54 protein-coding genes and 3 pseudogenes (1 of these 57 only partly in view) are annotated in these 54,659 nt (G+C 59.1%); 25 read left to right on the top strand and 32 right to left on the bottom strand.

The annotated features are described in order from the left end of the window. Positions 1-7: 7 nt before the first annotated feature. Both ACIQUG_RS32535 and ACIQUG_RS32530 read right to left on the bottom strand, forming a co-directional pair. Positions 8-727: an ArdC family protein gene (locus tag ACIQUG_RS32535; protein ID WP_402326434.1), complete on the bottom strand. Its 720-nt coding sequence runs from the start codon at positions 725-727 to the stop codon at positions 8-10. 382 nt (positions 728-1,109) lie between these two features. Beyond that, positions 1,110-1,343, bottom strand: coding sequence for a helix-turn-helix transcriptional regulator (locus ACIQUG_RS32530; protein WP_090301184.1), 234 nt, complete (start codon positions 1,341-1,343; stop codon positions 1,110-1,112). A gap of 145 nt (positions 1,344-1,488) precedes the next feature. Here ACIQUG_RS32530 and ACIQUG_RS32525 point away from each other — a divergent pair, with 145 nt between their 5' ends. Continuing rightward, positions 1,489-2,220, top strand: coding sequence for a hypothetical protein (locus tag ACIQUG_RS32525; protein WP_402326433.1), 732 nt, complete (start codon positions 1,489-1,491; stop codon positions 2,218-2,220). A gap of 17 nt (positions 2,221-2,237) precedes the next feature. Next, positions 2,238-2,651 carry a hypothetical protein gene (locus ACIQUG_RS32520; protein ID WP_402326431.1) on the top strand — a complete coding sequence of 138 codons (414 nt, stop codon included), beginning with the start codon at positions 2,238-2,240 and terminating at the stop codon, positions 2,649-2,651. A gap of 395 nt (positions 2,652-3,046) precedes the next feature. On the opposite strand, the gene ACIQUG_RS32515 is transcribed toward ACIQUG_RS32520, so the two are convergent. The 4 genes from ACIQUG_RS32515 to ACIQUG_RS32500 form a co-directional block, all read right to left on the bottom strand. Continuing rightward, on the bottom strand, positions 3,047-3,364 hold the full coding sequence (locus ACIQUG_RS32515; RefSeq protein WP_402326429.1) for a helix-turn-helix domain-containing protein: 318 nt from the start codon (positions 3,362-3,364) through the stop codon (positions 3,047-3,049). A 104-nt stretch (positions 3,365-3,468) separates the two neighbouring features. After that, on the bottom strand, positions 3,469-3,987 hold the full coding sequence (locus tag ACIQUG_RS32510; protein ID WP_402326428.1) for a hypothetical protein: 519 nt from the start codon (positions 3,985-3,987) through the stop codon (positions 3,469-3,471). 41 nt (positions 3,988-4,028) lie between these two features. Then, positions 4,029-4,547 (bottom strand): hypothetical protein, encoded by a 519-nt coding sequence (locus tag ACIQUG_RS32505; protein WP_402326427.1) that lies wholly within the window; start codon positions 4,545-4,547, stop codon positions 4,029-4,031. 90 nt (positions 4,548-4,637) lie between these two features. Continuing rightward, positions 4,638-5,057, bottom strand: a complete 420-nt coding sequence (locus ACIQUG_RS32500) for a SyrB-like regulator (protein WP_402326425.1) — start codon at positions 5,055-5,057, stop codon at positions 4,638-4,640. A gap of 505 nt (positions 5,058-5,562) precedes the next feature. On the opposite strand from ACIQUG_RS32500, the gene acpP reads away from it, so the two are divergent. Both acpP and ACIQUG_RS32490 read left to right on the top strand, forming a co-directional pair. Then, positions 5,563-6,000: an acyl carrier protein gene (acpP, locus tag ACIQUG_RS32495; RefSeq protein ID WP_402326424.1), complete on the top strand. Its 438-nt coding sequence runs from the start codon at positions 5,563-5,565 to the stop codon at positions 5,998-6,000. Positions 6,001-6,006: 6 nt separating this feature from the next. Continuing rightward, the gene (locus ACIQUG_RS32490) at positions 6,007-6,957 is read left to right on the top strand and encodes a serine protease (protein ID WP_402326423.1); all 951 of its coding nucleotides are present in this window, start codon (positions 6,007-6,009) and stop codon (positions 6,955-6,957) included. 48 nt (positions 6,958-7,005) lie between these two features. On the opposite strand, the gene ACIQUG_RS32485 is transcribed toward ACIQUG_RS32490, so the two are convergent. Continuing rightward, positions 7,006-7,488 (bottom strand): hypothetical protein, encoded by a 483-nt coding sequence (locus ACIQUG_RS32485; RefSeq protein WP_402326422.1) that lies wholly within the window; start codon positions 7,486-7,488, stop codon positions 7,006-7,008. A 616-nt stretch (positions 7,489-8,104) separates the two neighbouring features. Between ACIQUG_RS32485 and ACIQUG_RS32480 the strand changes: the two genes are divergently transcribed. The 4 genes from ACIQUG_RS32480 to ACIQUG_RS32465 all read left to right on the top strand — a co-directional run bounded on the left by ACIQUG_RS32480 (position 8,105) and on the right by ACIQUG_RS32465 (position 14,019). Next, positions 8,105-9,433, top strand: a complete 1,329-nt coding sequence (locus tag ACIQUG_RS32480) for a hypothetical protein (protein ID WP_402326420.1) — start codon at positions 8,105-8,107, stop codon at positions 9,431-9,433. A gap of 81 nt (positions 9,434-9,514) precedes the next feature. After that, positions 9,515-11,176, top strand: a complete 1,662-nt coding sequence (locus ACIQUG_RS32475; protein ID WP_402326419.1) for a peptidoglycan-binding protein — start codon at positions 9,515-9,517, stop codon at positions 11,174-11,176. 51 nt (positions 11,177-11,227) lie between these two features. Further along, on the top strand, positions 11,228-13,108 hold the full coding sequence (locus tag ACIQUG_RS32470; protein ID WP_402326418.1) for a trypsin-like serine protease: 1,881 nt from the start codon (positions 11,228-11,230) through the stop codon (positions 13,106-13,108). 11 nt (positions 13,109-13,119) lie between these two features. After that, entirely contained in the window at positions 13,120-14,019 is a 900-nt protein-coding gene (locus tag ACIQUG_RS32465) for a serine protease (RefSeq protein ID WP_402326417.1), read from the top strand. Positions 14,020-14,314: 295 nt separating this feature from the next. Here ACIQUG_RS32465 and ACIQUG_RS32460 read toward each other — a convergent pair whose 3' ends face one another. Both ACIQUG_RS32460 and ACIQUG_RS32455 read right to left on the bottom strand, forming a co-directional pair. Further along, complete coding sequence (locus ACIQUG_RS32460) at positions 14,315-14,548, bottom strand: hypothetical protein (RefSeq protein ID WP_402326415.1); 234 nt, start codon at positions 14,546-14,548, stop codon at positions 14,315-14,317. Positions 14,549-14,764: 216 nt separating this feature from the next. Further along, entirely contained in the window at positions 14,765-15,364 is a 600-nt protein-coding gene (locus ACIQUG_RS32455; RefSeq protein ID WP_402326413.1) for a TetR/AcrR family transcriptional regulator, read from the bottom strand. Between the two features lie 138 nt (positions 15,365-15,502). On the opposite strand from ACIQUG_RS32455, the gene ACIQUG_RS32450 reads away from it, so the two are divergent. Further along, positions 15,503-15,865 (top strand): DoxX family protein, encoded by a 363-nt coding sequence (locus ACIQUG_RS32450; protein ID WP_402326411.1) that lies wholly within the window; start codon positions 15,503-15,505, stop codon positions 15,863-15,865. 27 nt (positions 15,866-15,892) lie between these two features. Next, positions 15,893-17,314, top strand: coding sequence for an MFS transporter (locus ACIQUG_RS32445; RefSeq protein WP_402326409.1), 1,422 nt, complete (start codon positions 15,893-15,895; stop codon positions 17,312-17,314). A gap of 239 nt (positions 17,315-17,553) precedes the next feature. On the opposite strand, the gene ACIQUG_RS32440 is transcribed toward ACIQUG_RS32445, so the two are convergent. Further along, positions 17,554-17,748, bottom strand: a complete 195-nt coding sequence (locus tag ACIQUG_RS32440; RefSeq protein ID WP_402326408.1) for a hypothetical protein — start codon at positions 17,746-17,748, stop codon at positions 17,554-17,556. A gap of 175 nt (positions 17,749-17,923) precedes the next feature. Between ACIQUG_RS32440 and ACIQUG_RS32435 the strand changes: the two genes are divergently transcribed. Beyond that, a complete protein-coding gene (locus ACIQUG_RS32435; protein WP_402326406.1) occupies positions 17,924-18,400 on the top strand; it encodes a hypothetical protein in 477 nt (158 codons plus the stop codon). Here ACIQUG_RS32435 and ACIQUG_RS32430 read toward each other — a convergent pair. Further along, complete coding sequence (locus ACIQUG_RS32430) at positions 18,395-18,646, bottom strand: hypothetical protein (protein ID WP_402326405.1); 252 nt, start codon at positions 18,644-18,646, stop codon at positions 18,395-18,397. The two genes, ACIQUG_RS32435 and ACIQUG_RS32430, sit on opposite strands and share 6 nt — an antisense overlap. 677 nt (positions 18,647-19,323) lie before the next feature. Between ACIQUG_RS32430 and ACIQUG_RS32425 the strand changes: the two genes are divergently transcribed. After that, positions 19,324-19,830: a ferritin-like domain-containing protein gene (locus tag ACIQUG_RS32425; RefSeq protein WP_402326403.1), complete on the top strand. Its 507-nt coding sequence runs from the start codon at positions 19,324-19,326 to the stop codon at positions 19,828-19,830. Between the two features lie 305 nt (positions 19,831-20,135). On the opposite strand, the gene ACIQUG_RS32420 is transcribed toward ACIQUG_RS32425, so the two are convergent. After that, entirely contained in the window at positions 20,136-20,339 is a 204-nt protein-coding gene (locus ACIQUG_RS32420) for a hypothetical protein (RefSeq protein ID WP_402326402.1), read from the bottom strand. Between the two features lie 277 nt (positions 20,340-20,616). Here ACIQUG_RS32420 and ACIQUG_RS32415 point away from each other — a divergent pair, with 277 nt between their 5' ends. Further along, positions 20,617-20,808, top strand: a complete 192-nt coding sequence (locus tag ACIQUG_RS32415; protein WP_402326401.1) for a hypothetical protein — start codon at positions 20,617-20,619, stop codon at positions 20,806-20,808. Between the two features lie 822 nt (positions 20,809-21,630). Here the strand turns inward: ACIQUG_RS32415 and ACIQUG_RS32410 are convergent. From ACIQUG_RS32410 to ACIQUG_RS32375, 8 genes and pseudogenes are all read right to left on the bottom strand, one after another. Further along, positions 21,631-21,817, bottom strand: a pseudogene (locus ACIQUG_RS32410) (multidrug ABC transporter ATP-binding protein); the annotation flags it as partial. A gap of 27 nt (positions 21,818-21,844) precedes the next feature. After that, the gene (locus ACIQUG_RS32405) at positions 21,845-22,453 is read right to left on the bottom strand and encodes a TetR/AcrR family transcriptional regulator (RefSeq protein ID WP_402326399.1); all 609 of its coding nucleotides are present in this window, start codon (positions 22,451-22,453) and stop codon (positions 21,845-21,847) included. 150 nt (positions 22,454-22,603) lie between these two features. After that, positions 22,604-23,740, bottom strand: coding sequence for an ABC transporter substrate-binding protein (locus ACIQUG_RS32400; protein WP_402326398.1), 1,137 nt, complete (start codon positions 23,738-23,740; stop codon positions 22,604-22,606). Beyond that, positions 23,737-24,558, bottom strand: coding sequence for an ABC transporter ATP-binding protein (locus ACIQUG_RS32395; protein ID WP_402326397.1), 822 nt, complete (start codon positions 24,556-24,558; stop codon positions 23,737-23,739). Before ACIQUG_RS32395 ends, ACIQUG_RS32400 begins: the two co-directional genes overlap by 4 nt. Further along, entirely contained in the window at positions 24,555-25,550 is a 996-nt protein-coding gene (locus ACIQUG_RS32390) for a FecCD family ABC transporter permease (RefSeq protein WP_402326395.1), read from the bottom strand. Before ACIQUG_RS32390 ends, ACIQUG_RS32395 begins: the two co-directional genes overlap by 4 nt. Before the next feature lie 155 nt (positions 25,551-25,705). Continuing rightward, entirely contained in the window at positions 25,706-27,922 is a 2,217-nt protein-coding gene (locus ACIQUG_RS32385; protein WP_402326393.1) for a TonB-dependent receptor, read from the bottom strand. A gap of 54 nt (positions 27,923-27,976) precedes the next feature. After that, the gene (locus ACIQUG_RS32380; protein WP_402326392.1) at positions 27,977-29,731 is read right to left on the bottom strand and encodes an ABC transporter ATP-binding protein; all 1,755 of its coding nucleotides are present in this window, start codon (positions 29,729-29,731) and stop codon (positions 27,977-27,979) included. Next, positions 29,728-31,545, bottom strand: coding sequence for an ABC transporter ATP-binding protein (locus ACIQUG_RS32375; RefSeq protein ID WP_402326391.1), 1,818 nt, complete (start codon positions 31,543-31,545; stop codon positions 29,728-29,730). The genes ACIQUG_RS32380 and ACIQUG_RS32375 overlap by 4 nt, the downstream gene beginning before the upstream one ends. A 200-nt stretch (positions 31,546-31,745) precedes the next feature. On the opposite strand from ACIQUG_RS32375, the pseudogene ACIQUG_RS32370 reads away from it, so the two are divergent. After that, positions 31,746-32,085: pseudogene (locus ACIQUG_RS32370) on the top strand (transposase); the annotation flags it as partial. A gap of 221 nt (positions 32,086-32,306) precedes the next feature. After that, on the top strand, positions 32,307-33,620 hold the full coding sequence (locus ACIQUG_RS32365; RefSeq protein ID WP_402326390.1) for an ABC transporter ATP-binding protein: 1,314 nt from the start codon (positions 32,307-32,309) through the stop codon (positions 33,618-33,620). A 454-nt stretch (positions 33,621-34,074) separates the two neighbouring features. Here the strand turns inward: ACIQUG_RS32365 and ACIQUG_RS32360 are convergent, their stop codons facing one another. Continuing rightward, entirely contained in the window at positions 34,075-35,112 is a 1,038-nt protein-coding gene (locus ACIQUG_RS32360) for an IS110 family transposase (protein WP_402326388.1), read from the bottom strand. A gap of 423 nt (positions 35,113-35,535) precedes the next feature. Between ACIQUG_RS32360 and ACIQUG_RS32355 the strand changes: the two genes are divergently transcribed. Further along, the gene (locus tag ACIQUG_RS32355) at positions 35,536-36,243 is read left to right on the top strand and encodes a glyoxalase superfamily protein (RefSeq protein ID WP_402326387.1); all 708 of its coding nucleotides are present in this window, start codon (positions 35,536-35,538) and stop codon (positions 36,241-36,243) included. A gap of 436 nt (positions 36,244-36,679) precedes the next feature. Here ACIQUG_RS32355 and ACIQUG_RS32350 read toward each other — a convergent pair whose 3' ends face one another. Beyond that, a complete protein-coding gene (locus tag ACIQUG_RS32350) occupies positions 36,680-37,102 on the bottom strand; it encodes a hypothetical protein (RefSeq protein WP_402326386.1) in 423 nt (140 codons plus the stop codon). A 284-nt stretch (positions 37,103-37,386) separates the two neighbouring features. Here ACIQUG_RS32350 and ACIQUG_RS32345 point away from each other — a divergent pair, with 284 nt between their 5' ends. The 3 genes from ACIQUG_RS32345 to ACIQUG_RS32335 all read left to right on the top strand — a co-directional run bounded on the left by ACIQUG_RS32345 (position 37,387) and on the right by ACIQUG_RS32335 (position 44,376). Then, positions 37,387-40,335 carry a hypothetical protein gene (locus ACIQUG_RS32345; RefSeq protein WP_402326385.1) on the top strand — a complete coding sequence of 983 codons (2,949 nt, stop codon included), beginning with the start codon at positions 37,387-37,389 and terminating at the stop codon, positions 40,333-40,335. Between the two features lie 1,018 nt (positions 40,336-41,353). Next, positions 41,354-44,008, top strand: a complete 2,655-nt coding sequence (gene ligD / locus ACIQUG_RS32340) for a DNA ligase D (protein WP_402326444.1) — start codon at positions 41,354-41,356, stop codon at positions 44,006-44,008. Beyond that, a complete protein-coding gene (locus ACIQUG_RS32335; protein ID WP_402326384.1) occupies positions 44,005-44,376 on the top strand; it encodes a DUF4112 domain-containing protein in 372 nt (123 codons plus the stop codon). Before ligD (ACIQUG_RS32340) ends, ACIQUG_RS32335 begins: the two co-directional genes overlap by 4 nt. Positions 44,377-44,451: 75 nt before the next feature. Here ACIQUG_RS32335 and ACIQUG_RS32330 read toward each other — a convergent pair whose 3' ends face one another. From ACIQUG_RS32330 to ACIQUG_RS32305, 6 genes are all read right to left on the bottom strand, one after another. Beyond that, a complete protein-coding gene (locus ACIQUG_RS32330) occupies positions 44,452-44,727 on the bottom strand; it encodes a hypothetical protein (RefSeq protein ID WP_402326383.1) in 276 nt (91 codons plus the stop codon). Positions 44,728-44,737: 10 nt separating this feature from the next. Then, on the bottom strand, positions 44,738-45,037 hold the full coding sequence (locus tag ACIQUG_RS32325; RefSeq protein ID WP_402326382.1) for a DUF982 domain-containing protein: 300 nt from the start codon (positions 45,035-45,037) through the stop codon (positions 44,738-44,740). Positions 45,038-45,107: 70 nt separating this feature from the next. Next, on the bottom strand, positions 45,108-45,584 hold the full coding sequence (locus ACIQUG_RS32320; protein ID WP_402326381.1) for an Hsp20 family protein: 477 nt from the start codon (positions 45,582-45,584) through the stop codon (positions 45,108-45,110). Positions 45,585-45,755: 171 nt separating this feature from the next. Then, on the bottom strand, positions 45,756-46,787 hold the full coding sequence (gene ligD / locus ACIQUG_RS32315; protein WP_402326379.1) for a non-homologous end-joining DNA ligase: 1,032 nt from the start codon (positions 46,785-46,787) through the stop codon (positions 45,756-45,758). Next, entirely contained in the window at positions 46,784-47,596 is an 813-nt protein-coding gene (locus ACIQUG_RS32310) for a Ku protein (RefSeq protein WP_402326378.1), read from the bottom strand. The genes ligD (ACIQUG_RS32315) and ACIQUG_RS32310 overlap by 4 nt, the downstream gene beginning before the upstream one ends. A 12-nt stretch (positions 47,597-47,608) precedes the next feature. Then, the gene (locus ACIQUG_RS32305; RefSeq protein WP_402326377.1) at positions 47,609-48,496 is read right to left on the bottom strand and encodes a Ku protein; all 888 of its coding nucleotides are present in this window, start codon (positions 48,494-48,496) and stop codon (positions 47,609-47,611) included. Positions 48,497-48,694: 198 nt separating this feature from the next. Here ACIQUG_RS32305 and ACIQUG_RS32300 point away from each other — a divergent pair, with 198 nt between their 5' ends. Genes ACIQUG_RS32300 through ACIQUG_RS32280 form a run of 5 tightly spaced genes read left to right on the top strand, consistent with a single transcriptional unit; the run spans position 48,695 to position 50,470 of the window. After that, positions 48,695-48,871 (top strand): hypothetical protein, encoded by a 177-nt coding sequence (locus ACIQUG_RS32300; RefSeq protein WP_402326376.1) that lies wholly within the window; start codon positions 48,695-48,697, stop codon positions 48,869-48,871. 11 nt (positions 48,872-48,882) lie between these two features. Then, a complete protein-coding gene (gene xth / locus ACIQUG_RS32295) occupies positions 48,883-49,659 on the top strand; it encodes an exodeoxyribonuclease III (RefSeq protein WP_402326375.1) in 777 nt (258 codons plus the stop codon). Between the two features lie 44 nt (positions 49,660-49,703). Further along, on the top strand, positions 49,704-49,949 hold the full coding sequence (locus tag ACIQUG_RS32290; protein ID WP_402326374.1) for a hypothetical protein: 246 nt from the start codon (positions 49,704-49,706) through the stop codon (positions 49,947-49,949). 12 nt (positions 49,950-49,961) lie between these two features. Next, complete coding sequence (locus ACIQUG_RS32285; RefSeq protein WP_402326373.1) at positions 49,962-50,201, top strand: hypothetical protein; 240 nt, start codon at positions 49,962-49,964, stop codon at positions 50,199-50,201. A 5-nt stretch (positions 50,202-50,206) separates the two neighbouring features. Beyond that, positions 50,207-50,470 carry a hypothetical protein gene (locus ACIQUG_RS32280; protein ID WP_402326371.1) on the top strand — a complete coding sequence of 88 codons (264 nt, stop codon included), beginning with the start codon at positions 50,207-50,209 and terminating at the stop codon, positions 50,468-50,470. Between the two features lie 20 nt (positions 50,471-50,490). Here ACIQUG_RS32280 and ACIQUG_RS32275 read toward each other — a convergent pair. Then, a pseudogene (locus ACIQUG_RS32275) lies at positions 50,491-51,380 on the bottom strand (alpha/beta fold hydrolase). A 40-nt stretch (positions 51,381-51,420) separates the two neighbouring features. Next, entirely contained in the window at positions 51,421-52,314 is an 894-nt protein-coding gene (locus ACIQUG_RS32270) for an SDR family oxidoreductase (protein ID WP_402326369.1), read from the bottom strand. Positions 52,315-52,459: 145 nt separating this feature from the next. On the opposite strand from ACIQUG_RS32270, the gene ACIQUG_RS32265 reads away from it, so the two are divergent. Then, a complete protein-coding gene (locus tag ACIQUG_RS32265) occupies positions 52,460-52,777 on the top strand; it encodes a plasmid stabilization protein (protein WP_402326442.1) in 318 nt (105 codons plus the stop codon). A 710-nt stretch (positions 52,778-53,487) separates the two neighbouring features. Here ACIQUG_RS32265 and ACIQUG_RS32260 read toward each other — a convergent pair. Then, positions 53,488-54,330, bottom strand: coding sequence for a ChaN family lipoprotein (locus ACIQUG_RS32260; protein ID WP_402326368.1), 843 nt, complete (start codon positions 54,328-54,330; stop codon positions 53,488-53,490). A 20-nt stretch (positions 54,331-54,350) separates the two neighbouring features. Then, positions 54,351-54,659 carry the 3' end of a hypothetical protein gene (locus ACIQUG_RS32255; RefSeq protein WP_402326367.1) on the bottom strand. The gene runs 405 nt beyond the window's last position, so the window shows 309 of its 714 coding nt (coding positions 406-714); the start codon falls outside the window, past its right edge — the gene reads right to left on this strand; it ends in the stop codon at positions 54,351-54,353.

Here is a 54,659-nt window from a genome sequence, read left to right as displayed (position 1 = left end):
GCTCTGATTATGCCGACTGGCCGCGCCGGTAGCTGGGGTTATTGCTAGCCTTCGGACACCGGCGCGGCATAATCCGGAACCCGGCATAATGGATGCATTCGTGCCCAAGGGTCGCCGCATGAGCTTCGGCCGAAACGAAAGCCTCGAAGACGGGCACTTGAATGAAGTCGCCAACCGGATGATAGAACGCTCTGTTGCCGCCATGGCGGATGTCGGCGCTGAGATTGGCGAAGAACCGATCGGCGGCTTCGATGCGCTGCTTATTCTCGGCGTCGCTCGGCTGGACGTCGGGTGCGGTGTAGTGCGGCGGCAGCCCGTCGATCTGGTCGGCATTGAACACATTGTAGCCCCTCATGAACGGGATGCGGCGTTCAATTTCCGCCCCTTCTTCGTCCGTCTCCTTGCGCTCGATCGCGTTAGCATAGACAACGAGGGTGGATTTCTCGCCCTTGCGCACACTGCCGCCGAGTTCCTGCGCCTGCCGAAATGTCATCCAGAAGCTCGAGCTATAGCCGCGCTCGGCCGCCGTCATCCAGAGCAAAACCGTGTTGATGCCGCGATAAGCGACCCCGTTGTGCCGCAGGGGGCGCACCGGAGTGCCGCCAGCACCCCATGGCTGCATCCAGGGCCGCGTACCAGCCTCCAGCTGCTCGACGATGCGCGCGGTGATGCGCTCATAGATGTCGCTTACGGCGGTGGTGGTCTCAGTTGCCTTTGCCTTGCCCATGTCCTTGCCCTTTCCTTGAACTCGCGAAGCGGGAGCCCTTCGCTCCTGCTTCCGAGCTCGTGCGGAACAGCGGGGGATTGGGGTGCAAGCGGCTGCGCGGGGACCCTGCTGCACGTAACGCAATGTCAGTGGAGTGGAGGAAGCTGGGCGGCAGGCGCTTGAAGGGGCGAAGGGGGCGGAGCTTCCCGGCCCCTCACCTCATGAAAATTGTGGCGGCACAAGCCGCGCGAAAGAGATTCGCCGCGCCGACCAGGAAGTGCGCGGATGACACGGGCTCACGTACGATCAGGTCACCCGTCGCGCGATGCGAGGAACTTTCGCGTTGAAAAAACTTCGCAGCCTTGCGAGGCCCGCACTGCAAATGAGGATAGGCTCACTGCAGCTAGTCGGATACTGTCCCCAGAGGCGGATGTTTGGGCTTAGAAAACCGGACGCCAGCCCCGCCCCCGTTTTCGGGGATGAACTCGATGCCCGCGGCTTCGAAGGCAATACGTATCGCCTCCAGCGTCGCCGAATACCCTGGGCGCCCAGCCTCAATCCGGGAAACCGTAGCGGCCGTGATATTGGCTCGACTTGCCAGATCTCGGACACCCCACTTCAAAGCAGCCCGCGCCATTCGGACCTGATCGGAAGTCAACATTATAACCTTGACATAATCTCTGGATGATTCAAACTCACTGCGATGGTCAAAGCGGCCACGAACGGTGCTTGCGACACCGTCCGTAGCCTGACCGCAATTCAAGCTTTAGGGAGCTCGGATCATGGCTGATTCTGAGATTAGCAGAACTTTGCCTGCAATTACGCGTAGAATTAAAGGCGCGGACGATGACGCCCCCAAAAACCTTCCAAACGGGATCGATCGTCGTAACCTCCTGCCCCTGGCCGCCCGCGTTCTGAGCGCGCGCATTGCGGATTTCGACAGGCGTAGAGAAAGCGGTCCAACGCCCGTCAGGGAGCTGTGGCCGCGCTGGTACGCGTACCATCATCACTGCCTCCGAGCCGCCCTCCTCCGAAAAAGGCTTGCTTCGGACATGCTGGCGGCCGCCGGCGCTTTGCCGATTTCCGAACTGGAAATGGCTGGAGACGACGGCGCCGTCCCAATCCGCTCATTGGCCGCCCTCCACCGCATTGCGCAGTTGGATGTCGGTTTCCAACAAGCCGAACTACGCGAGCGACAGAAGCGGTGGAAGGAGGCTGACCAGCGCCTCGGCTACAGTGCGATCGCCGCTCTCGAACAGGAACTCGCAGAACAGGCCGGGGTGCTAGGGCGGGTGATGTTGATCGCGCCAGTCTCCTCTGTAATCGAAATCACCGCAAAGCTTCACTGCCTGATCGTCACCCATGATCCGCGCCTTAAGCTCGAGGACGCCCCCTGGCCAGAGCTGCGGAGGGTGTTGACGGACCTGATCCGTATCACGGGGACGCAAAGTTCAAGAGTGTCCGCCAAGACGGCTGAAGACGCGGTCGAAAACGACCACGACGTTTCACCCTGACGGGAAGGTTTATCAGGATGGACCGGCGCGAAACAGCAAGTGCACGAGACCTTCTAAGCCTGGCGGCGCAATACAGAGTCGCCGCCGTCAAGCTGGGAGAGACCTCATCCAAGCGCACCGACCTTCCGCAACGACTGCTGGCCCTTCACGCCATCGAGCTTTATTTCGACGCTCTTCTTCTGACCAAAGGATTCGGTCACGACACGAGCCTCCAACATAATCTTGGCGAGCGGGCGCAAATAGCGGTGGCCGCGGGGCTTGTCCTGCGCAAACGCACCCTGGCGCACCTGTTGACGCTCTCCTCAAGCACACAGTATCTCGTCGTCAGGTATGCTCCTGAGCGGACGTCCACGCTCTCGCAGGTGAACAGGGCTATGGCGACACTTGAAGAGATCTCGAGGAAGATCCCGAAGATGGTGAAGTCGAAGTAATTGAGTGACTGAGTGACACTGACCGTCATGGATAGCGAAGTCATGGCGGCTTCCCCGAAGCGACAGCTTGCACGCATTCACTTCCCTTACCGAACCCTCGGGCGATCGCTCGATCTCACGTCGCGGCGGCTTCGGTCGCTCAATGGCAAGAGCGTCTTTGTCGGATGCAGGGCAGCCGGATGTATGGAGAAGTCGAACGCAAAGCCTTGATGACGAGATTCTAGGCAACCTTCCCGCTATACAGGCTCCGACGCGCCCTAGTCGGCGGGTGTGAGCGAATGTGCGCCGATGGACCAGTCGGAACGGTGTGACTGCGGTCGTTGGGCAACGGGACCCTGGGAGACGGCGGGAAGTGCGTGGATTTTTTAGAACTGACATTCCTGCCGCGTTGTCTGTCAGGCAACGTTCCCCGGAATCTGTGCCGCCAGCACGGCCTGAATCTCCGTGAGTTTGAATGCGATCTCTGGAGAAGCAATGGAGAAGCACATCCCTGCGGACTTCGCGCTGACCCGCAGCAGGCCGCTCTCGACCAGCGTATGGAGGTGCTTATAGACCAATCCCGACGGCAGGCCGACCGCGGCGGCGAGCCGGCCCGCCGACAAACGCCGATCGGCAAGAACCGTCAGCAGCAACAGCCTCTTCGGATGCGCGATCGCCTGCAAGAGTTTCGCCCCATCGTGGGCCTGCTGTTCGTTCAGTTCAATTGTCGTCATGGTCGGGTCCTGCCTTGATCGGGCGCGGTCTGCAATAGTCGTCCTCGTCGCAACGAGCTCGCTCAGATTGGACGGGCCTGAAGTCCGCCTGCGTTTTGCTCCGATCAGATGAACCGTTCGAGCATCCTTCGAAGCTGCGCATTCTCCTGTCGCAGCCGTGCCACCAGAAGCCCTTTCAGCCGGCGGTTTTCGTCTTCGAGCACGGCAAGATCGTCGACGGCAACTTGCTTTGGCGCATCCATGGCTGTTTGCCGTGTCGGACGCACACGCGCTTTCCGTGGGCGCTTCAAAGGCTGGGGCGCCATCGTCGCTACTGGAATCACGTGCAGGCTTGAAGCCTCTTCAGCGCGTTCCGACAGCACGGTGACCTCAGCCGCGGCGGCGAGATCGGCTACGAACGAGACGTTATCGACCGGGGTGGCTTCAACACGTTCTTCGGTAGCCTGCTGCGAAGAAAGGTCTACCGGTCGGCCGGCGACTGCAAACAAGTGTGGTGCATCACTCTCCGCCTCGCGCGCAAGCGCTTTCAGATCGGTATCGCCCCAGATAGAGGCTGGCCGGACTGCCGAACGGCGGCGGGGCGACTTAAATTCGACGATAAACTTTCGCTGCTGTTGTCTCATTGGTGTCCAAGGGCCATGAGCGGTTGGCGAGGCACGGCGCATCAAAACCGCTCAAGCATCTTTTTGAGTTGGGCGTTCTGCAAAGACAGTTTTTCTGTCAATTGCCGCCTCAGTTGTCGAATATCCTCGTCCAGGGCCAGAACCTCTTCAGAAAAGGTCATCGGCGGCGCAGGAACATGGGCGTTTGCAGTTCCATACTCGGCACGCGCGGCCGGCGCAACATTCCGGGCGATCGATCGTTTGCGCCGTGTTGGCCGCTTGATTGGTGTGCCTTCGGACGGATTTTCTTCAACGCGGGCCTGAGCCTGATCAGCGCGGCCAGTCGAGGGCGCGTTACCGCCCACCGTTTCGAACGGTGCGTCGAGGGGCCGATCATTTGCCGGTTCATTCGCCACGACAGCTGTCTGCGCAGCGGCCTGATCGATCGTGGCTATTGGCGCTTCGACGGCGGCGGCCGGGACTTCTTCCGGTGTTCTGGTCTCGATGTCGGGCGCGCTTGCAGGCTCGGTAGCCGTCCCTCGATACGCCAGATCACGCAGAAACTTCCATGGTGATTTCATAATGCCTCGTCACCCCGGGCTTTGCGGCCCGGTCCTTGAGATGGGATGACGAAGGCCGATCGCCGAAGCGATCGACCTTACAGGGAAGTCTCAGGCAAGCCCGAGCCGCTTGCGCAGATCGGCATTCTCCGTCCGCAGTTTTTCACTAAGCGCCTTGCGCAGCCGCGCATTCTCTTCTTCGAGCTGAAGAAGATCGGCAATGTCGTCCAACACCGGAACCGGTGCTTTCGCGGGCGATGTTGGTGCAGAGTGTTTTGCGGTGGTCTTGACAATGCCTTTGGCCCGGGTCTTGGAACCGGCCTTGGACTGCTCGGCGACCTTCAGGTCAGCCGGCGCTGCCTTGGGCTTCCTACCTCTCTTGACCTTCGGCGAGGCATCTGTCTCTTCCGACGCCACGTCCGAAGCAACCTTCTTCGCCCGCGGACCGCGCTTCTTCGGTGCGGCCACTTCGATCGGGGTGGTCGTTTCGGCAACAACTGCGTCGTCGACCGGTTTGATTTCGTCTGCCATGAATTTGGTCCCTCTTTAACCCTGCATACTTTTCCGATGGGCAAAGCGCAGAGTCAATGATTGCACTGGCCAACGCCGGACATCGACAATATCGGAGGCCCTATTGAAACTCTGGATCAATGGGGGCGTATCCGTCGACGATATGCGGCGTCGCTATGGGAAATTACTCCAGGAGCGCAACCGCAAAGGCAAGTCCGATTGAACGCGACCGAGAACGCCCGCATCGCTCGCTACGGGCCCGTATGCGCGTGACGGAATGATATGTCCCGCACTGCACCGTGATGATCACGCGCAGTACGCGAGAGAACGCGATGAGGCGGCGGCCTCACGTGTAATGGGAGTGGGAGACGTTTACCTAAATTAGAATTTAGTTGTAAAACGTTGCAGATTGTGTAAATTTAAACGTACACGCAGCGCGATTGTTTAGGCCCGGCGACGGCTCGCCATCAACTCAGTGCTGGTTCGATTGACCGCTCAGCGTTCGAGGTAATTCAATGAGGAATTAATGCAAAAGTATGCTCGACGTTCGCCGGGGGCAGTCTTCGCATTGCGTCTATGCGTGCTTACTCCTGCAAAAAGCACCCCGTCCCCTGCAGTAACGGCTGAACCCGCCTACTCTCATGGCAACCGCGGCTCACGAGTGCAGGATGTGCGAACGAATTTTGCTGAGATTAGTCATCGACTGATCGAATTAGTCAGCCAACATATGGGCATCCACGAGAATAAAGTTACTCTGGAAACGCGTTTTGTAGACGACTTGAATATTGATTCACTCGACGTTGTCGAACTCGTGATGGCGTCAGAAGAGGAATTTAGAATCCAAATCAGTGATGAAGAGGCTGGCGAGATACATAGCGTTACAGACGCGCTAACTCTTATACTTGCTAAGACGGCAGCAAACAGCCGTTCTAATGAGTATATTTGGGCTTCTAATAAAAAATGAACTTGAATGAGTCGGTCTTTGAGAGGTTGGTGCTCGATGGTCCGCTGTCTTATCGCCATCATCTGCATGTTCGGTTTCCCGGCGTTGATGCACGCTCAGTCTGAGAATGAGATCCGAGCAGTCGCAAGGATTTCGATAGTTGTTACAGCAACAGATCAGGCCCGAAAATACGGGTCGGGGTTTGCAATCGGCCGCGACGGATTTATTCTGACGGCCCGACAAGTAGTCGGTGATTTTGAACCTGCGAGAGAACTTATTTACGTTCAATTCGGAAGCCCAAATGCCCCACGGTACCGCGCCGAACTCAGCGACTGCTCATCTGGCGAAACCACGGACGCATGCCTTCTGCAAATGAGTGGCTCCGATTTGGCGTCGGCTGGGGTCAATACTTTTTCTCCATTGGGATGTAGATCACTTTCGGTTTTCGAGAGTATTGTTGCAGCGGGATGGCCAGGCTTAGAAGGAAACGAGCTTGATCGGGTCCAGGGTGATGTTACAAGCATTTTAGATAACTCTTTATATCGTACAACCGCCCTCGCTTCCAATGGCATGAGCGGCGGACCTGTATTTGATCGTTCAGGTAGGATAGTGGGTCTCGTGAAAAGCGAACCGAACGCGAACGAACCATTCACTCGTCTAATGATCACTCCGATGTTTCGAGTGCAGGCGTTGATAAGAGCGACGCCTCAGACATGCGAGACTAACTACGATCCTAATGCACCCTCTTCCGCACAGCCGCAGGTAGTGTTACCCCAGCCAGCGATGACATTTGTGATTTGCGAGGGACAAAATGAAGTTCGCTGTGGGCCATACCCATACGACTATTACGTTGGATGTTATCAGGTAGATAGTAAAATCGCTGAACTGTGCCGGGGACGGCCTGCACAACGTTCCTCGGTAAGACCTAGTGAAGGCGGAAATCGCTGCGGCTACGGGTGGGTTAGGGTGTCTTGCTAGTGGTTCGCAGCTAGACCAAGCAACCACCGATAAGCCAGACGCTGTTCATTAACCGCTGGCAAGCAGACAAACAGCTACCGCTGTACGCAATATATTGAGGTCTTCCACGCGATCCAAATATGCTTCCTCTGTGGCTGGCTGTTCTGCCAAAGTCTGCCTGAGAGAAGCAACAAGGCTTTTATAGTCAGGCAAGCTCCGGCTGAGTTTCTTGCGAAGGTTCAGGCGGACGTTTTGGATTGCCGTCGCCACGATCTCAATCGCTTCCGCATTGTGGTTGAAAGTGCTCTGATAGGGCTCTGCTGCTCTGCGTACGCAAATCAACTGCTCTGTTGCGTCTAGTAGCGCGGCACTGGTTTCCCCCGGCTTGAAATAACTAGTCGTCGCTGTGAGAGTGCCGGCTGCGAGCCCCGCGCCTTTGATGAGATCAAGGTGAGCATTATACAATAGGCCTCCAGCAGCCACCCCAGCTGCCGCAATGACGCTCAAGGCTGCTACGTCTTGTGCTGCTGACGCCTGATCCGACAGCGTCATGTAAGACTCTGCTAAGGCACCAGTGTATCTTATCGCATCCTGCAATGTCTCAACTTTCTGCACTGCGTAGGTATTAATTTCCGCGCGCCGCACAGTCGTTGCTCCTACACAGCTCTGAACAAGAAGCGGAAGGCAAGATATTATGCAGATATTCTTAATAGTTATGAATCGCATTCTGTTCCCCCGTCCCTAGATGATACCGTCCTACCATAAAAATAAGTCACTGCTCCTCCAGCCCACAAAAGCAGTGGAACAATTTCGAATAAATTGCAACGCAGGACAGCAAACACAACTCTGTTCCTAGCAACAAAACTATATAAGCTCTACATACCTGTTTTGAGGATAAATCATAAATGGTGAACTTAATCACATGTCGCACAGTCGCGGCACCAAACCACGAAGAAAAACTCTGCTAAGTTAATGATAGCCTTTGTACGGCGCCATCGGCTTTCCGCAATTCGTCATGGGTCATAATAAACGCTTGACCTGTAGGAGCAAGCTATTAAAATCAACAGTAGAGAAGCTGAACGGCTTCAGAAACGCATCCGCACATTTTCGAATTCGACTTTTTTGCAGCAGTTCGTCGGGGGCATTTGCTGTGACAAGGGTTTGGCGATTGTCGTTTTCTATTATGGTTGCTTGCGCGTTTTGCACCGACGCATTGTCGCAGGAGTCGGGCCTAGGGGCCGAAGAGCTCTCGGCTGGCCGCATTTTTCACCTCAAGGTCCATGGGAAGGCTCAGCCGGATAACAACAGGCCCGATAGGGTGGGAAGGGCTTTCGCTGTCTCTTCCAACTTACTCGTCGCCCCCGGAAGCATTGTTGGCGGCGGCAAGGATTGGCTTCCAGCAGGAAGCAAAGGTCCGGCATTCGAGGAACTTGAGCGCCTGTCAAGCCCATTGGACCGGTCCATCGTTGCGACGGCCACGCACGAGGACCTGCCGCTGGCAAAAGGAGAATCGAGCCGAAATATCATCGTTAGCGGTTCATCTGGCGATATCGATGCCATTGGTCTGCTTGTGCCCGATTTCTCGATCGAGCAGCCATTCACCCTGAGCCTATGCAGGATCGTACCCGGAAATACTTACGCGGCGCTGCTCGCTAAAGGAGACCCCAACAGCCCGGACTCTTTGTTGCATCCAGACAAAGTCCCGGTAGTCGCTGAAGGATACGACGCCGCAGATTACGGAAACCTTTATGCATTTCGACCAGAGAAGACAGCCGACATTGATGTTGGCAAGGGGTTGGAAGGTTCGCCCATCCTGAACGAGAACGGGAACGTGGTGGCCATGGTGTCGCTGATTGTCGATATTCGCGGGCCAGTTATTCTCGCGACACCGATCAGTCCGCAGTTCCCTGGCACGTTCAGCTTACTTACTAAGAGTCTCAGAGAACAAACCGTCGCGGGCGGAGCACCCGACGATGCGGTACAGTGCTCGCTGAACGAGACGGTCCGGAAAATGTACGACCGGGTTGCCGCGCAACTCACCTGGACTATAGAGCCGCGTTACCGCCCCGTCGAAGAGAAAATCAACGGCAAGGCCCTGCGCTACGAAAAGCTTTCGCAGCTTTGGATCTCTTACGATGAACCACCTTCATACAACCAGACCGTAAAGGAAATTAGCGTCCGCGCAAAGTTCTACGGTGTGTCTGAGCCTGGGGGGGGCATTGAGCCCTTAGAATTGGCGACTGACGCTAACGCTGTCCTTCAACTGGACGAGGATGCGACCCGCAGTTTCAACGCCAGCCGCTTTGTCGAGCAGGGCATCACCTTGTTGGAGAAGGATACGCTCAAGGATTGTTTAAATAACGGCTGCGGCATTCGCCGCATCACCCTGTACGTCAAGCCGACGATCGATACGGAAGTTTGGCAGGAGATGTCTCCTTCCTACAGCAGCAATAACACAAGCGTTGTCAGAAACATCGAATGGACGAGGGGGCGCTGAATGTCTTTTCGGGTCCTCGCTAAAATCCAGTTTAACGGAGCACGGGCTGTGTGTCGCCTTTGCTTACTCCTCATCGTGGGAATGACTTCCCAGGCATTTTCTGGTGGCCCCACCGAAGTTCCAGTCGAGCAGAAGCTGATCCCCCTTGAGGCCGAGGCGCATGCGTTGACCGGTCTGACGCGCGGACGTTTTGCGTTTGCGATCAATGATAGGATCGTGATCACCGATGCGGGCAAGGGCGAGGTGACTGGCGAGCTACTAGTTGGCAGCGCGGTCGTGTCGTTGGCGGGGCAGATCGATACGGCGGGCCGCCAGTCGATTGTAGTCGTTACTGCAGATTACGATGACACCAACGCGCTGTCTCTGTCCACGTTTGAGGAAGCGTCGGCGGGTTCCTCGGAATTCAAGCGTACACAGCGTATCCGCGTCCCCGCCAACGCGCAACAAGTTGCCGTTGTTGGCGGCGGCCGCACGGTTGTCTCCTGGAGTGACGATAGGGCTGGTAATGATGCGGGTACAATTTTCCATAGGTTTGGAAAAATTACCTTCCCGCTCGACCGTCCGCTTATCGCGGTCGTTCCTGTAGCTTCAATGGAGTTTGCGCTCGCGGTTAGAGAGGGCAGCGTGTCATTGCTCGAACTGGAGACGGGGAGGTTTGTTGCCGAGATACCGGCGAAACAGTTCGCGTCGATACGATCCTTGGCAGCCATTGCGCCGCAGCAGCAGCGCACTTCCAACTTATATTCCAACCTATATTCACCTGCGCTTGTCGTTGACACTTTACAAAATTTGACACTGCTCGGCGTCAACACTGAGCCGTTTCCAGAGGTCCGCGTACTTGGTCATGTGTCGATCGATGAAAACGGTGCGAGCCCAATCGGCGACCTACCGATTCTCGTCGCGGACAGCGCTCTTAGGTACATTTTGGTTCGCCCACCGGGCGGCAGCCTAATCCGTGTATTCCGCACTATCGGCACAGGCATTGAGCGCGCGGGAACGATGGACTTGGGTATGACAGTAAGAGATGCCACGGTCCTGTTAGGCGCAGGAGGTATGGGAAAAGATGCATTTGCCTTTCTTTCATCCGATGGTCGATCGGTCCTGATCGTTCCTGATCCGATAAGGTTCGGAGCGGCCCCCCCGCGCGACCGAAGCACCAAGTTCGACCCCAATGCTTGGCCGTCCTTTAGCGACACGACCACGCACCCGAGCCCGGAGACATTAGCGACCGTGCGGGCCGTTCAACTGGTCCTGGGCACCCTTGGGTATAAAATCGGTGTCATCGATGGAATAGCTGGTCCTGCGACCCGCTCGGCACTTAAAACTTTTCAGTTTTCAAATGAACTTTCAGTAACGGGAGATCTCGATGAAGCGACTGCGCAGAAGCTGACCGAGGCAGCCGCGAAAACTGGCCCGGAAAAGGATCTTGCGCCGCTCGAACACTATGGAATTACACCATCCGAGAATACCATCTACCTGCAATTTGCGGGAGCGAGCCGAGAGGCTGTGGAAGATATAGTCACGAATCTTCGCCGCAGCGGCTGGAACGTCGCAGGAGATCCCGAACGCCTTGGCAACGCTGCCGGCCTCAATGAAGTCCGTTATGGGCGTTCCGCGGATCGAGACGCCGCTGAAGCTTTGGCTGAGGCGCTGACTCGCGCACAGTTCTCATCAAAGCCTGTGATTGCGAAGTTCGTGCGGATTGTACGCCCCAAGGTTCTCGAAGTCTGGATATCGCGTTGAGGCGGCAAATGCCGCCCGAAGGAGAAGTCTTTTTTTTGTGAGGTGAAAGTCATGCGAGTTTCATTTTCCGTTTTTGCGCGGCTTACAGCTGTCGCTGCGATCATGTGGGCGGGAATCGCCGGAGCGGCTCTCTCTGATGAACTGATCACCGCTGCCGAGATCAAACTCATTTCACCGAAGGCGAAGAACGAACTCATTCAGGCTTTTATCGCTGCGGAACCGGCGTTCAAGGATGCCGGCGTAAATACCCGGCTGCGCATGGCACATTTCGTAACGCAGGTCATGACGGAGACAGGCGGGATGCGAAGCATCGACGAAAGCCTGAACTACAGTTATGCGCGTGCTCTCCAAGTGTTCAGCCGTAGGGTACTGCCCGACCACAAGGCAAGGGAGCTTGCCGGCAAGCCACGGGAGTTCGCCAACTGGGTATACGGCAATCGGCTTGGTAATCGTGGGCGGAACACGGACGACGGCTGGAACTATCGGGGTTCGGGCTATATTCAACTTACCGGTTTGGGGAACTTCCAAAGGCGCGGCCGGGAGATTGGGCTGCCGCTCGACGCAGACCCAAACATGGTCCGCGAACCCAACAAAGGGATGGCGGCCGCCGTAGCATATTGGAAGGCAGGCAAGATCAACATTCCGGCGGACGACAACGACCTCTACCGGGTTCGCGTGCTTGTGAATGGCCCAGCCGCCCATGGCTACAAGGAATCAAAAGTGTGGTTTGCGATCGCCTGGAAGAAAGTCTTCAAGGCGAAGGCAGGAATGTTCGAGGGTGGCGAAATCAATGTAGCGGTTGAAACGGATGAAACCGGACTCCTAAACGACGTGCTCCAGGAAAACGGGTATCTGCCGGAAGGTTTTGAATCTTCGTCAGATTCAACAGCTGTTCGATCCGACGCAGTCAAAGCTTTTCAAAGGTCCGTCGGCTTGCCGGAAACCGGTGAAATCGACGAGGAAACACAATACGAACTCCTTGATCAATGGCGCTATGAAGAGGGGGCGGAGGCCGCGCCTGCTTCTGACGAAAACCGGGAACAGACCGTCACCTTTAACCTCGCACAGGGACGGGAATCGGACGTTGTTGCTGAACCCAAAGCCGGCACAGGTGAGCGCGTACCCGGCAATCCTACTCTTCCCGCCGACGAAAAGCAGGCACTCGCGAATGCAGTAGGAAGCTACTCCGAGTACGAAATGGGCGATAAGGTCGTCGAGCCTGAACTTTTTACACCGCATGGTATCCTTGGAGGCAGGGATGACCGCAAGCCAGTTACGCAGACGCTTGATTTCCCAGCGCGCGCTATAGTGCAGATCATATTCCAGGATGACGCCAGCCGACAGAAGCTGTGCTCAGGGTCGATGGTCGCGCCGGATGCCGTGCTGACTGCAGCGCACTGTTTGCACAGCGGGACGGTGAACGGAAAGTCATTCAAAAACTTTCGTGTCGTACCAGGTCGGAACGTACTTTCCGCACCCTTTGGCCTTTGCGAAGGACTTTCCTTCAGTGTCCTATCAGGGTGGACCGAGGCAGTATCTACTTCCGAAAGCCGCTATTATGATCTCGGAGTTTTGAAACTTAATTGTGATGTGGGAGCCCGGACTGGTTGGTTCGGCATGCAGCCGCTCGAGGGTGGGAGCACGGACAAGACCCTTGTCCAAGGCTATGCCTCAGACGTAAACCCGCGCGGCATCCAAGTCCGCAGCGAAGGCTCAATCTTCGCGGTAACATCTTACAATGCGTTCTATGACAACGATACCTACGGTGGAACAAGTGGAAGCGGAGTTGTCTTCGGCGGATCGCCGGATACTCTGATTGGCGTCCACACCACCGGCCCATTTGGGACAGAGGAGCCATGGAAAAGCTATAACGGCTTTGTCCGACTGACCCCGGAGCGCATAGCAAAAATTCAGGAATGGATTGGTCAGTGAGGAGGTCTTCGATGCGCAGATTTGCCGTCAGCGTGCTTACCACGGTTATGATGTGGGCTTGCCCAGCAGCGGCAACCCCGCCACTTGAGAAGGTCATAGTTTACATAGAATGCAGCGGGCCGGGTGGAACGAATGCTGGCACGGGCGTTTTGGTCGGTCGGAATGGCCTTGTTGTAACCGCACTTCATGTTGCTAATCCGACCAAGTACAACTCCTGCAAGGGAACGATAGGCTATGCCAATCCGGGACAAGGAGATCCGCTCGTATTCCAAGCACAAGCGAATGGGGGCAAAGATGCCGCTCTGCTGCAGTTTACTAAGCCCGGTCCATATGAAGACTATCTGAAATTCTGCAAGCTGGAAGACTGGATGGTTCGCCGTGAAATCTTCGTAGGAGGTTTCCCCGGTGGCGACGCCGAGCGGGTCGCTTCCTATCGTAAAGGCGTGCTGGCGACGACATTCCGGAAGAAGGGCATGATCGAAACCGACGGCCAGACCGTAGAAGGTATGAGCGGAGGCCCTGTCTATGCCAATGACCTCAAAGCTTTTATCGGCATCATTGCGGGCGCACAGGGAGCCATGACAGGCGGCATCGACTACTACGGGATTATTCCCGCGGACGAGTTTGCTGCCGAATTTGGCCTGACGCAAAGCGCGGATCCCTGTTTTAGAAGGTCGCGCGAAGTGGAATTTCCTAATGGTGGAGGGAGTTGGGAGGCTGGCAACCTGCCCCTCAAACTTGGTGTCAAAACCGAGGACGGTGTATGCTTCTTGGCAGCCGTTTGGGGCGAGATGACCGATCCTGGGGACTCTGTTGCGGTCACCATTGACAACGGTGAATATGTGCTTGGGGGAAAAAATACGGTGGGTGGTCATCACGGAGCCACCGCGCGCTGTATATGGAATAATTAAGGCTTACTCGACAAATCGGTGGCGACTTTGCACAGACGACGAATCAGCCCCTCCGCTGGAGGACCGGACGGGTGGGTTGCAAGGTCGGCCGGACAGAAGAGGTGACGTCCCGCAAGACGTGACCGCTAAAGGTGGCGCGAAATCCCACAATTTACGATTGGTCGAACGCGGGGGTCGGATCTCGCCGTGAACTCAACATTGAGGATGAGAGGCTGCGATTGCGGCCTCTCTGCCCTTCGCTCCCGCCGATACGTGGCGAAATCCGAAAGCAGTTGCGGCAACGGAGGCTGCCAATTCAACGATTGCGTTTTTTCCACTCTCGGTATGGCGCAAGCAGCTGACCAGGAAAGCGCTTTTGTATTTCTTCTTCAATCAAGGCAATTCGCGACAGCACCTCCTCGCGCTCCGAGCCGTCTGCACCCTCGCTTGCAGCCTCCAGATCGCTCATAACGGAAAACACCTCGTCCTGCGTCATCGCCTCAAGTCGGCCGGCAAAATCTGCGATCGGGATGTCTTTGTAGTTTCTCATAGAACAGCCTCCAACCTTCCAAGCCATAAATCTTCTCGGCAGATCGAAGTTCCACCGAGCGTGGCAAACCAGAATCCAATGTCCCTGCATTTGCCTCGTCACACCACGGGTCTGAGCTTTTTACAGGACTCTCGTCATCGGTGGGCGTTGGCGGCGTTTGCGATGATCTCAGCTCGAAGTGACGGCGGCGCACGACGTGCGCGCAGCGGCACTGCGCTACTGCCTCGGTTCGAGAAAGCGCCGAACCATGGTGGTAATGAGTTTGCGGCTTTCGTCGAAGTCGATGCCGGGAAGCATCAGGGGTAGCATGGGGGCGGCATCGACTATGGCGATCAGCATAGCGGCGGTATGTTCGGTGTTGAGACTCGCATCGACCTCGCCGCGTGCCTGACCAGCCGTCAGCGTATCCGACAAGAGCCGCCGCACGCCGTCCGAATTGCGGGCGAGGATGTTGCGTATCCGCTCGTTACGCCCCGCCTCGGCCAGGAGCTCGAAGAGGATGCGGCAGTGCGCTGCGTCGTCCCAGCTATTCATGCTCCAGATTTCGGAAAGAAGCACGGTTGCGACATCTCGCGTCTCCCGCTGCCCCTCGAAGTGCTTATGCAGCGCGGATAGGTATTCGTCGGCCATCTGTTCTATGATCGCCTCCTTGCCCGGGAAGTAGTGGTAGAGATGGCCGGGGCTCATCGCCGCCTCTTTACAGATCATCGAGATCGAGGCTCCCTGCAGGCCATGCCGTAGGAAGCAGCGATGGGCAGCCTCGAGTATGAGCTGCCGCTTCTCCTCGTGCTGCTCGGGTACGAGTTTGCGTGCCATGCTACCTCCCATAAAAATAGAATGATCGCTCTATCTATATTGACGACCAAGACAAGACCTGGTTAATAGAATGAACATTCAATCTATTATGGAACGCGCCGCAGGTCCAGTGCGGCCGTCTTCAAAGCGTGGGGTATCATGGCCAAATCGACCTTGTCATTTTCCTCTATCCTGGCTTGGCTGCTGGCCGCCTTCTTCCTGTTCGGGTCTTATGGAAATGCCTTCATCACGGCCGACTATGCGGCCGCCTATGCCCGCTGGGGCTACCCGGACTGGTTCCACTATCTCACCGCGGCGCTCGAACTTGCCGCCGCACTTTTGCTGATCGGCAGCGGTACGCGCATCTACGGCGCCGGGCTCGGTGCAGTGGTGATGTCGGCGGCGACCCTGACCACGCTTGCAAATGGCGACTACTCCCACACGACGGCCCCTGCCATCGTACTCCTCGTCTCCCTCACAGTCCTCGCGCTCAGCCTCTCGGCGCGGCGCAGGACCGCTTGATCACTCCCCTCTTTTCGGAGCAGATACATGAATGAACCAGTGCAATCGGCCGGTCCGGCCGAAGGAACGAACGCGTCCCTATCACAGGCCGATACATGGTCGGACCTCCTCACCGGGCGGCATCTTGCCATCGTGACGGTTCTGGCGAGCGGCGTGCTGATCTACGCCATGAACCTCTATTTCACGGCCGCGCTGATGCCTTCCATCGTCGCCGATATCGGCGGCCAGCACTACTATGCTTGGGTGACGACATCCTTCGTCGTCGCGGCCATTGTCGCCTCGCTGTTCGTTAGCCGCATTCTCGATTGGAAGGGACCAAGGGCGGCCTACATACTGGGCTTCCTCACCTTTGCGTTTGGGGCCGCCGGCAACGCCGTGAGCCCGACCATGGAACTGCTGATCGCGGGCCGCGTCGTTCAGGGACTAGGTGGCGGCCTCCTTGCTGGCCTTGGCTACGCGGTAATTCGCTCCGCCCTGCCCGAGCAGCACTGGGCCCGCGCGACGGGCGCCGTATCGGCCATGTGGGGTCTCGGCACGCTCTTTGGCCCCGCGCTCGGCGGTGTCTTTGCCGAACTCGGCCTCTGGCGCTGGGCCTATGGTGCCCTGGCCTTTGCGGCGCTTGTTTTCACGATCCTTGCACAACGTTCTTTTGGCAGCGTCGCCGGGTCCGGCCACCGCGCGCCCGTGCCGGTCGCCTCACTTGTTCCACTCGTGCTTGCCATCGTCGCGATCAGCCTCAGCGCCGTGGTTCCGATCGGTTGGCCAACGCTGGCGATGGTGGGTGCAGGCTTGGTGCTTCTGGTCCTGTTTGTCACCGTCGAACGGCGCGCGCACGACACCATACTGCCGCGCATGACCTATCGACGCGGCAATTCGCTGAAATGGGTCTACCTCACTGTCGCCGCGCTGAGCGCCGGAGTTATGGTCGAGACCTTCATCCCGCTGTTCGCGCAGAAACTCGCAGGCCTCGCCCCTCTTGCCGCGGGTCTGCTTGGTGCAGTGCTTTCCCTCGCCTGGGTCATTGCGCAGCTCTTCGTCGTCTCAGTATCGTCGGACGCAGGACGGCGGCGCGCTATACGCCTCGGCCCGCTGCTTCTGACCGCCGGCCTCATCGCCTACGGCCTGCTGCAGGTGGAAGGAACCGACCTGGCGATGATCACGCTTTGGGCCGCCGTGCTGGCGGTCGCCGGCGCGGGCATAGGGCTTGCCTGGCCGTTGCTCGGTGTCGCCGCCATGAGCGCGACCAGCGACCCGGCGGAAGGCGGCAAGGCGGCAGCCGCGATCACCACCACTCAGCTCATCGCCTTCTCCGTCACCTCCGCCTTCGCCGGAACACTGATGGCTGCGGGCGGTGACTCGGTGCTGGAGGCCGCGCGCTACGTGACACTGGGCATCGCCCTCCTCACCCTCGCCGGCATTCTCACCGCTGGCATCGCGACGAGACGATAGTCGGACCCGCCACACACCGCCGCAGCCGCGCATTTCGCAAACGGGCTGCGGCGGACTCTTATTTGTCGGAGGACGACACGGATGGAAAGAGCCTGCCCCAAGACGAGGCTGACGGCCGGCGACGTCGCGCGCCGCAGCGGCATCGCCACCCCATGGGCAAAAGGCTTGACACTGGCGATCGAAAAGCGGGTCGGCCAGACCTCAGCCAGACGCTCTGCGGTATAGCTCAGGTTCCTCCGTCACAGCATCGCTGCCCCTGTCTCGTGAGGACGGTCGACAGCATGCAGACGAGATGGCGATTGTCGATCACCTTTCCGGTCGACTGGCCGATCCCACTCGCCGAGGATAGCGTTCATGCCGTCGATCTCGGTCTGCATCAGGCGGCCGCCAAAAGGCGCGCGCCTCGCATAGGCAAGGAACGTTGTTCCATTCATCGTATGTTTCCTTCTGCTTTTGGAAAACGCGCATTGGCCATCGCCGGCAGGATGCGAAAAAGATTGGCCAGAAGCGCTTTATCACCGCATACTCCGTCCATCGCTGGACAGCAGAACGGGCTCCGGCGGCTGGGAGATCATAAGCGCTTTCGCCTTGAATGGAGGAGATTGCGCTATGTTTGATCAAACGCGATCTGGATACATTCTTCCCGAAGGTTTCGCAGTCATCGCCACGGCCTTTGAAAAGGCTGTTAGCGCGCGCAACATCGATCGCGATAGCGATGAGGCAGACTGCCTCGCTCGCCGGGCAATCAGCCTTTACATGGACGGCACGCGGAACGAATGGGAGCTCGAACTGCGGCTCGGGAATTCCTGCCGCCAGTTTTTCGAGCAAACACCGCGACACGCCCCCAGCAGCACCCAGGTTGTGGATCTGCTACCCGAATTGTCAGCCTGGGCGAGAAGCCTTACTCCATCCCGAGAGGAAGCAACCGCGCTCACCGAACAAACACTTCAACATGCAATCGACCGTATGGCCGAGTTCGTTGAAACCGCGGATGTTCGGGGATGGCTGGTTCGGATGATGGTCGAACTGCGCCTAGGTCGTGCGCGCGGTCGTCGATCGCTGACCGGGAAGCATGATGAGCTATGATTTGGATGGCGTTCGCAGGCGCCGGGAGAAGATTGCGCGGAACGAGCAGTCCGGCAAGAACCGATCCAACCGCCCTTGGACCGTACGTTGCGCCAATGGATCGGAACAAGGCGTCAAGTGCTGGACGGACCAGGTGCTCACGGGGTCCATGACGGATAACACTACAATAAGATGCCAGTCTGCCGGCGCGACATAGGCGTGCCCGGACTTAACGACTTCAAGGTCGACAGCGGTGGTAACCGGCATGGGTGCACCCTTTGCAAAAATTCTCGGCGAGCAGGTTGTTGCCGTAAGCGCCCCCATGAATGGCAACGAGAATGGCGGTCGGGAAGCTCTGAGAGCAGTTCTTTTACGGCTGTACCGCCCACGAACCGCCGATTGCAATCAGGCGCGCTTTGCCATGGCCGCTCTCCTTTGCAGCTGACTCCGACGGCGTGAGTTTGTTCGCCGCGGGTGTGCTGGCGAAAGTTACTCAATCGGCGGCGCCAGTCGTTTTCACCCGAGTTCATCGTTGCCGTTTGCTGCAGCGCTTGGGAACACCCGCGAGAAAGTAGGTCTCCCGAAGGCCACCGAACGCCCGTGATGCTCGGGTCGTGGAAAAAAGAGGCCCTGCCACTCGGCAGGGCGAGTTGGACACTCATGGTGCCTCCGCACATGTCTAACCCGATGAAGATATTCTGGTTCCATTCAGGCAAGCGGGCCTGAAAAGGGACGACCTCGAAGGCGGGGCCGGGATGGACATCTGCTTTCAACGGCCGAACGGCGACAGGTTCCCGCACCAGCTATGATCATACAATCGCACCTGGGCAAACCGGCCCCACGCGCGATCGCCGCCGCAGCTCTATCCCGCGCCTCTCTCGGAACAATCCTTTAGCCCCCCGGTTGGGAAGCCTTAAGCCCAACGCCTTAAGAGGACGAACACGATGGCGACGCCCAAGGAACACCTGGTCGCATGGCTGCGCGACGCACACGCCATGGAAGAGCAGGCCGAGACAATGCTGAGTTCGCAGTCAAGGCGACTGCAAAACTATCCCGAGCTTAAAGCGCGCATCGACCAACATATTGAGGAGACGCGCGAACAAGCCCGCAGAATAGAAACATGCCTGGAGCGCCTCGATGCAGGTGCATCGTCGATCAAAGACATCAGCGGGAAAATGGTCGCCCTCGGCCAAGGGCTCAGCGGTATATTTGTCGAGGATGAGGTCGTCAAAGGGACGCTAGCCGGATACACGTTCGAACACATGGAAATCGCCAGCTACAAGATCTTGATCACCGCAGCCGAGGCTGCGGGCGAGGCCGAGATTGCTGCAGCCTGCCAGGCAAATCTGGCGGAAGAGATGGCAATGGCCGAATGGCTCGACCAGCACGCCGCAGGCACCACACGCAAGTTTCTCAATCTCGACCAAGCAGACCAAACAGCAAAGCGATAGTGCGACGGTGTAAACGATCCGCCGAAGTGCCATTCGGATCGGCGGATCGTCACTCGGCAATTTCGCTTCGCGACAGAAAGAAGACTATGCCCCTCACCGCGACCACCGAGGACACTGAGCAGACATTCGAATATTCTACGGACCAATATTAGAGGGTTCGTATTCTAGAGCGTGGTTCGTCCGGCTCATGACTGCGCCATAGTCGCCAATTTGACGGTGGATGAGGTCGCAGAGGCGATGGATCTTGCGCTCAGCCCGCGATGAAAGTTTCGCGTGATGCTCGTCCTGAAGCGCAAATGGCAAACCTATCTTCGCCTTGAAAACCGCCGCTCGGCCTCGTCGATGCAAGCTGTCTCCAAACTCGGTCCTGCATCCGCGCGGTGGAATTCGACGATAAGCTTGATAAGCTCTCGCTCAGTAATGACGTTTCTATTGAACCAAGGCGCGCCGGCGATGGCATCGAATATTAGAAAAAGCCGCTCTCTAGCTTCGCGGGTCAACTCGTCCATTCCGGTCCTTCTTTGGTCGCCAGTTTACCGCCGATTAGCGGCCACGGAGCCTGCAGAGAGCGACGTACATTCTCCGCAACTGCGGACTGTCGTTATGAGAGTATAAGGGGAAACGCTGCAGGGGCCAATTCTGGGCGGATTTTCAAAGATCGAGTGCTCAACCCTGGAGGCCTGCTCACCGTTCCTTTACTTCCCTGCGTCCGCGTGATGTGTATCATGCGATCGATGCCGGGGGCGGCATCATTCGGGGTAAATTTGTCGTCTTGGGAGAGCACAAATGAACCTGGCACATTCAAGCATACCGCCAAACGATGTCTCGCTCCTCCAGAGCGTGCTTGACGCGTGGTGCCGCCATCAGAAGATTAGTCGCAAGGATGCCACAGAGGAAGCCAAGATCCTGATCACGGAATACCAGAAGGGCGTTCGTTCGCAGATTCGGCTGATCGACGCGCTGTCGAAGCGTAGATAGCGTACACTGGGCGTTTTGAGCGGCCCGGATCTGCGGGCCTGTTCACGACCAGGTTTGTTTCGTCGACCTCTGAGGTCGATAGGCTCGCTCGACCAAGCACCGGAGAGCGTGCCGCGCGTCTCCGACGCCAATTGTTGCGCGCCATGAGCTTGCCTGCTTCTATTTAGCCATGACTAAGAAGCTTTCAGATTTGGGCTTAAGACCTCGGCTCCTCGCTGAGCTCAGCCGGCGTGGATATCAAACCGTCGAAGATATGCGAGAGGTTCCAACGGTAGATGCGCGGAGAATTATGGGGATGGGCGCACTGTCTTGGCTGAAAATTTGTGACGCATTGGGAAGAGACCCGACCCAATAACGGCGAGCAGAGGGATACGGCTCGATCAGCCACGCGTATCACAGAAGAGCGCTCCGCCGCTCGCTCGCCACATTGATCGCCAGTGTTAATCACCGTCGAACTCGCGGGCCGCGTTATTCAGCCGATGGAAAAAGTGACGCCAAGCGGTTTCAGGCGGGGGACGTGCAGACGGAAAAGCGCCAGCCATGCTTGTGAAGCTCCAAACGTCATTCGTGGCTAGGTGTCGACCCTCTCGCCCGCAGCCACGGTCTTGCGACCGCGGCCACAGTTGCAACAATGACCAGTCCGCAAAGCACGGCCTTCGAAATCGCCTCCGTCGTGCCCTCGATCAACAGCGCGTGGATTACGCCGCCAAGCACGACAACGCTGACAAGTCACGTGTGGCCAATACGCCAGGCACGCGGAGAGAGGCGACGCCGGAGCGCGGCGAGCAGCGCGGCTGCGAAGAGCGCCAATTGACCGCGCCTTTAGGGATCCATGCTCCCCGTTTGAGCTAGTCTGTATCGACCGCTAGTGCGAGCGCTGAGGTCGGCATGGGTACCGCTCCTCGACGATCCGTCCTTCGTCGACGACGGCAATCCGGTCGGCTTTGGCGATGGTAGCGAGACGGTGCGCGATGACCAGCGTGGTGCGACCGGCACAAAGATCTGCCATACGACTGCTGAATGGCGACCGCGCAGCTTACTCTGCTTGTCGAATGGCCAGGACGTCGCGGCACGTAGCTTCGACGCGCGAAAGAAGGCGGTCGCGGTCGGGATGACGGCCGCTCAACAACGCGTCGTCGACCACGCCGTGTAAACCAGAATAGAGGAATACTGCGGTGAAGCGACAGTCATCGAGTTTCCATGCCCCATCACGTGAACCGCCTTCAAGCACTTCAAGGAGAGGTGCAATCACGATGTCGATCGTGCCGCTACTTGGCGGAATTGGCTGGGCGTGGAAAAGCATGTTTACGAGATCACATGCTTCCAAGAGGCCATCTACGCTGGCCTCCGACCAAGCAATGACCTTCCCACTCCAGTCGTTTTCGGCCCGCTCGGTGATTGCGTTCAGCACCCTGTCGTTGAAGCGGCTGAGAAATCGCTCGGAAAGCGCCAGATGAACCTCTTCCTTGGAAGCGAAGTGCAGGTAAAACGCGCCTTTGGAGAGGTCAGCGCCAAGCGTAATCTGTTCGATGGTCGTGCCCAGTATACCGTGCTTTAGAAACAGGTTCTCGGCCGAGTTCATCAGATCGTCGCGGCGCTTTTCGGGGGGCTGAGTACGAGGTTTCCGCTTCGCTACAGGGGTCATGGGTGTTAAATCCTCCTGCCCGACTATACTCGGGTCACTGACCAAGAGTATAGCGCATCATTCGCCGGAAGCTATCATGCTGACCAGTTCGTCGTCCTCCTCGTTTGACACGGCGGAAGCGCTGAACCTACGCCATCCTCCGCGGCGATACTAAGACAGGAACCTCGCATAGTTGGCCGAGCCGCCGTTCGTCTCGGGAATCAACACTCGGTCCAGTTGGTTATCGGAAAACTCGCGATCGAACATGGCGCTGTAGGTTTGATGCATTTGGTTGCGTAGGCTCTTCTCCAGTCGCTCGGGATGAAGAAGTTCAGCCATCCAAATCTGTGTCAGCGCGTCGTCGGGCCCTATCGCACCCCAGTAGTGGCTGCCGGTGGGCAGGACATAAACACGCCTGCTGTTCGCAGCCTTTGACGATTGCAGGACAGGATCGTTGAAGATCGCATTGGGCGTCTCGCCTTCGCTCCCAAATAGCAGGATGACATCCGGCTCAAGTGCCGCGACCTGCTCTCGGCTGATGGCAGAATAGTCCGGAAGCTTCTCAGCGACATTGATGCCGCCTGCTCTATAGATGTAGTAGGAGTACAGACCCTCGCGACCGCCGCCCGAGGCGTACATCGCTTCGCCTGTGCGCGTCATCAGCAGAACGCGGGGCCGATCATTGGCTGGCAGCCTGCTTACCATCGTCTGCAGGTGTCGGCCGGTTTCCGCGCGCTGCGCGTTAAGGCGCTCGGCACGCTTAGCATCACCGACCATTTCGCCCATCATCATCATCATTGCCGAAAGCGTCGCCTCCGCGCCGTCCGCAAGCGCCCTGTACCGTGCGACGGAGATGCCGGCATTCTCGAGCGGAGCAATCAGCGCATCACCCATCTCCGCCCACTGAACGACAATGTCAGGCTGAAGCCGCGCTATTCCCTCGACGTTGGGCGTGAAATCGCCTCCGACCGCGATGTTCGTCGGTATATTCATGATGTCGGGGAACATCTCCCTGACAAAACTTCGGGAGAACATGTCTTGGGCACGCGGGTGGATTCCCACGAGACGCTCGGGTGAGCCATGGGCCGCAAGCGCCATGGCCGCATAGGGGGGCCCCAGGGTGACAATTCGCTCGGCCGGGCGGGCGAGTGTGATCGTTCGTCCGTCGAGATCGCGAAACCTGACCACCCGCCCCTCCTGAGTCGAGGCGGCCGGGCCGTTGCCGTCATCGCAGCCCCATAGACTGAGCGACGCCAGGGCCGTCGATGTCACTGCCACGAATTTTCTTCTTGTCCAGGCGTCGGTCACCGTGCGCCTTCTTGTTCGTTGGTGGAGACGGCGCAATTGCTGGCCGTGATTGTGGGTTTCGCGTGGCTTGACGGTTGGGCATCGTGCAGCGCGTCCAACATCGGAACCAGAACGTCGGAACCTCCAGGCACTGCCAGCCGTCGAACCTCGACCCCATAGAGTGCACGCAGGTTTGTCTCGGTCAGTATGGTCTCGACCGGACCACGAACGACACCGTCTTGCATCATCAGTGCCGCTTCGTCCGCCAGGTGGAAGGCGTGCTGCGGGTGATGCGTGCTGAAAACGACAGTATAGGCGGGGTCATTTGAAAGTTCCCGGATGAGCGAGAGCAGCCGGCTTTGATTGGCGAGATCGAGTGCGGATGAAGGTTCATCCAGAATGATCGTCTTCGCGCCGGTAGCGAGCGCTCGCGCGACCAGAACGAGTTGTCGTTCGCCGCCCGACAAATGTGAAAAGGAGCGTTCGGAGAAGGCGGAGAGCCCGACCTGGCCGAGCGCCAGTCGCGCGGCCTCATAGTCCTTGGGTGTCGGGACACCGAAAACGCCAAGCGCCTTCGCCCTTCCCATCACCACCATGTCCAGCACGCGATATTGAGCGGGGGCGCTTCCGACTTGGGGTACATAGCCGATGAGCGTCGGCGCAATTCGCTGCCCCTGGTGCAATGGCTGCACGCCAAGCATCGCACGGATCAATGTTGTCTTGCCCCGCCCGTTCGGTCCGAGAAGGGCGAGACACGCCCCCTCGGTCACCACCAGGTCGAGGTTTCTGAAAACCCAGCGGGAACCGAAGCGAACCCCCGCGCTGTCGAGCCGGATCATGCCATATCCTCCTCGGCCGTGTGGCGTCGTCTCAGCAGGAAGGCGACGAAGGGTGCCCCGATCACAGCCGTCAGAACGCCGAGCGGAACCTCCGTCGAGGTCGCGCCTCGCGCCAGCGTATCGACAATGCAGAGATAGGAGGCTCCAAGGAGTGCGGACGCAGGAAGAAGGTGGCGATGGTCTTGTCCGATCAGCAGGCGGGCGACATGCGGAACCACGATCCCGACCCAACCAATGATCCCGGCGACGGAGACAGTGGTGGCTATGACCAGCGTGACCCCGAAGAAGATGAGCCACCGATCTCGCTCGACAGGAACGCCAAGCGAACCGGCTTCCTCATCGCCGAGCGACAGAATGTTGATGCGAAACCGTATCATCCAGAGCAGACCGCCTCCGACGAAGATCGCGGGCGTTGCGAGCAGCACCTTGTCCCACGTGGCCGTGGCGAAACTTCCCATCAGCCAGAAAACGATCGCTGGCAGCGAGTTATAGGGGTCGGCGAGCAATTGCGTGATGGACACGAGAGCGGAGAAGAACGCCCCGACGATGACGCCGGTCAGAATGACGGTTGTCGTGTCGGAGCGCCCGTTCACGCGCGAGATGGCGCCAACCATCACCAGCGCGAGCAAGCCGGCTGTGAAGGCTCCACCGAGCAGCATTGCGCCGCCAAAGCCGGCGAGGATCGCCGTCGCGCCACCGAAGGCTGCGCCGGATGACACACCGAGTAATTCCGGCGCCGCGAGCGGATTGCGGAACACGCCCTGCATTGCAGCTCCTGAAATCGCCAGTCCCGCGCCGCAGATCGCTACCAGGACTATTCTAGGGCCGCGCAAAAGGGTCACGATCCGCTCGTCCATGCTAAGGGTGGGGGGCCGTTCTCCCCACCCGGCAAGGATGGAAAGCACCTTGCCAGGAGCAACGGGGTACTGACCGGCACATATTCCAATCACCATGGACGCGGCCAGCGCCATGACGAGGATGATATAGATCAAAAGCCGGTTTCGTTCGGTCCTGGCGACAAAGGTAGCTGGCCCTGCTTCTGCCTGGCCGGTCCGATCGCCCGCTCTCGGTTCGGAAGGGCTCGATCGCAGGTGGTGCGTCTGTGAACCTTCGCCGGGAAGTTCAAACTGTTCAACGACCGGCATCTTCAAAACTTGACGCTCGCGCCAAGGCCGACCGTCCGACCGACGCCCGGGCGTACGAGATCCAGGACGGGACCATAGCTCGAGCCAATCACCTCATAGCGCTCATCGAGTAGATTATTGGCGAACAGGTAAACTTCGGCGCTCTCCCCTTGCCAGCCAAGGCGCGCGTTAACGATGCCATAGGCCTTCAGATCGAACGTGCGTCGCACATCCACGGCGCGTGAGCCCACAAACTGATAGTTTGCGTCTACATAGAACTCGCCTTGATCCAGACCGATGCGATCGGCGTCAATCCTGTATTCCGCGCCGACATGGCCGGTATATCTGGGGATTCCGGGCACTCGCCCGCCGGACTTCGCACCGGTAAGGCTTGGTTCGGGGATAGTTCCAAATGCAGCGTGTGTATAACCAACCCCGCCAGACAGCGTGATGTCCGGCGTGACCTGCACGCGCGCTTCCAACTCGCCTCCATAGGTCTCGTAGTCCAGCGTAGTGACTTTGAACCCATAGACCGAAGGATCAAAGGCGAGGAGGTGCCCGTCCCTGACATCGTTGTAGAAGAGGGACCCATTCAGGGTGGCATTGCCATCCCAGAGCGTGGCCTTGAAGCCGGCTTCATATGTCCAACTCAGGGAAGTGGGAAAGCTGTCCTCGTTTATCCCCGAAGGAATGTTGTAGGGGCTCCACGGCAAGCCCCCGGCGACTGCGCCACGCCCCACCGTCGCGTAAGTGATCAGGCCTTCATTCCAACGATAGTTGAGGCCGACCCGACCAGTCACGAACGTATCGCTGTACGAGGCGTCCTGTCGGAAGAAGTCGACAGTTCCTGGCAGACCCTCGCCCGCGTAGTCGTAGACGACCTTTTTGTTCTCATGGGTCAAGCGAGCGCCAGCTATGCCGGTCATGCGCTCAGTGAGCGGGATCGACCCCTCGCCGAAAGCTGAGTAGCTTTTCGTGTTCATATCGGTGGCGAGCCGGCCGCTATAGGTGGCGAAAGACGACGTCTTCAAATTTTCCGCGCGGCGAAGCATATCGAAATCGGATTGGAAATAGTTGACGCCGGCAGTCCACTGGATGCCCGCGCCTTCCATTGACGAAAGCCTGAACTCCTGGAAGATCGTATCCTCCCCCAGATCGACGAGCGAGAGGTCGTCGCGCGGTGCGTTGACGGAGTTTCCGAAGACCAACCCGTCGGCGAGGTCCATCACCTGATGGCTGTCCATCGACTGGAAGCTGGAGATCGAGGTGAACCGGAAACTGTCGAAGTCGTGCTCGATCCGAAGGTTCGAACCATATTGCTCGCGCATGAAATCGTTGCGCGGGTCCAGGCCGCTGCAGGGATAGCAATTGGCGTCGCGCAGAACCCATAGCGGCGCCGTATCGTCATTGCGGTTGTAGTTCAGGCTGAGCAGAACGGTGGTGGCCTCAGTCGGCGTCCAGAGCAGCGACCCGCGGGCGGCTCCCACCTTAACGGCGCCGTCGTCACCGCCCTGCACGACGTTGCGAATATCGCCACCCCGGTTCGAATATTGAAGCGCGAGCCTACCAGCGAGCACATCGTCGATCAGAGGCGTGTTCGCAATAAACTCACCGAGGTGCCAGCCTTCGGTTCCCACCTCGCCACGAAGGCGGAACTCGCGCAGGAACTCGGGGCGATTGGCGATGAAGTTGACGGCGCCACCCTGCGAATTGCGGCCATAGAGTGTGCCTTGCGGACCGCGCAGCACTTCCACGCGGGAAAGATCGAGCGTCGTAGGCGGTATCCCAAAAGCCGATATCGGGATTTCGTCGACGTTGAACGAGACGGACGTGTCGTCTGGCGAAAGGGGGAATAACGACCCCACGCCCCGGATGTGACCAATATTCGTGTACGGTCCGCCAAACTCCTGCATCACAAAATTGGGTGTGGAGCGCGCGATATCCGCGTTTGAGGACGCAGGCGATATCTGTTCGATCTCGCGCCCCTCAAGGACCTTGATGCTGATCGGGACCGCCTGGGCGTCTTCAGCATGACGCCTCGCTGTGACTGTGATGGTGTCGAGCACCGTTATCTGGCCGTCTCCATCTCGGCGCTCTTGAGCCGAGGCGACCAGCGGGGTGAAGATGGTTGAAGCCATTAGAGTGGCGACCAATCGCACCGACCGTCCCGTTTCTCGGCTCTTGCCCAGTTTTGCATGAAAGTGTCCAGATTTGGAAACAGTCGGCAGAATTGAGGTCATGAGTGTTTCTTTCGGATTGTCAGATGGAGCGGACCGCCGCGCTTGCGTTATCGGTCAATGGGAGGTGGGAGCGGCCGCGATGCGCCAGCTTCGAGCCCTCTCGTACTGCTGGTAGAGGCTAGCGAAGGGGCCGCCAGCGCTGCGCAGTTCATCGGGAGCGCCAAGTTCCACGACATGCCCTGCGTCGAGCGCGACAACCTGGTCGGCCGCCGCCAGCGTCGTGGGCCGATGCGCGATTACGATCACCGTGCGCTCGGGATTGCTGGCGATGTCGATGATTGCCTGACTGATCGCCCGCTCGTTTTCGGGGTCGAGCGCTGAACTGGCTTCGTCGATCAGAATGATGCGTGCCTTCTTCAGGAAGGCGCGCGCAATTGAGACGCGCTGGCGCTCGCCACCTGAGAGCTGCGCGCCGCCTTCGCCGACCCTTGTCCGCCATCCGTCCGGCAGGCGCGCGATGACTTCGTCGAGGCGGGCGGATCGAGCGGCGGCTTCGAGTTCCGCCGCCGTTGCATCCGGCCGAGCAAGGCGCACGTTGTTCTCGATCGTGTCGTCGAACAGGTAGACGTCCTGAAAGATGATGGCGATGTCATCCATCATGGCCTGCTGGTCGAGATCGCGTACATCGATCCCGCCAACGCGCACCTGCCCCTTGTCCACGTCGAAGAAGCGGGCGATCAGGCGTATGGCTGTTGTCTTCCCGGAGCCAGACGGGCCTACCAACGCCGTGGTCGTTCCCGGCGCGCACACGAACGAGACGTTCGTCAGCGCGGTGCGATCAGCGTAGCTGAAGCTCACGTTCACGAATTCTATCGAGGCATCGTCCAATCTGGCGATCGCATTCGGCTTCTGCGGAAGCGAGGGCGTTTCCAACAGCGTCATCAGCCGCTTGATGGAATTGTCCATCTCACGCAGTGCGCCCACGAGATCGATCAAGCCTCCAAGAGGCTCGATGAAGCGCACGGCGAGGACGAGTAGGGCGACGGTCGTGGCGACGGTAAGCGAGCCATCCAACAGCAGATAAGCGCCCAGAACCACGACGGCTGCGAGACCGGCCACCACGACCCCTGTATAGAGGAGGTCGGGAGCCATCGACCTGTTCATGCCCTCTCGATACGTTCGCCGATGCGCCTTAAGGGCTTCCCGCATGGTAATGCTCCCACTCTCGCCAAGTCCCGCAGCGCGAAAGACCGGCTGCGCCTGGCCGAACTCGATGGCGCGACCGGCGATTTCCGTGTTGGCTTTCTCCAGCAAGATCACAGACTCGTCGGCAATCCGCGCCGAATGCCGGAGGGCCAGGAAGGCTACCGGGGTGATTGCGGCGAACAGCAGCCCCATCCGCCATTCCACGACAAAGGTGATTGCCAGGATCGTGGCGGACACGAGGAGCGAAGTTATCGCGGGCCCTCCCGTCACTACGGCCAGGTGGGCAACATGGCTGACGTCGGCGGTCACGGCTCGCGCGAGACGCGCCTTGCGTTCGGTGGTAAACCAGCCCAGTGGCAGGACACTTACATGCCGCATGAGATGCAGTCGGAGCTGTGCGGCCAACTCCCCGCTGGCAGCGAACCCGATCGGCGTCGTGACGATGCTGAGGATGGCGTACACGACCAGTCCTAGGGCACCGACGACCAGCCAAGGCGTCGCTGCGGCGAAATCGGGCAGAGGCTGCAGGATTGCAGTGAGGATCGGCACCAGCAGGCCGAGGAGTAGTCCCTGGAGCACCGCCATGATCGCCTGCAGCAATCCTAGCCGGACCAGCAATTTCGGGTCGGGCCACAGCCGGTAGAGATGGCGGATGAGATTCATGCTGCCGCCCCTTCCTGTTGCGCGCGCCACATCCGGGCGTAAAGGCCTCCGGCACTGAGCAGATCGTCGTGTTTTCCACGTTCAACGATCCGGCCCCCGTCGAGGACAAGAATCTGGTCCGCGTCCGCGATGGTGTGCAGTCGGTGCGCGATGACCATTACCGTCTTGCCAGTTGCAAGCTCGGCCAGGGCGTCCTGGACGGCGCTTTCGCTGTCGGGATCAAGTGCTGCGGTGGCTTCGTCGAGAATGACGATCGGGGCGTTTGATAGAATAGCGCGCGCGATCGTCAGCCGTTGGCGCTCGCCACCTGACAAACCCGCGCCGTCGGCTCCGAGCAGGGTATCGTAGCCGTTCGGCAGGCGCTCGATGACGTGATCGATATTCGCGGCCTTCGCAGCATTGCGGACCTCATCGTCGCTCGCGCCGCTTCTCCCAATCCGGATGTTTTCCCGCACGGTGTCACGCAGCAGGATGACATCCTGAAAGACCAGGGACATTGTGGAGAGAAGCTCCGGCGTCGGGATAGAACGTATATCTACCCCGCCGATACGAATCGCCCCCGCCGTCACATCGTAAAATCTCGGGACCAGGCTCGCGAGTGTCGATTTGCCGGCGCCTGAGGGGCCAACCAGCGCAGTGATCGATCCGGGCTCGCACGCAGCATTCACGTTCGTTAGCGCATCGGTCAATCCGTCATAGCTAAATGACACCTTGTCCAACTCGATGCTGTGCCCATGCGGGTTCCGTCTCGCCGATGCTTCGGAAAGCCCCTGAAGGGACAGCAGGGATTCGATGTTTCCGGCCGCCAGACGGCCCCTGCGCAGACCCTGCTCTCCGAGGACCGCAGGCATGATCGATGTCGGCAAGCCGACCGCTACGACGAGGAACGGCAGCAGGTCGGTGGCTATGACCGTGTCGCGGCTGATGAGCCAGATTCCGACGACCATGACGGCCGTTAGAACCGCCATCTCCGAACCGAGCAAACGTGCAACGGCAGAACTATATCTCGTCTCATCAACCCAAACGCGGAAAGCTTCGGTGTGCTCGCGCACAGCGCTGGCAAATCGCTTAAGCACTCCGCCACCTCTGCCGAACGTTTTTACAACCGAGATACCGTCGGCATATTCGACGCTTGCAGCGCTGATGCGCGCCTCGGCGTTGTTGAGGCGTGTGAGATGAAGCGACATCGAACGCATCGCCACTTTGAAGAACATGGCCCACGCGCCGAGGACGCCGACTGTGACAACAGTCAGATGCCAATCGATGAGGGCGAGATATCCAATACCGACGACGATGGCGACGGCGGCGCCGATCATTTCGCCCAGCGCATGAGCGATAAGCTGATGCATGTCTTCCAGGTCGGTCGTCATCGCTTTTTTAACGGCGCCCGATCCCACAGCGCGGAACCAGCCAATCGGTAGAACGCCAAGACGGCGGACGAGCTTCACGCGAATGTCGTGCAGGATTTCCGCATCGGCATAGTGCCCGAGCCGAGACGAGAAGAAGACCATTACCAGGCGAAGTGAGGCGCCCGCGACGCCGATTGCAACCCAGGTCCAGATCGCGGTGCTTACGACCGCAATGTTCTCGGCGGCGAGCGCCGTTCGCGCGATCTCGGCTATTGCGATGTAGGGAACGATGCCGGCAGCAGCGCCGAGCGCGGAGAGGATACAGCAACCAATCAGATGCCCTCGAACCGGCTTGAGCAAGCGCCAGAGTGGTCCCGCTTGCGCCAGGCGCGGCACTTTGCCGATTGATGAAGACGACGGCGTCTGCATCTCTCCCGCTTCTTCAACAACCTTGGCTTTATGCATGGGCCACCCTCCGGCGAACCGCATAACATCGGATCGCGTCGGCTAAAGTTGATATGTGCTGTCAAGTTCAGCTTCATATCGAGCAGGCCACCGTCGAGTCAAGTGACTTTCGTTCAGTCAGCTGTTTGGATGGTAATCCCCCGCCGAATAACGGACTTCAAAGTGGAATTTTCTCGGGCTTTATGATCGAGGAGATTTTGATGAGGACGAGCAGATTCAGCAAACCGCAAATCCTTGCAATCCTGCGCCAGGCGGAGGGCGGCGTTGCCGTTCCTGATCTATGCCGGGAGCACGGGATGAGCACGGCGTCTTTTTATAAATGGCGGGCCAAATATGGCGGCATGGACGCGTCGATGATCATCCAGATGAAGGCTCTTGAAGACGAGAACCGCCGGCTGAAGAAGATGTATGCGGAGATGAGTATGCAGGCGGAACTGCTCAAAGAGGCTCTTGGAAAAAGTGACGCGGCCATCTCAACGCCGGGAGATGGCCGGGAAAGCGATGGCGTTGCGCGGGGTGAGCATTGCACTCGCCTGCCGCACCTTAGAGCGCTACGGCGTCGCCATGTGGGAAAAGGATGGCCGCAATCTTCGTCTCAAATCACTGAAGGCAGGCTGGCGCCAGCGATTGTTACGCCGGCTTGCAACCGCTTGATCGTCGAAGACTTTCCGTGCCTACCACGAAACTCTGTTGGCCGAGCCCTCCGCGCGGTAAGCATGTTTAGTCGTACTTGCACCATTTAACTCACTCGCGGTATTTGAATGCCGCCAAGGCGTCCACTTTCTGCTGCCATCATCTGGCCGCTCGTCGGCCTGACGGCGCTCGCGATGATGGCTACGGGGTTTGCAGTGCTGGCGTTCGCGCAACGCATGCTGCTTGCAGGGCTGGAACGACGCGCGAGCAGCCTTGCCGCCACGGCTCTTGCCATGCAGGAGCACGCCGAGGGTGTCGCGGTTTTGCGGATCTTTGGCAGTGGCGGCGACGATTTTGCCGGCGATGTTGCGCGCCTGCGCACCGGCGCCTGGCGGGGGGTCAAACGCGTCACGCCGATTGCGATCCTGTTTCGTACGACGATTGATCTTTCGGCCGCAGCCTCAATTCTCGTTGCCGTTATCGTATTTGCCGACAGCAGTTCCGCGGGCACGGATGCTTTGCGGCTGGCGCTTGCCGCCCTGTTGATTTTCTCGGCCACCGTGCCAGCTCGTAACTTCGCCAGCCTCACGGCTATCCTCCTCCTTGCCCGCCTCAGCCGTCGCAACATCGAAAGCATTCTGCGCGTGTCCCTGCTCCCGCAAAGCGAAACAACTGTTGTTCCCCGTTCCTTTGACCTGTCCTATCGCCAAGTCTGCTTCACCCACAAAGGCAAAACTGAACTCGCGCTGTCAGATATCTCGTTTGACGCAAACCAGGGGCAGATGATTGCGCTGGTTGGCGCCAGTGGCAGCGGCAAGACGACATGTCTCCAGCTGATGATGCGATTTTGGGATCCGGATTCCGGCAACATCCTCATCGGCGGGCACGACGCCGCCGCGATGGACAATGCGGTGCTGGCTGCGACATTCGCCCCGGTCTTCCAGGAAACGTTGCTCTTCGACGATACCATCGGCAACAACATCCGCCTCGGGCGACAAAGTGCTTCGGACGCCGAAGTTGTAGAAGCTGCACGCGCCGCCGCCATTCATCATACGATCATAAAACTGCAGGACGGCTACGACACGAGGGTTGGAGCGCTCGGCAGCCGACTGTCAGGCGGCGAGCGCCAGCGTGTCTGCATCGCACGCGCCATTTTGAGAGATGCACCCATCATCGTTCTGGATGAGGCCACGTCTTCGCTTGATCCGGAAAATGAAGAAGCGATCCAAAAAGCTGTCACTGCTCTTTCGGCTGGCCGTACGCTGTTCGTTATCGCTCACAACCTGCGGTCCGTCGTCGCCGCTGACAAAATTCTCCTGATGAAAGAAGGACACATCGAGGCTGTCGGTACGCACGAAGAGCTCCTGCAGACCTCGTCGACCTACGGGCAGCTTTGGGAACGATCAACGGATGGGCATGGATGGTCGTTGTCTGCTCTTTGAACATGAGCAACGGTTCCTTTGCGAAATTGAGCTCCTCAGTTGACGAAAGTATCACCGAGCTGGCCAGGGAGGAGCGCTTCCTCTCTCTCTCGCGCGCGCGATGGTTTGGTGTGCTTCCGCTACCAACTGCCCCACGGCGACGAATTTTCCGCTGACTGCACCAGACATCCGGACACCGTTCCTAACGATACATTATGCGATCTTCTGTAACGGGCGCCTCGTCAATCCCTTGTGCGCGTAATCCCTCGCCGAGTGCTTGCTTCTGTCCGCAGTCGGAGCTTTTCCGCTGCTCTATGGGGTCTGCTGAGGACCGGTTGGTCAATCTAAAACGGCGCAGTCACCGCGTGCTGCTGATCGCATAACGGCCTAACCCATCCATCGTCCCGGCGAAGGGACCTTGCTGCGGAGGGCTGATGGCTGCCCGTCCGAACGCCTGTCTTGTCGTCTCCTGCGGTCAACGCGGCAGGGCGGACGCTCCCTTATGAGCAATGAAGTTGGTTCTGTCCCTGAGCATGCAATGCAACACCACCGCCAGCTTGCGAGCCAGCGCCACGCGCGCCTTTCTCGGACCGGCACGTTTTGCGACCGCCAGTGCCCAGCCCTTCAGATCGGAACCTTTGACCGGTCGCGTCAGGATGACGTTGGCCGCCTCGTAGAGCACGGTTCGCACGCTGCCATCGCCGATCTTCGAAATGCGGCCGCTATGATCGGTTTCGCCCGATTGATATTTCTTCGGCGTCAATCCGAAGTGTGGCCCGACCGCTCGCGAAGAGCGGAAGCGCTCCGGTGCATCGACGGCCGCCACAAACGTCAGCGCCACGAGGACGCCAACGCCGGGCGTCGTCATCAACCGAAGTGCGTTGTCATCCTGGCGGGCGATGGCACGCAGCTTGCGGTCAAACCCTGCAAATTCGTGCACAAGCGCGTCGCGCACTTTGAGCAATGCCGTAGCGATCACTTCCAAGGTCGAATGGCCGGCAATCAGTTCGCGGATACGGCCCGCGTAGGTGCGCCGCGTCGTCGGCCCGACCTTGAGGCCGAAGCCGCGCAGGATGCCCCGGATGCTCATCTCGATGTCGTGAAGCTTGCCCTTAATGAGCTTGCGGGCAGTGAGCAGCGCACGCACCTCCTGGGCGGCAAGCGATTTGCAGTGGACCGGTCGGAACCAGCCAAGCCGCATCAACTGCGCAATGCCGCGGGCGTCCTTCTTGTCGGTCTTGACCGGCATCGTCTTGAAGGCTGCGCGCACGTGGCGCGTCTCGATCAGCTCGACAGAAAGACCTGCTTTCACCATCCCGGCATGGAGCCACTGCGACAACGGGCCGGCCTCCAGACCAATGCGCTCCATCGCCACACCGTGCGCGCCGAACCAAGCGACCAGCGCATCCGGCTCCCTGAGGATCTTCGCCTCGATGATGATCCGGCCGTCCGCATCCACCACGCACACACTCGAGTATTCCAATGATACGTCGATGCCCGCATACTGCTTCATGGTCGTTTCTCCGTGATGCTATGGAGCAGGCCACTCCTGACTCCGCGACACCATCATTGTGAGGGACGACCACTGGCCCTTCAAACCTGGCGAGCCGGGTTCCGCCCGTTACACCATCTAGAAGCACAGGCCAGGAACAGGGCCAGAGCTTACTTTTTAGCGAAGAGCCAGCCGACACCGAAGGTGTGGCGCCTCTAAACGTAGCCTCGCCACATCTAAAGATTGTGATCAGTCCGAAGATCCGGCCATTGCACCTTGACTGCTTCGGATCGGGTGATAGCTTCGGCGATGGCACGTGCAGCCTGCCGCTCGCTCCGATACTCGGATGGTGAATGCACAACGCGAACGAGGTTTGACCCTCAGGGCGACAAGTCAGCAACGCGAGCACTGACGCACGAATCCGCCCGTATGAAGGATCGAACCATGAATAGCTTTGTCGACGCAAAATCGATCGCAAAGACTCTCCGTGCTGTTATGGCCGAGCGGAAGATATCCCTCTCACATAGCGAATGCCTCGAGGTCATCGCTAAATTGTTTGGCTTGGCAGACTGGAACACGCTTTCAGCTCGAATTGACGCGGCAGCAGCCAAACCGCTGAAGTTACCGAAAGGCTGGATTTCCTGTGGCAGTGCGGATCTTGAGCAATACCGACTCGGAGTAGACCGCGCGAATACAGGTGCACTGATAGAATGCCGCTATCGTCGAGACAGCGGTGTTTTTATGCCTGAGGACAAATTCGCGTGCATGATGCAGAGCATCTCTGCCGGAGAATATCGAGGCAAGAAGCTGCGACTAACCGGCACCATCAAAACGGACGATGTTGACCTTGCCACGATATGGATGCGCGTGAACAACTGCGCGGCGATATTGCGCTTCGACAATATGATGGACCGGTTCCCGGATGGCAAATTAAGGGGCACCCATGGCTGGACTGAGCGCGTCGTCATTCTCGACGTACCCAACGAAGCAACAGATATCCACTATGGCTTTCTGATGCGAGGTTATGGACGCTTGTGGGCGAAGGAGTTTCAGTTGGACGTTGTCGACGACTCGACGCCGGTGACGCAGATTCTCCATGGTCGCAGGAGTGATATTCTGCAAAAGCCGAATAACCTCGCATTCAACGAGTAGGACTGTCCTGCTGAGGGCAGCCTCAAACTGCGCGCGATCTGGGAACAGTTGTGACTTGCACGGCGAAATCGCTGATCTCGCCGTGCAGGGCACGATGCAAGTCCTTCGCCTTGATGGGAAACGAACCCTCGACCTAGAGTTTGCCGCCGCCACCGGTGTCAATCGTTTGACGTTCGTGCCAGTTGGTCCGTTAGATACGAAGTGGGTGGCCACACCGAACGGGGCCTACGCACGAGGATGGAAGCGCGACATCGGAAAGCTCCCGCCGCGCGACCGGAACGCCGACAGTTCGCCCGTAGTCGCCCGAGAGACGGCTTCAATGGCGATCGCGCGCACCGCCTCCTCGGCGAGCACGCGCCACGCCCATTCACAAAGGTCGCACGAAAGTCGGCGGGCGGGTGGCATCGATGACGCACCCAATGTCGCCTACCAAGCCTCAGAAATCGCTGCCCCGGAGCCATCGGCGTGCGCGGACGATCGACTTTACGGCGCGGCGAGTAGCAAGCTCCCCGACCACGGAGATCGAGGCCGAGGCCAGCACGACGTAGACCACGGGTGAGTCCACGATGACGTGCCACGAGTGATCGATCACGTGCATCACCAGACCCAAGTGAAGCCAGCCGATGGTCAAATTGGCAAAATGTAGCGCCGAAAGTAGGAGCGCCAACCGCGAATGATGGATGGCAAGATGCCAAACGAGACCAATCGTGGCTACCGTGAGGAGCGTGGGCTCGAGAAACGGATACTCGCGCAGGAGCTCTTCGATGGCGCCGGCAATCTTTGCGGCGTCGAATGCGCAGTGACTAGCGACGACGTAAGTGCAAAAGCGAGCAGTGGCATGAGCGTTAGCGAAGTTCATCGTTGCCTCCCTGTGGTTAACAAGGAGACTCGCAGATCATGCTGAAGGAGTAAGGCGTTCAGCGTGAATAAGCATTGAAGTTCAAGTGCTTAGTTGCACCAATATTAAACTGTAAATGACTTTTGCTTATCGTTCTAAACAGCGCGAAACGACCATCGCTCCGGTGAACAAGCGTGGAAGTGCTCTTGGATTCTGAAGCTCTACTATCATCCATATCGCGCAACGCCCTTGTAACAAATTTTGACTTCAAATACCCTGCAATTGCAGGGGCTTGGAGGGGAACCGTGGGCGATTTTTCATACGGGAACATGCTCAGGTTTGTTCGAGAGAATTGGCGATTCACCCAGGAGGATCTCGCGACCAGAATGGAGGAGCATGTAGCCGACAAGCGAGGCGTTCGTCGAAAAAACGCCATCCGCACGGCCATATCGCAAATGGAAACGGGAGCGCGCCCTTTCAGGCCCGATCTGAGAAGTGCCGCCGCGCGCGTTCTGGATATTCCCGAGGACTGGTTCCTCTACCCGGCGCCCAGCATGGCTGCGGTAGGGAGAAACCTTACAAAGCTACGCCAACAGCAGAAATCCGGTCGAAAACTCGGTCTGTCGACGATCGCCAAGCAGCTGCCGAAACCCCAGCAACCCAGCTCGCTTCCGATGCCCAACGCGTTCTTTCGCGAACCCGAACGCGAGAATCAGTTGCAGGACGCATTGCGCCTCATGAAAGCCCCTGGACCTGCGCTGATCGTGATTGAGGGGCTTTCGGGCTACGGCAAATCTTCTTTCGCCAGTCTTCTGATCTCCGAGATTGTCCGGACCGATACGCGCATGAGGCTGGTAGCGGCAGTCTCATGTCGCAACAAATCCACCGATCAGATCGAAACAGGCATCAAAGACGCGATCAACCAAATTGACAGCCGGCTGAAGAGCCACAAGCTGGAGGATGTACTTCGGGTGATCCCCACGATCCTGGTTCTCGACGATTTCTACCATCCGCAGTCGCAGTCCGCTCCCACAATGGCTGGCGAGCTTGCAAGTCGGTTGTCTTCCGCATTCGCCCGAGACGGAGGCCTCAAATTGGTTGTAACCGGCGGGGTCGGTTCCGCCCATCGAGAGCCACTCCTGGGCGAGCTCAAGCAGATCGTCGGTGAAAATCGTTCTAGGCGTATCGCGCTCGGTCAGCTCTCTCAATCAGACGTGGCCTGGTTCCTCAATCGCTGCATGAAAGTGGATCTTCTTACGGCTCGGTCTATGGCGCGGATCATTGGTGGGGATCCGATCAAGGTGGCCGGGTTGGTATCTGCGAGCCGTGTGACATCCATGGGCCTGCCGGCATTGCAGGCTATGACTCGGCGGCTCGAGGAGACGGAGGCCGTGGACCTCCATCCCTCCAATCCCAGAATCCGCGAACTCGAAGACCTGGTTTCACAAGTGCGCGCCTTTGGCCCGACGACTTATCTCACGGGCGCGGTCCTGGCACTCAGCGCCAATGGCATGACCATCGAGAATTGCGTTAAACTGGTCCGGAGCCTCGTTATCGACGATCGCCTCAAGATCGCAGGGACGGACGCTACGGATTCGATTGGCGACGTCAGGGCGGTCCTAAACAAGCCTTTGCAACCTTTCATCATTGAGAACGCGTTTGGAATCGAGCTGCACGCTCGGGTGAAGACGGCCCTGGCCCGGTCCGTACCCGAAGTTCTCGGTGAAGACGGAGCCAGAATTCTCCACTGCCGATTGGCCAAGGCGGCCCTTGCAAGACTGCCTGTCACGTTCTCGCGGTCTTATGTGCCATCCACCGCCAACCTGGCAGACTTCCTGGACCTTCTGCAGCATGTGATGGATCTCTACGCGATGGCGCCGAACGTTCCGACTGCTAGGCAAGGGCGCGAACCGCTGCTGCCGAAATCAGAGGGGCCCTTCGATCCTGACGCGTTCATTAAGCTACTCGACGATCCGGTAGCCATCAAATCCCGCCACAGCATCGCCAATGCCGCCTTCGACACGCTGATGCTCAGCCGGGTAGGAAAGGAAGGTGACGAGCGTATGCTCACTCGCCAGTTCGGAGACTTCGAGCAGAAGCTGGCACTGCTCTCCCGGTTCCTGGTGGATCGTGATCTGACCAATCCGGAAAAGCTTCAACCCATCCCCGAACTGCGGTCAGAATTCGCGAGTCATGTGTTGCTTGACGTGGCCGTGTGCGCGAACCAGGCCGGATTGATCGATGTGGCTCATGGAGCAATTCGCCGCCGACAGCACTACCGCAACGCGGAAAGCACAGGGACCATCTTCGACGCGATGCTGGGCATCCTACGTCGCCCCAACAGCCTAGAAGACGGTGATCTGGCACGACTGGCCGGAGCCCTGGAAGGAGATAGCGAACACATAAACGTATACGTCTCAGTGCTTGTTCGCGAAGGCGAGCTGGTCGATGCTCGGACCTTTGTCGATCGCTATGCCGGAAAGGCGACCGACGTGATAGCCGAGTTGGACGCAGTTCGCTCGGTATATGCGGGTCTGTCCGTGCGAGCGCGTCGGCCCATCAACTCGATACTCGTATCCTGCCGGCGGCTCTTGGCCAAGCGGGGCCAGGTTCTGACCTACGCCGGCCACTTGCAATCCGCCCTGATCGAGTTCGAGCGGGCAATCCACGCCGACGAGTATCGACGTGGCGGTACGTCGGATGCAAAGGTAACCCTTTCTGGCGAGACAGGGCGGAGCTTCTGCCTGGCATTGGCCGCCCTCGGCGGAGAAGAAAATCTTGCCACCGCGGCTGCCTGCATCGAGCAGAATATCCAAAAAGCAACTGCGTCGCTGCGCACCTACGACATGCTTGACTGGTTTACGCTGCAGGCGGCGATTTTTCGCTTGCAGGGCAATAGAGAGGCTGCCGCGTCGAGCCTTGCAAATGCTGAGCAAATTCGCCGCGAAGACGGTGTGGCACTTTCTTTCATGTCGCTTGTTACACTCACGATCGAACAGGAGCGTCAAAAATTGCGCAGTCCAAAGGGGCAGTTCACTGCAGCCAAGCTCAAGCCCATACATGAAGTCGCGGTTTCCTCCCGCCATAAACTGCTCGCCTGCGACGCCGCATTGCTGCTGGCCGAAGCGAGCACCGGCCGAGAACGCACAAACTACATGCGAAGCGCACGCTCCATGATCCGGGATGGATATGGCTTCAGGATTCCGGATGCCGATGCCCTCGACATGGGTCAGAGTTGCGCGCACCTCATCTAGGGTGAGTAAGAGACGCCCCCAAGTGCCTCCGATGTTTCGACGGCAACCATCAGATCCGTTGGACATAATAGGCCGGTTTTTCGACCGATTGGTCAGCCGCCACGCGCAAAGTTCCCCTCGATACATTATGCGATCCTTTTGGCCCAGAACGTGAACATCCTGGCAACAAGTCGTCCAACGCGCTCGTGAAGAACGGCTCCCTTCAATCACTGTGCACTTTGGCTACGGACACGATTTGGTAGCTCGACGCGGGCAATCAATTCGTTACGCTGGGGCGGCGGGTTTGCGCCCGCATGTCGGTCATACAGCCGGCGCACCTCGTCCGCCAGAAGCGGACATCTGGCGCTACTAGCGCTGTGGCTACGCCACAGCGGCGGTCAATCATTGCCATAGTCTGGCTCGTCATATGCATGTACGTCGATGTCGAAATACTCTGTCGGATCGCTTTCTAACGTTCCGATGTCCTGGTCCGCCAACTCGACAACGGCAAGCTCGGCCGTTCGACGTCGCCGTCAAACAGGCGCTCCCAGCTCTTGTCGATGCGGACCTCCTTCCGGCAGATGCCGCCAAAATCATTCCTGCCCTCGATCGTGATCGTCCATTGCACGGCCATCGCTTTCGCTCCGAACAAAGCGGCGATGATGGACTGTTCGGGCCTAACAACCCGTATTCGACCCCAGAGAAGTTACCGGTCTCAAAAAAACCGAACAGCAACTGGGAGGAGAAGTGTTGCCGTTCCCGTAAACGCCCTTGGGAGGAGGAAGTGGGGGTCATTCAGAGCCGATGGCGCTCGTGCAACTCCCTGTCCAAATCCATGGAACAAAACGATTATCTCCTGCTTTTTGCTTGTTGAGGTCGCGTGCCGTGTCAACCGGACGTGACAGGGATGACGAACGCGATGGTTTTTCCGGTTTCTCATCGCGGCCAACGAAACGGCAGTCGAGCGTCCAACCTGTCCGGCCCGCGCCTCATCCCGTCTTCATCCGAGGCGGGAGGCGGATGTGTACCGGGGACTGCCATGGCCAGCGACAAGCTCTCGACCTACAAGCAGAAGCGCGATTTTCAGAAAACGCAGGAGCCGAGCGGCTCAGCGAAACTGAAGACATCGAACCGCAGGCGCTTCGTCATCCAGAAACACGACGCGACGCGGCTGCATTACGACCTGCGGCTCGAACTCGACGGGGTGTTCAAGTCCTGGGCGGTGACCAAAGGGCCTTCTCTGGATCCGCACGACAAGCGCCTGGCTGTCGAGGTCGAGGATCATCCGTTGGACTACGGCGACTTCGAAGGGACCATACCGAAAGGCCAGTATGGCGGTGGCACCGTGATGCTGTGGGATCGCGGCTACTGGGAGCCGGAAGGCAATAAGACGCCCGAACAGGCGCTCGCGAAGGGTGATTTCAAGTTTACGCTGGAAGGTGAGCGGCTGCATGGCAGTTTCGTGCTGGTGCGGATGCGCAACGATCGCGACGGGGGCAAGCGCACAAATTGGCTGCTGATCAAGCATCAAGACGACTACTCAGTCGAAGAGAATGGCGCTGCCATCCTTGAGGACAATGCAACCTCCGTTGCATCCGGCCGAACCATGGAGGCGATCGCCGCCGGCAAGGGCAGGAAGCCAAAACCGTTCATGGTGCAGAGCGGCGACGTCCAGGCGGATGCCGTCTGGGACAGCAATCATGGACTGGCGGCGGAGGAACGTGCCGCGGGCACGAAGACAAAGCGAAAACCAGCACCGAAAAAACCGGCAAAGTCCGCGATGCCGCAGTTCATTTCGCCGCAGCTTTGCGAAACGCTCGAACGCCCGCCCTCGGCCGCGGGCTGGATCCACGAGATCAAGTTCGACGGCTACCGCATCCAGACGCGCATCGAAAACGGCGAGGTGACGCTAAAGACCCGCAAGGGCCTGGACTGGACGGCAAAATATCCGGCTATTGCGACATCGGCCGAAAGCTTGCCTAATGCCATCATCGACGGAGAGATCTGCGCGCTCGACGAAAACGGGGCGCCGGATTTCGCAGCACTTCAGGCGGCGCTATCGGAAGGCAAGACCGACGCATTGGTCTACTTTGCCTTCGACCTATTGTTCGAGGGCGATAAGGACCTGTGCCAACTGCCGCTGACCGAGCGGAAGGAACGGCTGCAGACATTGTTGAGCGACGCCGGCGAGGATCCACGTCTGCGGTTCGTCGAGCATTTCGAAACGGGTGGCGACGCCGTCCTCAGGTCGGCCTGCAAGTTGTCGCTGGAAGGCATTGTCTCGAAGCAGGCGGATGCACCCTATCAATCGGGCCGCACCGAGACCTGGGCGAAGTCCAAGTGCCGCGCTGGCCATGAAGTCGTGATCGGCGCCTATGCCAAGACCAACGGCAAGTTCCGTTCCCTGTTGGTCGGCGTCTTCAGGGGTGATCACTTCGTCTATGTCGGCCGGGTCGGGACCGGCTACGGTGCCAAAACGGTTGATATGCTCTTGCCGAGGCTCCAGGAATTGAAAACCTTAAAGTCGCCCTTTACCGGGATCGGCGCGCCCAAGAAGGATCCCGACGTCGTCTGGCTGAAGCCCGAGCTGGTCGCCGAGATCCAGTTCGCCGGCTGGACGGCGGACGGACTGGTGCGTCAGGCGGCGTTCAAGGGCTTGCGCGAAGACAAGCCCGCAGCCGAAGTCGAGGCAGAAAAACCGGCATCGCCGGCAAAGACCGACACACCGACGCCGGCCGTGACAAAGCCATCAAGGCCGGCACGCGGCAAGAACGCCAAGGCCGAGGTGATGGGCGTGATGATCTCCAGCCCGGACAAGCCGCTCTGGCCGGATGCCGGTGACGGAGAGCCGGTGACCAAGGAGGATCTGGCGCGTTATCATGAAGCCGTTGGTCCATGGCTGATCGACCATATCAAGGGGCGGCCATGCTCGATCATCCGAACGCCGGATGGCATCGGCGGTGAACAGTTCTTCCAGCGGCATGCAATGCCGGGAACCTCGAACCTGCTCGAACTGGTCAAGGTGTTCGGCGACAAGAAACCCTATCTGCAGGTCGATCGGGTCGAGGGCCTTGCCGCCATTGCGCAGATCGGCGGCGTCGAATTACACCCCTGGAATTGCGAACCGGGCCAGCCGGAGGTGCCGGGCCGTCTCGTCTTCGACCTCGACCCGGGTCCGGACGTCCCCTTCTCCGCCGTGGTCGAAGCGGCACGCGAGATGCGCGACCGGCTTGAAGAACTCGGCCTCGTCAGCTTCTGCAAGTCCACCGGCGGAAAAGGCTTGCATGTCGTCACACCGCTGGCGGCGGCGAAGGGTAAGAAACTGGCTTGGCCGGAGGCAAAGGGTTTTGCGCACGATGTCTGCCTGCAGATGGCGCGCGAGAACCCAGAACTTTATCTGACCAAGATGGCCAAGAACCAGCGCAACGGCCGAATCTTCCTTGACTACCTGCGCAATGACCGAATGACGACGGCGGTCGCACCGCTATCCCCGCGTGCCCGTCCCGGCGCCACGGTCTCGATGCCACTCACCTGGAGCCAGGTGAAAACCGATCTCGATCCGAAACGTTTCACCATCCGCACCGTGCCGGCGCTGCTGGCGAAGACGAGCGCCTGGCAGGACTACTGCGACGGGCAAAGGTCTCTGGAGCAGGCGATCAAGAGGCTGGGCAAGATGATGAAAGCGGCGGCATGACATACGAGCGAACGCACAGTGATTACACGGATTTCCGCAACCTGGACCGTCTGGTACGCCTGCGTCGCATGCGTGGATTGGCGCGGCTCATGGACACGGCGCTGCGCATTCCCGGAACACGCTTTTCGTTCGGCGCGGATTCAGTGATCGGGTTGGTTCCGGGTGTCGGTGACTTCGCCCTCGCGGCGATCAGTCTTTACATCGTCAACGAGGCGCGCCGGCTTGGCGTGCCGAACTACAAGCTTCTTAAGATGCTGGGCAATATCGGCTTCGATGCGGCGGCCGGGAGCGTCCCATTGGTCGGGGACCTGTTCGACGTCTACTTCAAGTCCAACCGCCGGAATCTAGAGCTTGTGCTCGATCATTAGGATCTCGAGCATTCCGATCTTGATCGCTACCGGCCGACGCGGGAATGAACCGGCCCGTTCGGCCGGTACGCGCAATCAATATCCGTAACGCCGATCGAGTTCTTTGAGAGCAGCCTGAACCTCATCGATGGAAATCGGCTCTGGTGTCCCAGGCATATGGCGGAACGCCGGCTTCGAGTCGACCGCGTAGAAGTCCGAGGCCCATGATGCCAAGATGGTCCGTTTGTCGTCTGTAGAGAGTGCGGTCGCTTTGACCATATCGATCGGCCGCTTAATCTCCATGCCCTGAAGCAGGATCGTCGGACCCATCGCAGTGGCACTGCTTGCGGCCTGCTGCAAAACCTCGTGCATGTCAGCCTCCTCAGCGAACGTGCGGATCTTTGTCACGCCGGCGACGGGAGGCGGCGATCACCTTGGTTTCCGGCGCAAGTAGATCGTGCTTCTCAGCGAAGGCGGCAAACAGGCCGCGTGCGGTCTCGGCTTCGATCTCGCCGCGCAGTGCCGCGTTACACGCTTTCAGGGCGATCGAGTGTGCCGTGTCGCGCAACGATGCTGGCCATTCGGCAAGATGCCGGTAGGCGTCCATGACGGTACGGACCTCAGCCGGGAAGCCAAGCCCGACGAGGATGGTAACAGGTTGTCTGAACATATCGGGTTTCATAACGCTCTCCTTCCCAACCCGGAATGTTGACGGGCGCCGTCACGACGGCGCCCGTTCTTTAGGGTTTCGATCAGGCAGCCTTCTGCGCTTCAATCTGCGCCGGGGCGACCTTTTGTGTAAGAGCCTGGTTGGTCTGGATTTCGATCTTCCGCGGCTTCAGGGCCTCGGGGATCTCACGGACAAGATCGATGGACAGAAGACCATTGCTCAGATCGGCGCCGTTCACCCGCACATGGTCGGCGAGCTCGAAGCGGTGCTCGAAGGGACGGCCGGCAATGCCGCGATGCAGATAGCCGTCATTGGCGGTCTCCTGCTTCTTGCCGGTGACGGTCAAAAGGTTGGACTGGAAGGTAATGTCGAGATCGCCCTGGGCAAAGCCCGCGACTGCGATCGAGATGCGGTAGCTGTCGTCCCCGGTCTTGACGATGTCATAGGGCGGCCAGTCGCTGATCGAACGGGCGCGCTGGGCATTTTCGAGAAGATTGAAGACTCGGTCGAAGCCAACGCTCGAACGGAAGAGGGGTGCATAGTCGTAAGATGTTGCCATAGCCATATCCTCCTTGAAGCAACATGGTACGGAAGCGGCGCAAGACGGCGCTCCCAGCAAGTCCAGCCCTGTCTTCAGCAGCTGGCGGCAATCGATTTGGTTTCTGGCATATTCTGATTCAAGAGTGTCAGCGGAAAAAAATTGGAAGTCGCGACGGCGGCCTACATCAGGTCAGTCGAGCGCGTAAACCGCAGCATTATCCTGGATTTCCCGAAGGCCTTTGTAAGATGCGTGCCGCAGATTGCCGTCGTCGGTCCAGCCGCGAAACTCGATCTCGGCGATCAGCGTCGGTTGCGCGAAGATATAGTTCTTACCCTTCAGCGGCACGACCGGCGTCCTGGTCTTCAGTTTGTCGAGTGTCTTCTTCAGATACGCCGCATCTTTTTCCTTGAAGCCCGTTCCGACAGCGCCAACATAGACCCAATCGTGGTCGCGGCGGGCTGCCAGCAGCAGGCTACCGATCCCGCCGCGGGCAACCGCCGACTGCTCGTAGCCGACGATCATGAAACTCTCGCTTTGAATGCATTTGATCTTCAGCCAGTCGCCTGTCCTGCCTGAGCGGTATGGACGCTCCCGGTGCTTGGCGATAATGCCCTCCAGTCCAAGCGACCGGGCGTTTTCCAGAAGTTCGCCGCCGTCACCCTGTATCTCCTCGGATAACTGTATCGCACCGACCGCGCCCTCGAGCAGATCCTCAAGCAGATGGCGACGGACTGATAGCTCGGCCCGGGTCAGATCGTGGCCATCGAAATAAAGAAGATCGAAGGCGAACAAGACGGCTTCCGTCGACGCACGCTTGCCGCCGCGCCCGCCGAGCGAACGCTGCAAGGCTCCAAAGTCCGAGCGTCCTTCGCTGTTCAGCACCACGGCCTCACCGTCGAGGATGGCTCTCGAAACGCCCAGGTTTCCGGCGGCCTCGGCAATCGTCGGGAAGCGATGCGTCCAGTCATGGCCTCCGCGGGTGATGATCCGCACACCCTTCGGCTCGATGTGGATCACCAGGCGGTATCCGTCCCATTTGATCTCGTAGGCCCAATCGCGGCCGGTCGGCGGCATAGCCCTCAGGAGCGCCAGGCACGGCTCGACGCGCTCAGGCATGGGATCGAATGGTAGATTGGGCTGCGCCGGGTCGCGCTTCCGGCGCGGCTGCGATTTCGCGGTGAAGCTATCGTCCTGGAGAAGCGGCTTTGCAGGGCGTCTCATTTGCCGGACCGGCTTTCGGCCGCCACCGACTTCTTCAAAGCATCCATGATGTTGATGACGTTATTGGGTGCAGCTTTCCCCGGTGCTGGCGGCTTGGCCTTAGCCGGCTTCTTCATCGCTTTCTTCTTGGTGGCGATGATATCGAGCAACCGATCCTGGACCGGGTCGATGACCATCTTCGGGTTCCAGTGCTGCGTCTGCTTCTTGATGAGTTGCTGTACCAGGGGCATCATTTCGCTGTCCGCCGTCTCGTCGTCGTCGATCCCTGCGAAATAGATATCCTCGTCACGAACTTCATCCCCGTAGCGCAAGGTCCAGAGCACGATACCCTTGCCGCGTGGCTCGAGCATGACGGCGCGTTCCCGGCCCGAGATCACCAGCCGCGAGATACCGACCATGTCCTGGGCTTCCATCGCGTCGCGGATCACCGAGAACGCTTCCTGCCCGACTGGATCGTTGGGCGACAGATAATAGGGCGTGTCGAGCCAGATCCATTCGACGCTGTCGCGTGGCGTGAAAGTCGAGATGTCGATCGTCTTGGTGCTGTCGAGCGCGACGCTCTCCAGCTCTTCGTCCTCCAGCATGATGTAGTCGTTTTCGCCGCGCTGGTACCCCTTCACCTCGTCTTCATCCTTCACTTCCTTGCCGGTGACGGAATCCACGTAGTGGCTGACGACGCGGTTTTGGGTTTCGCGGTTGAGCGTGTGAAAGCGAACCTTTTCGTTCTCGGAGGTCGCTGGCATCATCTCCACGGGGCAGGTGACCAGCGATAGCTTGAGATAGCCTTTCCAGTAGGGACGGACAGCCATGGTATTCTCCAATCAACCGGCGCGGCGGGTCTGCGATGCCGCAGACTTTGATTTGGCGGTTGCGAGCTTTGCGGCTTTCTGGCGCGACGTGCCCTTGTTGGCGTTGGCGGCCGTGGTCTTTTTCCCACCTATGCCGGCGCTCTGGCGTAGCGCCTGAAGCAGATCGCTTTGCTTGGACACGGCCGGCGCCTTCTTCTTCGGGAGCGCCCTGCCCTCGATCTTGGCCTTGACCAATTCTGCTACGGCCGCTTCATAACGATCGTCGAAGGCACTGGCGTCGAAGCTGCCTTTCTTGGTGCCGAGGATATGCTCGGCCAACTCCAACATCTCGCCTTCGATCTTGAGGACGGGCAGTTCTTCGAACGCCTCCTCGGAAGAGCGCACCTCGTAATCGAAATTCAGGGTCGTGGCGATCATCCCTTTGCCGTGTGGCCGGATGAGAAGTGTACGCACACGGCGGAACAGGACTGTGCGGGCGATCGCAGCAACTTTGGCTTTTTTCATGCCGTCGCGCAAAAGCACAAAGGCATCCGTGCCCATCTTGTCAGGCGCCAGATAGTACGGCTTGTCGAAATAGACATCGTCGATCTCGTTGCAGGGAATGAAGGCGTCGATCTTGAGTGTCTTGTCGCTGTCGGGGACAGCCGCCGCCACCTCATCCGGTTCGAGGATGACATACTGGCCATTCTCGATCTCGTAGCCTTTGACCTGTTCGTCCCGCTCGACCGGATCGCCGGTCTCGCTGTCAACGAACTCCCGCTTCACCCGATTGCCGGTCTTGCGGTTCAGTGTGTTGAAAGCGATGCGTTCCGAGGAGGATGCCGCGGTGTAGAGCGCTACCGGACAAGCGACCTCTCCAAACTTGACGAAGCCTTTCCAATTGGCTCTTGGGGCAACCATGACGCAGAACTCCTGACACAACCGATGCGATTCAAGCGAATCAGCGAGCAATTGTTCCGAGTCGAAACGAATCTTTTTTCAACGGCTTAGGCCAACAACGCCGCTCGTTTTGCGAGTCTGCATTAGGCTCTTGATTCCGGTGCATCTTTTCCCGGCCACGCGCGTTTTCCCCGACAGCAACCATGAAGGAGTCCTGCCATGAGCAAGCGCGAACTGATCGATACCGGAACCGACAAGCGTTATGTCCGCCGGGACAAGGAAGGCAAATTCGACGAAAGCGTCGACGTCTCTCGGTCGCTGTCAGCGGACGCCCGCCACGGCGCCAAGCATGATGCGAAGCCGGGCCAGGGAGACAAGGGCGATCGCAAGCACTGACGGAAACGCCGGTGAAGCTCGCCACCTATAACGTCAACGGCATCAACGGCCGGCTTGAGGTGCTGCTACGTTGGCTCGACGAGGCGAAACCTGACGTCGTGTGCCTTCAGGAGCTGAAGGCGCCGGACGAGAAGTTTCCGCGCCGCGAGCTCGAGCGCGCAGGCTACGGCGCCATCTGGCACGGCCAGAAAGCCTGGAATGGCGTCGCGATCCTTGGCCGCGATCAGGAGCCGCGCGAGACACGGCGCGGACTGCCGGGCGATCGCGACGATAGCCACAGCCGTTACATCGAGGCTGCCATCGATGGCATCATCATAGGCTGCCTGTATCTTCCGAACGGCAATCCAGCACCAGGGCCGAAGTTCGACTATAAACTTCGGTGGTTCGAGCGCCTGCATTCCTATGCGGCGGAACTGTTTGAACTCGATGTGCCCGTAGCTCTGGTCGGCGACTTCAACGTGATGCCGACGGATCTCGACGTCTACAAGCCGGAGCGCTGGCGAGACGATGCGCTGTTTCGGCCTGAAGTCCGGGCCGCCTATGCCGAGCTCGTTGCCATGGGCTGGACGGACGCGATTCGCCTGCTGCACCCCGAGGAGCGGATCTATACCTTCTGGAAGTACTTCCGCAACGCCTTCGCCCGCGATGCCGGACTTCGGATCGACCATTTCCTGCTCAGTCCGTTACTCAGGGAACGACTGCAAGCCTGCGGCGTCGACAAGTTTGCGCGGGCCTGGGAGCACACGAGCGATCACGCGCCGGTCTGGATCGAACTAGATGACGACTAGGCCGTTATCGCCAAACCGATCGATGACAGAGGAGCCGACAGACAATGGCAGAGGGACAAGAATTTGATGCCGCGGGGTTCGAAGACCAACTTTCCGCGATGACCGACGAAGAACTGTTTGCCCTGATGCAGAAGCTGGAAGACGAAAGCGAAGATATCCCCGTGGAAGACCGCGACACCAGCGAGGTCTTTGCCAGGATCGCCATGGTCGAAACCGTGATCGAAGATCGATTTCCCGGACAGCTGTTGGCGCCATACAAGGACTGGCAGCAGCGGAGGCTAGATATTTGAGGAGCGACGATCGTGACAGAAAAATCTGACAATGCCGAACGGCTATTCCAGCATCTCGATGACCTTGTCGCCGAGATCATCGACCGGTTTGCGAATGAGGGCCATGGAACGGTCACGGTGATCGAAACGCTTCAAGACGTCATTGCGAAACGTCGCCTGGCTTACGACCGTGACCCCGATCCAGCCGAAGACGTTGAGGAGCCATCGAACGATTGGCCCGCCGCTACCGCGGCGACAGAGGGGAAGGGGTAACGCTTATGCTGCCCTCCCTCGAGCACCCCGGCCCAGCCGAGACGGCCAAGAGCCTTACCCGGAGCCAACGGGAGGCGCTACGCGCGATCGCGTTTTTTCGACGCCAGCGCAAGGCGGGCAAAGGGTGGCTGGTTGGCGACAAGCGTCTGTCCGAAAAGCTGGTCGAGCGCCTGGAAATGATGGAGCTGGTGGAAGAGAGCTTCATCAGGGGGGAGCCGACACTTCAGTTGACCATCCTCGGGCGCGCTATCGAGGCAAAACTGCAATAGTCGTGTCACGGACACGGGAGCTATCTCTCCGGGCGCAACTCTCGGACTGCGTCCGCAAATTTCGTCGGTGCTTCCTGCGGAACGTTGTGGCCAACGCCGGCAAGAATGTGGCGGCTATAGGCTCCCTTGAAGTGAACAGCATCTTTGTCCTCCATTGAAGGAGGATCTACACCATCGTCGGCGCCGAGCAGGACTATGGTGGGGACCGTAATGTCAGGCTGCTCTGCCAGCCGGGCTTCGACGTCGGCGTAGTTCGGATCGCCGGGCACGACGCCGTACCGATGGCGATAGGAATGAATGACGACGTCCACGAAATCCGTATTGTCGAACCATGCGGCGCTGCGTTCGAACGTGGCGTCAGCGAACGCCCAGGACGGCGACCATGTCTGCCAGAGAAACCTGCAGATCTCATCTCGCTGCTGCTCAAGTCCCCTCCGACCCCGCTCGGTGTGGAAATAATACTGATACCAGTCCCGCGCCTCCTGGTCCGGAGTACCAGGGTTGGCGGCGCCGACGATATCCTGGACGTTGTAACCGCCCCCGCGCTCACCAGCCCAATCACCCGTTCAGGCCACAAGGCGGCGACGATTAAGGCGGCCCGGCCACCCCAGTCGTAACCGCCGAGTTTGGCTTGTTCGATGCCGAGAGAATCCATCATCGCCAGGAGGTCCGCGCCTAATGCCGCCTGCTCACGAGAGCGTGGCGTCGCCGGCGACTGGAAGCGGGTCGCGCCGTAGCCGCGAAGGAAGGGTACTATGCAGCGGTGCCCCGAGGCGGCAAGGTTGCTTGCCACCTCGTCATAGGCATGAGCATCATAAGGGAAACCGTGAAGCAGGATCGTCGGCGTGCCATCCTCGGGCCCCAGCTCGATGTAGGCAATATCGAGCACACCAGCGCGGACCTGCTTCAAATCCTGATCCTGAACCATGCTTCGCCTTTGGCCCGATTGCTCATGCGACGCCTTTGCCGCCGGTCACGCCGTAGACCTCGCCGTTGATGAAACTGGCTTCCTGCGAGGCGAGGAGCACGAAGACAGGAGCAAGTTCGACCGGCTGGCCGGGCCGACCGAAATCGCTGTCCTTGCCGAAGTTCTTGACCTTCTCATCTGGCTGCCCCCCGCTTGGCTGAAGCACCGTCCAGACCGGGCCGGGTGCAACGACGTTGGCGCGGATGCCGCGCTCGATCAACTGCTTGGCGAGCGCCTTGGTATAGGCGACAATGCCCGCCTTCGTCGTCGCGTAATCGAGCAGGATCGGCGAAGGCTGATAAGCCTGGATCGAGGCGGTCGTAATCACTGCAGATCCAACCGGCATGTGCGGCACGGCAGCCTGGGCAATCCAATGCAGCGCGTAAAGGTTGGTCTTCATGGTCTTGTCGAAATCGTCCGTCGACAGCTCCTCGATCTTTTCGCGGTACTGCTGGCGTCCGGCATTGATAACCAGTATGTCGAGGCCGCCAAGACTAGAGACGGCCTTTTCGACCAGCTCGCGACACCACGTCTCTTCCTTGATGTCGCCCGGCAGCGCGACCGCCTTTCGGCCCTCCGCCTCGATCAGCCGGATCACCTCCTTCGCGTCCGCTTCCTCTTCCGGAAGATATGATATCGCGACGTCAGCACCCTCGCGGGCAAATGCGATCGCGGCGGCGCGCCCGATTCCGGAATCGCCGCCCGTCACGAGGGCTTTGCGGCCAGTGAGCCTTTCGGACCCGCGATAGCTTTCTTCACCATGGTCGGGTGCGGGGTCCATCTTGCGGGCAAGCCCAGGAGCAGCTTGTGGCTGGTCGGGAAAGGGCGGCGCAGGATAGAGGTTGCGGGGGTCGTTCAGAGAAGCTTTGTTGTTCATCGTCTCACCAAGACTATGTTTGTCGATGATTGGATCGTCGCAATTTGCGAACGCAGCCTGGCGATGTTTGTTCCGGGACCGTGGCGCTGGGGAACTGTCTGCGGAAGGGTTCGTTCGTTTTTATCATCAACCCGGAGGAAGCATCATGCCCCAAGGTGACAAATCGAAATACACGGACAAGCAGGACCGTAAGGCAGACCATATCGCGGAAAGCTATGAGGACCGCGGCGTTTCGGGAAAAGAAGCCGAACGGCGCGCCTGGGCGACCGTCAACAAGGACGACGGCGGCGGCAAGAAGGCCGGCGGCTCTGGTCGAGGAAAGCGTACCGGTCATCCCGCAGCCCACAAAGGTGGCGAGAACGGTGGAAAGGCCGCTGCATCACGATCTGCCGCCGATCGCTCGGCGTCGGCGAAGAAGGCTGCAGTAACCCGGAAACGCAATGCAGAACACGCGCATCATTAGCAGCTGCGCTGACTGCGGGCCGACCTGGTACCTGTCGATCAGGCGATTTCGCGGAAGGTGATCGAATAACGAAGCTGATCGACAGGCGGGATGGAATGCTCCCCGCACTGTACGTCGTTCTCGTCCATGGTTCTCCTACCCGTACCGCCCATATTCCCCTTCCGACTTTTAATCGCTCTCGATGGCAAGACAACTTAAAAGCGCTGCGAGGCCTCAGAGCCTGGAGTTAGATCTGGATCGCCGGTTTGCTCATGGGGACCAGGCCGAAGCAGCGCGCAATTCGGCTCGCACTGATCACGAACGCTCCGTGCTCCAGGTGTTAGCGCGTCCTGCCTGTGTGCTCTCGCCGTTGGACGCCTTGAAGAGAATAGAACCGGGGACCAATCCCTGCAACGTGCGGCACTCTATTTTCGCGAGCATCTGCTACCATGAAACGGTTTGCCGCCGTAATCCATCAAGTGAGCCTGGGGAGTGCCAAACTGCGTCCCACTATGTGCGCCCCACAATAACAGCTCACCGCCGTTCCATCCGAAACTTACGGGCAATGGCATAGGCTTTGGATCGCAAGGAAATCATGGGATCTTCGCCCAAGTTATGCCGTCCACGAGATTTGCGGGATCGAAATCCAGTTTCCTTTCAAGAGCGGCACTGTTTTTGGCGATCTTGAACAGAGACAGTCGACCGAGCAACGCGAGGAGATGTTGTCGTCCTCATCCACGCTTCGCGACCGAACGCTCAATCGGGGGAAGCCTGAACAAACCGTCGGCGATCGGCTCCTGTTCTAGGCGAACGGTTTCGGTGTCGCTCGGCAGCAATACGGCAACATCTCGAACGCCCAGGTCGGCCAACTGATAGGGCGTACCGTGACCATATTCGAGGTGGCCGCGGCCGATGATGCCAACCACCAAGGCGCCATCGCTCTCGCCGATCGCCTCGGCAATGTTGCAGGCAAACGCCCGATCCCAGGTCTGCTGGGCCCTGACGAACCGATCAAAGGCGGGATCTTGCGGCTGCGTTGCCTCTCGGCCTGGCCTGACGCCGCCGGTGATGTCGAAGAGATATTGCCGGTAGGCTGCGGTCGCGGGTTTTGCCGGCGTGACGCCGTCGCGATCGTGGATCGGGATTTCATCCCAACCGAGTTTGCCGACCTCGGTCACCAAAGCGCGGCGGCAGTTGAGCGCTTTCATCGGCACCCCATGCTGGCGGCAGAAGTGGAAGATCGGCATGTAGAGATCTGCCGGGAAACCCCAGACGGTCTTCCAATCGGCCTCTTCAAGAAATGCATCGTCGCCGAGCGCACCGGCGACCCATTTGTCGAGCGCCGGCTGAACCCGGCGCGGAAACATTTCAAAACCGACAACGATATCGGTGCGATGGGCAAGGAGGCCGGAGAGCACGTGAAGCTGCCAACGATGGATGTCGTATCGATCATGGGTTTCGCCGAGCAGCACAGCACTCTTGCCGGCCATGGCGGCGAGCAGCCGACCATGCGCGATCGTTTCGCCAGTACCCGGCACGAGCCACGTTGTCGGAGAATGGATAGTGGTGGACATGATTTTTCTCGCAGCCTTGGTCAGTTCGAAGCGCCGATCGCAAGCCGCACCGTGAGGCCGATTTCCTTCTGCTGCGCGTCGACGGCGGAAAACGTGATCCCCTCACCTTCCTCGCGCTCGATCCAGGCGGCGACGGCTCCACCCAGCAGGTGCAGGTGGAAGTCCGCCGTCATCACGTTGATGAAGCCCATGGCGGGCTTCACCTTCTCGACGACGCCCGACCAGGATTGGTCGAAGCCCGGACCGGTAAACGAGATCGCAACCGATCGCGCCGTTTCAAACGCCAGGTTGAGCGGCTTCATTCCAGGATCGTTCTCGTCGACATCGGG

The organism is Ensifer sp. NPDC090286 (assembly GCF_044769565.1).
Lineage (GTDB): Bacteria > Pseudomonadota > Alphaproteobacteria > Rhizobiales > Rhizobiaceae > Ensifer.
The sequence above is the reverse complement of the archived record's forward strand: the minus strand, read 5'-3'. Positions and strand labels throughout refer to the sequence as shown.

What these genes read in the sequence shown, in the direction of transcription:
- ACIQUG_RS32520 (WP_402326431.1), top strand. Translation starts at nt 2,238, where the DNA reads ATGGACCGGCGCGAAACAGCAAGTGCACGAGACCTTCTAAGCCTGGCG.
- ACIQUG_RS32325 (WP_402326382.1), bottom strand. Translation starts at nt 45,037, where the DNA reads ATGAAACCCGATATGTTCAGACAACCTGTTACCATCCTCGTCGGGCTT.
- ACIQUG_RS32320 (WP_402326381.1), bottom strand. Translation starts at nt 45,584, where the DNA reads ATGGCAACATCTTACGACTATGCACCCCTCTTCCGTTCGAGCGTTGGC.
- ACIQUG_RS32300 (WP_402326376.1), top strand. Translation starts at nt 48,695, where the DNA reads ATGAGCAAGCGCGAACTGATCGATACCGGAACCGACAAGCGTTATGTC.
- ACIQUG_RS32305 (WP_402326377.1), bottom strand. Translation starts at nt 48,496, where the DNA reads ATGGTTGCCCCAAGAGCCAATTGGAAAGGCTTCGTCAAGTTTGGAGAG.
- ACIQUG_RS32330 (WP_402326383.1), bottom strand. Translation starts at nt 44,727, where the DNA reads ATGCACGAGGTTTTGCAGCAGGCCGCAAGCAGTGCCACTGCGATGGGT.
- ligD (WP_402326444.1), top strand. Translation starts at nt 41,354, where the DNA reads ATGGCCAGCGACAAGCTCTCGACCTACAAGCAGAAGCGCGATTTTCAG.
- ACIQUG_RS32430 (WP_402326405.1), bottom strand. Translation starts at nt 18,646, where the DNA reads ATGCCGGTTACCACCGCTGTCGACCTTGAAGTCGTTAAGTCCGGGCAC.
- ACIQUG_RS32280 (WP_402326371.1), top strand. Translation starts at nt 50,207, where the DNA reads ATGCTGCCCTCCCTCGAGCACCCCGGCCCAGCCGAGACGGCCAAGAGC.
- ACIQUG_RS32385 (WP_402326393.1), bottom strand. Translation starts at nt 27,922, where the DNA reads ATGACCTCAATTCTGCCGACTGTTTCCAAATCTGGACACTTTCATGCA.
- ACIQUG_RS32375 (WP_402326391.1), bottom strand. Translation starts at nt 31,545, where the DNA reads ATGCATAAAGCCAAGGTTGTTGAAGAAGCGGGAGAGATGCAGACGCCG.
- ACIQUG_RS32460 (WP_402326415.1), bottom strand. Translation starts at nt 14,548, where the DNA reads ATGAGAAACTACAAAGACATCCCGATCGCAGATTTTGCCGGCCGACTT.
- ACIQUG_RS32500 (WP_402326425.1), bottom strand. Translation starts at nt 5,057, where the DNA reads ATGGCAGACGAAATCAAACCGGTCGACGACGCAGTTGTTGCCGAAACG.
- ACIQUG_RS32360 (WP_402326388.1), bottom strand. Translation starts at nt 35,112, where the DNA reads ATGAAGCAGTATGCGGGCATCGACGTATCATTGGAATACTCGAGTGTG.
- ACIQUG_RS32505 (WP_402326427.1), bottom strand. Translation starts at nt 4,547, where the DNA reads ATGAAATCACCATGGAAGTTTCTGCGTGATCTGGCGTATCGAGGGACG.
- acpP (WP_402326424.1), top strand. Translation starts at nt 5,563, where the DNA reads ATGCAAAAGTATGCTCGACGTTCGCCGGGGGCAGTCTTCGCATTGCGT.
- ACIQUG_RS32535 (WP_402326434.1), bottom strand. Translation starts at nt 727, where the DNA reads ATGGGCAAGGCAAAGGCAACTGAGACCACCACCGCCGTAAGCGACATC.
- ACIQUG_RS32415 (WP_402326401.1), top strand. Translation starts at nt 20,617, where the DNA reads ATGAACCTGGCACATTCAAGCATACCGCCAAACGATGTCTCGCTCCTC.
- ACIQUG_RS32395 (WP_402326397.1), bottom strand. Translation starts at nt 24,558, where the DNA reads ATGATCCGGCTCGACAGCGCGGGGGTTCGCTTCGGTTCCCGCTGGGTT.
- ACIQUG_RS32525 (WP_402326433.1), top strand. Translation starts at nt 1,489, where the DNA reads ATGGCTGATTCTGAGATTAGCAGAACTTTGCCTGCAATTACGCGTAGA.
- ACIQUG_RS32475 (WP_402326419.1), top strand. Translation starts at nt 9,515, where the DNA reads ATGACTTCCCAGGCATTTTCTGGTGGCCCCACCGAAGTTCCAGTCGAG.
- ACIQUG_RS32435 (WP_402326406.1), top strand. Translation starts at nt 17,924, where the DNA reads ATGTTTGATCAAACGCGATCTGGATACATTCTTCCCGAAGGTTTCGCA.
- ACIQUG_RS32490 (WP_402326423.1), top strand. Translation starts at nt 6,007, where the DNA reads ATGAGTCGGTCTTTGAGAGGTTGGTGCTCGATGGTCCGCTGTCTTATC.
- ACIQUG_RS32380 (WP_402326392.1), bottom strand. Translation starts at nt 29,731, where the DNA reads ATGAATCTCATCCGCCATCTCTACCGGCTGTGGCCCGACCCGAAATTG.
- ACIQUG_RS32530 (WP_090301184.1), bottom strand. Translation starts at nt 1,343, where the DNA reads ATGGCGCGGGCTGCTTTGAAGTGGGGTGTCCGAGATCTGGCAAGTCGA.
- ACIQUG_RS32465 (WP_402326417.1), top strand. Translation starts at nt 13,120, where the DNA reads ATGCGCAGATTTGCCGTCAGCGTGCTTACCACGGTTATGATGTGGGCT.
- ACIQUG_RS32260 (WP_402326368.1), bottom strand. Translation starts at nt 54,330, where the DNA reads ATGTCCACCACTATCCATTCTCCGACAACGTGGCTCGTGCCGGGTACT.
- ACIQUG_RS32405 (WP_402326399.1), bottom strand. Translation starts at nt 22,453, where the DNA reads ATGACCCCTGTAGCGAAGCGGAAACCTCGTACTCAGCCCCCCGAAAAG.
- ACIQUG_RS32450 (WP_402326411.1), top strand. Translation starts at nt 15,503, where the DNA reads ATGGCCAAATCGACCTTGTCATTTTCCTCTATCCTGGCTTGGCTGCTG.
- ACIQUG_RS32270 (WP_402326369.1), bottom strand. Translation starts at nt 52,314, where the DNA reads ATGAACAACAAAGCTTCTCTGAACGACCCCCGCAACCTCTATCCTGCG.
- ACIQUG_RS32485 (WP_402326422.1), bottom strand. Translation starts at nt 7,488, where the DNA reads ATGACGCTGTCGGATCAGGCGTCAGCAGCACAAGACGTAGCAGCCTTG.
- ACIQUG_RS32445 (WP_402326409.1), top strand. Translation starts at nt 15,893, where the DNA reads ATGAATGAACCAGTGCAATCGGCCGGTCCGGCCGAAGGAACGAACGCG.
- ACIQUG_RS32440 (WP_402326408.1), bottom strand. Translation starts at nt 17,748, where the DNA reads ATGAATGGAACAACGTTCCTTGCCTATGCGAGGCGCGCGCCTTTTGGC.
- ACIQUG_RS32510 (WP_402326428.1), bottom strand. Translation starts at nt 3,987, where the DNA reads ATGAGACAACAGCAGCGAAAGTTTATCGTCGAATTTAAGTCGCCCCGC.
- ACIQUG_RS32470 (WP_402326418.1), top strand. Translation starts at nt 11,228, where the DNA reads ATGCGAGTTTCATTTTCCGTTTTTGCGCGGCTTACAGCTGTCGCTGCG.
- ACIQUG_RS32515 (WP_402326429.1), bottom strand. Translation starts at nt 3,364, where the DNA reads ATGACGACAATTGAACTGAACGAACAGCAGGCCCACGATGGGGCGAAA.
- ligD (WP_402326379.1), bottom strand. Translation starts at nt 46,787, where the DNA reads ATGAGACGCCCTGCAAAGCCGCTTCTCCAGGACGATAGCTTCACCGCG.
- ACIQUG_RS32355 (WP_402326387.1), top strand. Translation starts at nt 35,536, where the DNA reads ATGAATAGCTTTGTCGACGCAAAATCGATCGCAAAGACTCTCCGTGCT.
- ACIQUG_RS32335 (WP_402326384.1), top strand. Translation starts at nt 44,005, where the DNA reads ATGACATACGAGCGAACGCACAGTGATTACACGGATTTCCGCAACCTG.
- ACIQUG_RS32420 (WP_402326402.1), bottom strand. Translation starts at nt 20,339, where the DNA reads ATGGACGAGTTGACCCGCGAAGCTAGAGAGCGGCTTTTTCTAATATTC.
- ACIQUG_RS32425 (WP_402326403.1), top strand. Translation starts at nt 19,324, where the DNA reads ATGGCGACGCCCAAGGAACACCTGGTCGCATGGCTGCGCGACGCACAC.
- ACIQUG_RS32365 (WP_402326390.1), top strand. Translation starts at nt 32,307, where the DNA reads ATGCCGCCAAGGCGTCCACTTTCTGCTGCCATCATCTGGCCGCTCGTC.
- ACIQUG_RS32455 (WP_402326413.1), bottom strand. Translation starts at nt 15,364, where the DNA reads ATGGCACGCAAACTCGTACCCGAGCAGCACGAGGAGAAGCGGCAGCTC.
- ACIQUG_RS32290 (WP_402326374.1), top strand. Translation starts at nt 49,704, where the DNA reads ATGGCAGAGGGACAAGAATTTGATGCCGCGGGGTTCGAAGACCAACTT.
- ACIQUG_RS32265 (WP_402326442.1), top strand. Translation starts at nt 52,460, where the DNA reads ATGCCCCAAGGTGACAAATCGAAATACACGGACAAGCAGGACCGTAAG.
- ACIQUG_RS32350 (WP_402326386.1), bottom strand. Translation starts at nt 37,102, where the DNA reads ATGAACTTCGCTAACGCTCATGCCACTGCTCGCTTTTGCACTTACGTC.
- ACIQUG_RS32310 (WP_402326378.1), bottom strand. Translation starts at nt 47,596, where the DNA reads ATGGCTGTCCGTCCCTACTGGAAAGGCTATCTCAAGCTATCGCTGGTC.